Origin of the sequence: Labrys sp. LIt4, assembly GCF_017813775.1 — a bacterium.
GTDB classification, from domain to species: domain Bacteria; phylum Pseudomonadota; class Alphaproteobacteria; order Rhizobiales; family Labraceae; genus Labrys; species Labrys okinawensis_A.
Window position 1 is genome coordinate 1 of the sequence record NZ_JAGIPY010000026.1, and the last position, 56,691, is coordinate 56,691.

Here is a 56,691-nt window from a genome sequence, read left to right on the forward strand (position 1 = left end):
GGCCGCGCTCGTCGGCTCGCGATCGCGCACCGCCAACGGCAAAGCCCCTTGAACGCGACTACTTCACGGGAGACTAATTCCTTGTTTTGACGCGTTTTCTTAATCGAAAAGTCTATCAACTGTTCTGGAAAACGCTCTAGGAGGCGAAGCCGGATCGGCGCGCCCATCCCTCTCCTGGCCGGGACAGGGATGGGCAGGCACTTCAGTAATTCGCGTCCGGCATCGAGGCCTTCTTGCGTTCGATGAAATCGCGCAGGGCCTCGTCCTTGCCGGGGTCGATGGCGGGCGCCTCGTAATCGGCCAGCGTCTTCTTCCAGATCTTGTTGGCGCGCTGGGCGGCGTCCTGCTTGCCCTCGGCTTCCCACTGCTCCACCGAATTGTTGTCGGAGATGGTGGAGCGGTAGAAGGCGGTCTCGAAATTGGCCTGGGTGTGGGCGCAGCCGAGGAAGTGGCCGCCCGGCTCGACCTGGCGGAAGGCGTCCATGGCCTGGCCGTTCTCGGACATGTCGACGCCCTTGGCCAGCACATGCATGGCGCCGAGCTGGTCGAAATCCATCACGAACTTCTCGTAGGAGGCGGAGAGACCGCCTTCGAGCCAGCCGGCCGAATGCAGCATGAAGTTCACGCCGCCGAACATCGCCGGGATCAGCGTGTTGGCGCTCTCATAGGCGGCCTGGGCGTCCGGGATCTTGGAGGCGCAGAGCGAGCCGCCGGAGCGGAAGGGCAGCTTCATGCGGCGGGCGAGCTGGCCCGCGCCGTAGATGGCGAGCGCGGCCTCCGGCGTGCCGAAGGTCGGCGCGCCCGACTGCATCGAGAGCGTGGAGACGAAGGTGCCGAAGATGGCGGGCGCGCCGGGACGCACTAACTGCAGGAAGGAGACGCCGGCCAGCACCTCGGCCAGCACCTGCGTGAGCGTTCCGGCCACCGTCACCGGGCTCATGGCGCCGGAGAGGATGAAGGGCGTGATGATGCAGGCCTGGTTGTTCTGGGCGTAGACGTCGGCCGCCCCCAGCATGGTGTTGTCCCACACCATCGGCGAATTGGCGTTGATCAGGCTGGTGCACACCGTGTTCTGCTGGATGAACTCCTCACCGAACAGGATCTTGGCCATGTCGACCGTGTCCTGGGCGCGTTCGGGGGCCGTGACCGAGCCCATGAACGGCTTGTCCGAGAGGCGCATATGCGCATAGATCATCTCGAGATGGCGCTTGTTCACCGGCAGGTCGACCGGCTCGCACACCGTGCCGCCCGAATGGTGCACATAAGGATTGGCATAGGCCAGCTTCACGAAATTGCGGAAGTCCTCGATGGTGCCGTAGCGCCGGCCCTTGTCGAGGTCGTGCACGAAGGGCGAGCCGTAATTGGGCGCGAACACCGTGTTGTTGCCGCCGATGACGACATTGCGCTCGGGATTGCGGGCATGCTGGGTGTATTGCGAGGGGGCGGTCTGGATCAGCTTGCGGGCAAGGCCGCGCGGGAAGCGCACGCGCTCGCCCTTGATGTCGCAGCCGGCCGCCTTGAGCAGTTCGAGAGCGCGCGGATATTCGCGAAACTCGATGCCGACTTCCTCCAGCAGCGTTTCGGCATTGTGCTCGATGATCTGCATCGCCTCTTCGGAGAGCACCTCCGTGAGGGGGATGTTGCGGCTGATATAGGGCACCGAGGTGCCGCCGCGCTGCACGCGGGCGGCCCGGCGGGCATCACGCCCGCGGCGCGAGGCGGACGGAGCTTCGGTATGCGTGGCGTTGTCGGCTGCGTCCGTCATGGCGTTCTCCCGAGAATTCTGGACCTCAGACTTGAATAGGGGAATGCGTCGCCCGCCTGCGGCTTAAGCGCGCCGCCGAATTGCCGGAAAGCGACGTGTGCGGCGGAGGCAGGATATTGCAGGCGGCTGCCGGAGGGCCGGCGACCGGCCGGGACAGGCCGAAGGGCCGTCGAAACCATATTGCCGTCGAACGCTCGAATCCAGCGGCGGCAATGCTATGTTGCCTTCCGTTCTTGAACGGTGGAACGGGAGACGACGATGGAAGTTCTGCAGCGGTCCTGGCCCTGGTTCGTCATTCTCGGCGTGATCGCGGTGATCGGCGGCATTCTGGCGCTGATCCATCCCGGCTTCGCCTCGCTGGTGGTGGTGGTCTGGGCCGCCTGGGCCTTCATCGTGCTCGGCGTGGGTCAATTGGTGCATGCCACGGTGATCCGGGCGTGGGGCGGCTTCCTGATGACGGCGCTCATGGGCATTCTGGCGCTGCTGCTCGGAGCCTCCCTGCTGCTCAATCCCCTGGCCGGCGTGGTCTCGCTGACGGCTTTGCTGGGGGCGATGTTCCTGGTCTACGGCCTTGCCAAGGTGATCGTGGCCTTCAATATCCGCTCCTCCGCCAATTGGACCTGGTTGCTGCTCTCGGGCCTGATTTCCATTCTGCTGGCGGTGCTGATCTTCTCGGACTTCCAGCAATCGGCCTCCTCGCTGCTCGGCATTCTGCTCGGCGTCGAGCTCCTGTTCTATGGCTTCGCCTTGCTGATGACCGGCATGGCGCTGCGCAGCAGGGCGGGCGGGAGCCGCTGAGATTGCCGGGTGCGCCGTGACTGATCCGGTAACTCACGGCCTGGTCATTCTGCTGCACGGTGTTGCCGCCTTCGGTTATGATCTCGATCCGCTGGCGGGTGTGCTGCGGCGCTCCCTGCCTCATGCCGCCGTGATCGCGCCGGATGCGCCCTTTGCCTATGAGCGGGGACCGGGCCGGCAATGGTACAGCCTGGAAGGCGTCACGCCGGAAAACCGGCTGGCGCGTATCGCCGCCGCGAGGCCGGCCTTCGATGCGTTGATCCGCTCCCTCGTTGACGCACACGGACTGGCGGACCGGCTGGACCGGGTCGCTCTGGTCGGCTTCTCGCAGGGGGCGACCCTGGCCTTCGATGCCGTGGCCCGCGGACGCTGGCCCGTGGGGGCCCTGGTCCTGCTCTCAGGCCGCTTCGTCGCCCCCGAGCCGTTCACGCCCGCCCTGGCGACGCCGGTGCTGCTGGTGCATGGCAGCGCCGACGAAGCGGTGCCGTCCGAGGAAACCCGGCGGGCCCGCGCCATGCTGCAGGAGGCCGCCATGACGGTGGAAAGCCATATAGTGCGCGGCGTCGGCCACACCATTTCGCCGACGGGCATGAAACTGACACGCCGATTTCTGCGGGAAAGGCTATAGCGTTTTGCGATTAGACGGAGTCACCAAGAATCGCAAAGACGCGTCAGAACAATGAGTTAGAGCAAATTAGCGTTCACGCTTGAACGCGCTTTGCTCTAGGCGAGGCGGGTGGGGTGGTCGCCTGATGGCTGTCGGTCCACGGCGCCGATAAAACGGAGCTGAATGTCACAAACCCGGATCCTGGCTCGTCATGCCCTCGGTATCAACCGAGGAGACCGACCAATGACCGCCAAGCTCAATCCTCTTGCCGCCGCTCCTGCCCTGATGAAGGAGTGGCAGCGCCTTTCCTTCGTTATCGCCGCCAATATCGATCCGGGCCTGTGCGAACTCGTCGAGATCCGCGCCTCCCAGATCAATGGCTGCGCCAATTGCCTCAACATGCACACGGTGTTCGCCCGCGAAAACGGCGAAAACGAGCAGCGTATCTATCTGCTTCCGGCCTGGCGCGACGCGCCTTGTTACAGTGATCGCGAGCGGGCTGCGCTCGGCTGGACCGAGGCCCTGACGCGGCTTAGCGAAGGGCACACGCATGAAGCGGCCTACGAGGCCTTGAAGGCGCATTTCAGCGAGGAGGAGCGGGTCAAGCTCACTTTGCTGATCAATGTCATCAATGGCTGGAACCGGATCGCAGTCGGTTTCGGCGGCTGGGTCGATCCGGCGAAGGTAAAATCGGCCAAGGCGGCCGCTGCCTGAACAAGGCAGCGAGGCCGAGCTCCCGGCCGGCACTGTGTCGTCATTGCGAGCGAAGCGAAGCAATCTAGACATCATAAGGCTCGATGCTTGCGTCTCCTGGATTGCTTCGCTTCGCTCGCAATGACACATCGCGAACCGCGAGCTGCAACAACAGGTGTTTCGCCAAGAACGGACATTGTTCCAGACTTTGCCTAGGGGATCTTGCCCCGAATCCGCTGTCTTCCTACAAGAAGACCCTTCTTCCTGCGGTTCCGGATATGCCAGATCTCTCTCTTTCGCGCGCAGGCGCCTTCCGTCACGGCGGTTTCGCGCGCTATTGGCTGGCGCGCTTCCTCGGCAGCTTCTCGGCCCAGATCATCGGGGTTTCCGTCGGCTGGCAGGTCTATGACCTCACGCGCGATCCCTTCGATCTCGGCATCGTCGGCCTGGTGCAGTTCCTGCCGGCCTTCCTTCTGGTGCTGGTCACCGGCGCGGTGGCGGACCGTTTCAACCGCGTCCGCATCATGGCGCTCTGCCTTGCGGGCGAGGCGCTGTGTGCCCTTGCTTTGATGCTGTTCGGCCTGTGGGGAAGCCAGACGGCCGTGCCGATCTTCATCACCTTGGTGGCGTTCGGCACGCTCAGGGCCTTCTTCGGCCCGGCCCAGCAATCGCTGATGCCCAATCTGGTGCCGGCCGAGGATCTCGCCAGTGCCATCGCCTGGAGCACCTCGTCCTGGCAGATCGCCACGGTGATCGGCCCGGTCGCCGGTGGCCTGCTCTATGGCTTGTCGGCCAACACGGCCTATAGCACGGCGCTGGTGCTGCTCGGCTTCGCCACCTTTCTCACCATAACCATCGCACCGCCGCCGCAATTGAAAACGGCCAAGGAAAAGCCGAGCTTCGAGACGCTCGTGGCCGGCTTTCGCTACATCTGGCACGAGAAGATCGTGCTCGGCGCCATCTCGCTCGATCTCTTTGCCATGCTGCTCGGCGGCGCCACGGCTCTGCTGCCGGTCTACGCCCGCGACATTCTCGATGTCGGCCCCTGGGGGCTCGGCATGCTCCGGGCCGCGCCCGGCATCGGCGCCATCGTGGTGGCGGCGATCCTGCTGCGCCACCCGATCAAGGACCATGCCGGCGCGGTGATGTTCGCCTGCGTGGCGCTGGTCGGTGCCTGCATAGCTCTGTTCGGTGCTTCGACGGCGGTCTGGCTCTCCATCCTGGCGCTTGCGCTCTTCGGCGGGCTCGACATGGTGAGCGTCTATGTGCGCGAGACTCTGATCCAGCTCTGGACCCCGGATGCGGTGCGCGGCCGGGTGAACGCGGTCAACCAGGTCTTCGTCGGCGCATCCAACGAGCTCGGCGAGTTCCGTGCCGGCATCTCCGCCGGGCTGATCGGCGCGGTGCCGGCCGTGATCTTCGGGGGCATCGCCACCATCGCCGTGGCCGGCCTGTGGTGGTACTGGTTCCCCGAACTGCGCAAGGTGCGGCATCTGAGCGGGCGAGTGTAGCGGGGCATACCCAATCCTGCTTACAGCACCGCCTCGATCAGTCTCGGGCCCCGCTGGCCCATCGCGGCCTTGAAAGCATCCGCCAGGGCGGCATGGCTTTCCGCCCTGACAGCCTCCACGCCCATCCCCTCCGCAAGCTTCACCCAATCGAGATCGGGATTGCCGATATCGAACATCGACTGGCCGCGCGGGCCGACGCTGCCGAGGCCGACCCCCGCGACCTCGTCCATCAGCACCTTGTAGGCCCGGTTGGCATAGATCAGCGTGGTGACGTCGAGCTTTTCGCGCGCCTGCGTCCACAGGGACTGCAGCGTGTACATGGCGCTGCCGTCGGCCTGCAGCGACACCACTTTGCGATCGGGGCAGGCGATGGCGGCGCCGGTGGCCACCGGCATGCCGTCGCCGATCGCTCCGCCCGAAAGCTGCAGGCTGTCATGCGGCGCGGCCGTCTCGTTCAGCGGGTAGAAGGGAAAGCCCGAGGAGATCGTCTCGTCGGAAATGATGGCGTTCTCCGGCAGGAAATGGCCGGCGATGCGCATGATGCCCTCCGCCGTGACGGGACCGTCGGCGGGAAGGGCGGGCGGTTCGTGCGGGGAGGCCCTGCCGGGTGCGCTTGCACCGATCGCCTCGGCCAGGGCCTCGAGGGCGCCGGTGCCATCCTCATGCGGAAAGGCGAGGACGAGCGGCCGGCAACCGGGCGGCGTCAACTCGCTCGGCTGCCCGGGATAGGCGAAGAAGGCGATCGGTGCCTGCGCCCCGACCAGGATCAGGGTCTGCGTGCCCTCCAGGAACTCGATCGCCGGTCCGGGGCGGTAGGGCAGCCTTTCCACGCGAATGCGCCCGGCGCCGCGCTCGACCCGGGGCACGAAGGTGTCGCAGATCAGCCGTGCCCCGGTCTTGGCCGCGATGCGGCCGGCTGCCGCGAGCGCGCGACCGCGCAGGGCCTCGCCGCGCAGCAGGAAGGCGACTGGGCCGCCGGCCCTGAGGGCTGCCACCGACTGCGCCACGGCGCTGTCGGAGACGGACGCAGGACCGAGGACGGGCAGCGGCGCGGCCGGCCTGTCGGCGGCGAGCCAGGCGGTGTCGGCCGGCAGGATCAGGCTGGCGATCTGGCCGGGCGCGTTGCGGGCGGCCTGCACGGCGCGGGCGGCATCGGCGGCGACGCTGCGGGCGTTGGGCGAGGAATGCACCCAATGCGAGACCGGGCGGGCGAAAGCGGCGACATCCGAGGTCAGTGGTGCGTCGAAACCATGATGCGCCGAAGCATGGTCGCCGATGATGTTGACCATCGGCACCGGCACCTTGCGGGCATTGTGGAGATTGGCGAGGCCATTGGCGAGGCCCGGGCCGAGATGCAGCAATGTTGCGGCCGGCTTGCCGGTCATCCGGGCATAGCCATCCGCCGCGCCGGTGACCACGCCCTCGAACAGGCCGAGCACCGGCCGCATGCCCTCGATGCGGTCGAGCGCATCGACGAAATGCATTTCCGAAGTGCCGGGATTGGCAAAGCAGACCTCGACGCCGCTATCGACCAGCGTGCGCACCAGGCTTTCGGCGCCATTCATGCTGTTGGTGGCGGGGAGGGGCTGATGCATCGCTGATAACCGCAGGTGAGGTGGGCCGAAACAGTTCACCCTTAGAGCAAAACGCGTTCAAACGTGAACGCTTATTTGCTCTAACTCTTTGTTTCGGCGGGTCTTTGCGATTCCTGGCGAAGTCATTGAATTGCAAGCCGCTTTGGGCCCAAACAGTGCGACACCTCAGGCATAATGGTGTCGCGCTTTTTTGACGCTCAGCCGCAGTCCTTGGCGATCAGCGGCGAGAAGGCCCAGCCTTGGATGCCCTTGCTGAAGCCGTCCTGTTGCAGGCGCGAATCGCCGCGCCACCAGGTGACTTCGACCCATTTGCCCTGCCGCCCCTGGCCATATTGCACTTCGTCCTCGGGCTTCATGCGGGCGATCAGGCGATGCTGCGGGCCCGGGCCGGCCCGCAGGGCGACGAAGCCATCCGGTGTCTTGCGCAGATGGCACAATTCCATGGCGGAGGCGGTGCCCGGCAGGAAGCAGGCGAGGCAGACGGCGAGCAGCGGCGGACGAAGGGATCGATTCATGATGGGGTCCAATGCCGTGGGTGCCCGACAAAGCCACGGGCAGCGGGATACCGCCGTGACGGCGCGCACAGGACAGGGTTCTTCCTTCTCCCATTGTGGGAGAAGGTGCCCCAAAGGGGCGGATGAGGGGTCTCGCGACTGACTTTTCTGATGCTCATTCGCAAGCACGACCTGGATTGGCTGTAAGACCCCTCATCCGCCTGCCGGCACCTCTAGTCAACTCAAGGGAGTTGACGACACCCGCAAGGGGAGAAGGGAATGGCTTGGCTTGCGATCAGCGTCGGCAACACGGATTTCTCGCGACGTCGTTTTCTGGCCATGTCCCGGCCCATATGCGACATCGTTCCGGCGTGTCTTCTATAGAGCTAGTCGGCAACGGGATGGCATCGGTGCCGCTTCCTGCGGTGATGGTCGCGCGGCCTTGCGAGAAGGTCGCACTGAGGCAGCAACCGTGGCGGCTTAGGCGCTAAGGTCCCCCGCAACGCATCCGGAGTCGCAGGCAAATGGCAGTGTTTCCAAAAAAGGCGAAGGTCGTCATCGTCGGGTTGGGCGGGATCGTCGGCGCGTCGATCGCCCATCATTTGATCGAGCGGGGCTGGGACGACATCGTCGGCATCGACAAGTCGGGCATCCCGACCGATATCGGCTCCACCGCTCATGCTTCCGACTTCTGCTATGCCACCAGCCACGACTTCCTGTCCTGCTGGACCACGCTCTATTCTATCGATTTCTACGAGAAGATGGGCCATTACGCCCGCGTCGGCGGCCTCGAAGTGGCGCGCGTGGGCGACGACGCCCGCATGGACGAGATCAAGCGCAAGGTCGCTTCCGGCAAGGCCTTCGGCACCCGCGCCCGCTTGATCGAGCCGGCCGAGATCAAGGAGAAGTTCCCGCTGATCGAGGAGCATCTGGTGCAGGGCGGCCTGTGGGACCCCGACGCCGGCCTCGTCATTCCGCGCTCGCAGACGGTGGCGGGCAAGCTCGTCGACCAGGCCGAAGCCGCCGGCAAGCTCCAGGCCTTCGCCAACACGCCTGCCACTTCGCTCGTCATCGAGAATGGCCGCATCAAGGGCGTGGTCACCAGCCGCGGCACCATCGAGGCCGATCATGTCGTGGTCTGCGCCGGCCTGTGGGGCCGCCTGATCGCCGAGATGGCCGGCGAAGACCTGCCGGTCATGCCGGTCGACCACCCGCTCACCTTTTTCGGCCCCTATAACGAATTCGCCGGCACCGGTAAGGAAATCGGCTGGCCGCTGCTGCGCGACCAGGGCAACTCGGCCTATATGCGCGACACCGGCGATCCGACCACCGCGGAAGGCGGCCAGATCGAATGGGGCTATTACGAAGAGACCAATCCGCGCCTGTGCCATCCGCGCGACCTTCTCGAAAAGCACGAGGCGCGCCTCTCGCCCTCGCAGCGCGACCTCGACATGGAGCAGATCATGGCGCCGCTCGAACGCGCCATGGAGTTGACGCCGATCCTCGGTGAACTCGGCTTCAACGAAGGCCACTCCTTCAACGGCCTCCTGCAGGTCACCACCGATGGCGGCCCCTCCATGGGCGAAAGCCAGAAGGTGCGCGGCCTGTGGTATGCCGTGGCCATCTGGGTCAAGGACGGCCCCGGCATGGGCAAGCTGATCGCCGACTGGATGACTGACGGCCGCACGCCGATCGACCACAACAAGATCGACTATGCCCGCTTCTCCCCGCACATGCTGAAGGAAGACTTCATCGAGGGGCGTTGCGGCGAGGCGGCCCGCAAGATCTACAATCCGGCCGTGCATCCGCGCGAGCCCTACGACACCGGCCGCAACATCCGGCGCTCGCCCTTCTATGAGCGCGAGAAGGAGCTCGGCGGCTATTTCATGGAGCTCGGCGGCTGGGAGCGCGCCCATGGTTATGCCGCCAACGAGCATCTCCTCGAGAAATACGGCAACCGCGTGCCGGTGCGCGAGAACGAATGGGACAACCGCCATTTCTGGCGCGTCTCCAATGCCGAACAGCTCGCCATGAGCGAGGATTGCGGCATCATCAACCTCTCGCACTTCGCCATGATCGATGTCGAAGGCCCCGACCATGTCGCGCTGATGGAGTGGGTCTGCGCCGCCAAGATCGGCGGTGACGCCAATGTCGGCAAGGGCATCTACACCCACTTCCTCGACGAGGACGGCATGGTGCGGGCCGACCTCACCGTGTTCCGCATGGCCGACCGCTGCCGCGTGGTCGACGGTGCCGATGCCGGCCCGCGCGACCTCAACTATCTGCGCCGCGTCGCCCAGGACAAGGGCTTCGACGTCACCATCACCGATACATCTGAGAAATACGTCACCATCGGCATTTGGGGCCCGAATGCCCGCGTCAATCTGAAGAAGGTGGTGGAAGACCCGGCCGGACTCGATCCGGAGAACTTCCCCTTCGCCGCCATCAAGCCGATCCGCATCGGCGGCAAGGACGTTTCCGCCTTCCGCATCTCCTATGTCGGCGAGCAGGGCTGGGAGCTGCATATGCGCTACGAGGATGGCCTCGCGGTCTGGGACGCGCTGCGCTCCACCGGGGTGATCGCCGTCGGCGTGGAGACCTACGCCAATTCCCGCCGCATGGAAAAGAGCCTGCGCCTGCAGAACGCCGAGCTCAACACCGAGTACAACCTGATCGAAACCGATCTCCAGCGCCCCAAGGTCAAGGAGGCCGATTTCTGCGGCAAGGCCAAGCATCTGGAGCATCGCGCCCGCCCGCATCAGCCGGCCATGCTGTGCACGCTGGTGATCACGGACAATGTCGACGCCAAGGGTGTCGCCCGCTATCCCGTCGGCATCCTGCCGGTGATTGACCCGGCGACCGGCGAGACGCTGGTCGACGAACTCGGCCGGCGTTCCTACACCTATTCGATCGCCTATGGGCCCACCATCGGCAAGAACATCGCGCTCGCCTATCTGCCGCATGCCTATGCTCAGGAAGGCCGCAAGCTCGAAGTCGAATATTTCGGCGAGACCTACCCGGTCGAGGTGGCAGGGGTCGGCTACAAGCCGCTCTACGACCCCGAGAACCTGAAGCCGCGAAGCTGAGGGAACCCATCCTCAGCGAAAATGGCGCGATTTCCTTCTCCCCTTGCGGGTGTCGTCAACTCTCTTGAGTTGACGACACCCGCAAGGGGAGAAGGCTACAAGTGCCCCGCCGTCGGGCGCCATCCCGAGTTCTCCACGTCACAATTGCCCGCTCTTGTTGACGTTTGGGGCGGGCACGCGGAAGTAGGAGGTCTCATTCCCTGACCCTCTCCCGGCACGGGCGAGGGAGTCCGCCATGCCCAAGAAACCGATAGCAAAACCGATCGTCAAACCAACGGCCAAGAAGAAGATCGAGCGCTTTCCCGAGCCGCCCAGCATGCCGCCCGGGACCTCCGTCATCGCCGTCGGCGACATCCACGGAAGGCTCGACCTGCTGGAGCCGCTGCTCGTGCGCATCGAGAGGCGTGCCTCGCTGCTGCCGGGCCTTCGGCATGTCGTGGTCAGCGTCGGCGACCTCATCGACCGCGGCCCCGATTCCGCCGGCGTGATCGAACGGCTGATGAACGGCGTGCGAGGCTGCGAACTCAACGTGCTGCTCGGCAATCACGAGGATGCCCTGCTGGGCTTTCTCGACGACAAGCCGATCGGCGATGCCTGGCGCAGCTTCTTCGGCGCCGACGCCTTCCTGCAGAGCTACGGCATCGCCAGCCGGCAGAACTACAAGGTGGAGAAGACACCGGACCGCCTGCGCCAGGACATGCTCGCGGCCATACCGCAGGCCCATCTCGATTTCCTGCGCGGCCTGCCCACCTCCTACAGCATCGGCGACTATTTCTTCGCCCATGCCGGCGTGCGTCCCGGCGTGCCGCTGGATGAGCAGGACGACCGCGACCTCGTCTGGATCCGCGAGGAATTCCTGCATTCCAAGCAGCGTTTCGAGAAGAAGATCGTCCACGGCCACACGCCGGTCCGCAAGCCGGACTTCAACCGCAACCGCATCAATCTAGACACCAAGGCCTATGCCTCCGGCGTGCTGACGGCGGTGCGGTTCGAGGGCATCGAGGCCGCGGTGTTCTGAGCGGCTGGAAGGCCGCCCTCTCTTCGAATGCAGTGTTTCCGAGAGCGGACGGGACGTCCGCGGTCCCAGGGGCAACGTTTCCCGCGCGACCTGGCAAGGCTTGCTCGGGAACCTCCGAGGCTGGGACCGCGGACGTCTCGTCCGCCTCTTGCCGCCCGGCCCACGACCCCCTTATTGTATTGCATGGAGGGAGCGCATCATGGGGCCATTCCATCTGCCCGCTATCCCCGACGACATCAGCGTCATCGCCTTCGGCGACGTGCATGGCTGCTACGACAAGCTGGAAATCCTGCTCGAAAAGATTGAAGAACGCCTGGCCGCTTTGCCGGAGCGGCGGCACATCGTTGTCTCCGTCGGCGATCTCGTCGATCGCGGCCCGGATTCGGCCCGGGTGGTCGAACGGCTGGCCGCCGGCCTGCCGGGCTGCGAACTCGTGGTGCTCAAGGGCAATCACGAGGCGATGATGCTCGAATTCATCCGCGGCGGCGAGGATGCCGAGGCCTGGCTGCACAATGGTGGCCTGCGCACGCTGGCGAGCTACGGCATCGATCTAGAGCGGACCCTGGCCGAAGGCCCGACGCTTCATGGCCTGCGCCGCGCCTTTCTCGACGCAATACCGGAACATCATCTCGCCTTCCTGGCGAAGATGCCGCTCAGCTATGCCTGCGGCGATTATTTCTTCGTGCATGCCGGTGTTCGCCCCGGCCGTCCCCCCGACCGCCAGGACGAGGAGGACCTCCTGTGGATCCGCAACGAGTTCCTCGACTGGGACGGCGATTTCGGCAAACGCATCGTGCATGGCCACACGCCGGTCGACATCGCGACCTTCAAGCCCAACCGCATCAATCTCGACACCGGCGCCTGTTTCGGCGGCCCCCTGACCGCCGTGCTGCTGGAGGGGACGGAGGCGACGATTTTTTGAATTGGGCTGCCTGAAGCACTTCACTTGTTGAAACCTTTGATCAAAAGCTGCGGCTTGCTTGCTCCGGGCGGCTGCAACTGCGACTGCTTTGAGCCAGACGCCCTCCTGTCCCTAGCCCGGAGAAACCGATCGTGCCGCCAGAGACCGGCAATCTCGTCACCGCCGACCTGATCGCCGTGCTGGTGGCGGTCTCCGCGGGGCGGCCGCGGGTGATGACGGTGCAGGACGGCCGGGGCCTGCCCTCGGGGCCCTTCGAGGCCGGCCATCGTTCGCTGCAGACCGGGTTGCGCGCCTGGGTGGAAGGCCAGACCGGCCATCCTCTCGGTTATGTCGAACAGCTCTATACCTTCGCCGACAAGGATCGCGGGGCGGGGGATATGCAGCGGGCGATCTCGATCTCCTATCTTGGCTTGACCCGGGAAAATGCAGGCCAAGGCGAAGAGACCGGCTGGCGCGACTGGTACGAGTATTTTCCCTGGGAGGATCATCGTGCCGGCCCGCCGAGCTTTTTCCAGGCCGGCATCGTCGCGCCGCTGAAAGCCTGGGCCGGGGCGGCCGACAGCGCAGCCCTGCGCGAGATGCGTTCCCAGCGTGTGCAGATCACTTTCGGGCTGGAAGGCTTTGCCTGGAACGAGGAACTCGTGCTGCAGCGCTACGAACTGCTTTATGAGGCCGGGCTGGTGCCGGAAGCCGCCGTGAGCAGTACGCCCCCCGTGCCCGGCAGGCCGATGCACGCCGACCATCGCCGCATCCTCGCCACCGGCATCGCCCGGCTCAGGGCCAAGATCAAATATCGCCCGGTGGTGTTCGAATTGCTGCCCGCCACTTTCACCCTGCTGCAGCTCCAGCGCAGCGTCGAGGCCCTGGCCGGGCGCCTGGTGCACAAGCAGAATTTCCGCCGCCTGATCGAGCAGCAGGAACTGGTCGAAGAGACCGGCGCCATGGCCGCCGAGACCATCGGGCGTCCGGCCAAGCTGTTCCGCTTCCGCCAGGCCGTGCTGGCCGAACGCGTGGCAGCCGGCACCAAGCTGCCGCTGGCGCGGGGGTAGCAGCTCGCTCGCAACTTTGGCGCGGTCTCCCTTCTCCCGCAGGGGGAGAAGGCTTATCGTGCCTCTCACTCTGCCTGGGCTTGGGCTGATCCTTCTCTCGATCGCGCTGTGAGATCTTTATGCTCTAGCTGAACATAATTCGCTTGACATTGCTTATGCTCAATTTAAGCATATGCTGGATATATGCTCATTAGGAGTATAAATATGTCCCTCGATACTGCCGTCCTCGCTCGTACCGCACCGCTCTATGAACGCGTCAGACGCGTCATTCCGGCGATGGAATGGCCCGTCTTTGCTGACGATGTCGACGCCATCCTGGCGCTGAAGAAGGAACGCAACGCCGTCATCCTGGCGCACAACTATCAGACGCCGGAGATCTTCCACTGCGTCGCCGATGTGGTGGGCGACAGCCTGGCACTCGCCCGCAAGGCGGTGGATACCGATGCCGATGTCATCGTGCTGGCGGGCGTGCATTTCATGGCCGAGACCGCCAAGCTGCTCAACCCGGACAAGACGGTGCTGATCCCCGATCTCGGTGCCGGCTGTTCGCTGGCCGATTCGATCACGCCCGAGGATGTGCGCCTGATGCGGGCGACCTATCCGGGCGTGCCCATCGTCACCTATGTCAACACCTCGGCGGCGGTGAAGGCCGAATCCGACGTCTGCTGCACCTCCGGCAATGCCAAGCGCATCGTCGAGAAGCTCGGCATGCCCAAGGTGATCATGCTGCCCGACGAATATCTCGCCCGCAACATCGCCGCCGAGACCGATGTCGAGATCATCGCCTGGAAGGGCCATTGCGAGGTGCATGAGCGCTTCTCGCCGACCGAGGTGCGCCAGCTCCGGGAAGACCATCCCGGTGTGATCGTGCTCGCCCATCCCGAATGCCCGCCGGAGGTGGTGGCGGAAGCCGATTTCTCCGGCTCGACCGCGCTGATGTCCGACTATGTCGCCGAGCACAAGCCCGCCCGCGTGGTGCTGCTGACCGAGTGCTCGATGAGCGACAACGTCGCCGTGCAGCACCCCAGCGTCGATTTCATCCGCCCCTGCAATCTCTGCCCGCATATGAAGCGCATCACGCTCGCCAATATCCGTGAGGCGCTGGAGACCGGTCAGCACGAGGTCACCATCGATCCTGCTGTCGCGGTCGCCGCGCGCCGGGCCGTCGAGAGGATGCTCGCGCTATGAGCGATCATCCCGTGCTCTATCGCGACCGTCCGGTGGTGGTCGGGGCCGGCCTCGCCGGACTGATGACGGCGCTCTGTCTCGCGCCCGAGCCGGTGGTGCTGCTCTCCCGTGCGCCGCTCGGCGCGGAGACTTCGACCGCCTGGGCGCAGGGCGGCCTCGCCGCGAGCCTGGCGGCGGACGACACGCCCGCCATGCATCTCGCCGACACAGTGGAGGCTGGCGCCGGCCTGGTCGAGGCCGAGGCGGCCCGCCGCATCGTCACGGCGGCACCCGGGGCGGTGCGCCGGCTCGCTGCCTTCGGCGTGCGTTTCGACGCGGCGGATGGGGCTTTCCTGCTCGGCCTCGAAGCCGCCCATGGCCGCCGCCGCATCGTGCATGCCGATGGCGATGCCACTGGACGGGAGATCGTCCGGGCCCTTGCCGCCGCCGTGCGGGCCACACCCTCGATCACCGTGCTGGAGGGGGTCGAGGCGCGGCGCCTCATCGTCGAGGACGGCGCGATTGCCGGCATCGTCTGCGTCGGCCCGAAGGACGAGACGATGACGATCCCCACCGCACGCGTGGTACTGGCGACCGGGGGCATTGGTGGCCTCTTCTGCGACAGCACAAATCCCCGGGCGAGCCAAGGGCAGGGCCTGGCCCTGGCTGCTCGCGCCGGCGCCATGCTCTCCAACCTCGAATTCGTGCAGTTCCATCCGACGGCGCTCGATACCGCGGCACGGCCGATGGGGCTGGTCAGCGAAGCCGTGCGGGGCGAGGGCGCCGTGCTGGTCGACGAGACCGGCGAACGCTTCCTTCGCCACCTGCCGGGCGCCGAACTCGCCCCGCGCGACGAGGTCGCCCGTGGCATCTGGCGGCATTTGGCCGAGGGCCACCGCGTCTATCTCGACGCCCGCCAGCAGCCCGGCGCGGGCTTCGCGCGCCGCTTTCCGGGGATAGACCGGCTGTGCCGGGAGGCGGGCTTCGATCCCACATCGCAGCCGCTGCCGGTGCGGCCGGCCCAGCACTACCACATGGGCGGCATAGCGGTGGACGGACAAGGCAGGAGTTCCGTCCCGGGGCTGTGGGCTTGCGGCGAGGTGGCCTGCACCGGGCTGCATGGCGCCAATCGCCTGGCCAGCAATTCACTGGCCGAGGCCGCGGTCTGCGCCGCCTGGGTAGCCGAGAGCGTAGGGAGTGCGCCGGGAACGAGCTCCCGATTTGGGCGAGCCGCAATTGCCGCGCCTGCCGCCGATCTCCGGGCCAGCGATCCTGCGCCGACGCGTCAGATTCTATCACGCGCGCTCGGCGTGATCAGGGTGCGTGCCGGGCTGGAAGCGGCGATCGCCGAACTTCTGCCGCTGGCCGCCGGCACGCGGCCCGCCTCGAACCCGGCCCTGGTCGGCCTGATGCTGGCCGTCTCCGCCCTCGCCCGGCAGGAAAGCCGGGGGGCGCATTGGCGGGCCGACTTCCCCTCCAGCCTGCCGATGGCGGCACCATCATTCCTCTCGCTCGGCCAGGCGCTTGCCCTGGCCCGCGAGACCCTCGCTTCCCTTCCTTTCGCAGAAAGTGCCTGACATGCCGTTGTTGCCGCTCTCTCCGTTCCTGTTCGAGCCGATCGTCCGCGCCGCTCTGGTCGAGGATCTCGGCCGGGCCGGCGATCTCACCACCGATGCCATCGTGCCTCCCGATCTCAAGGCGACCACCGTGCTGGCAGCGCGGCAGGACGGCGTGATCGCCGGCCTCGACATCGCCGCGACGGCCTTCCGCCTGCTCGACCCCCATGTCGGAATCACGGTGGAACGTGGCGATGGCGCCAGGGTCTCGCCGGGGACCGTCATCGCCACCGTCAGCGGTTCGGCCCGGGCCCTGCTGACGGGCGAACGCACGGCGTTGAATATTCTGTGCCATCTCAGCGGCATCGCCAGCGCCACGGCCTCGGTCGTGGAGGCGGTGAAAGGGCACAAGGCTACCGTCGTGTGCACCCGCAAGACCACGCCCGGGCTGCGCGCCCTGGAAAAATATGCGGTGCGGGCCGGCGGTGGCGGCAATCATCGCTTTGGGCTCGACGATGCCATCCTGATCAAGGATAACCATGTCGCCATTGCCGGGGGCATCCGCCCGGCACTGGAGCGGGCCAGGGCGGCGGCGGGCCATATGGTGAAGATCGAGCTGGAGGTCGACACGCTGGCCCAGCTCGAGGAGGCGCTGGCCGTCGGCGTCGATGCGGTGCTGCTCGACAATATGAGCCCTGCGCAATTGCGCGAAGCGGTGGCGATGGTGGGCGGAAGAGCGCTGACCGAGGCCTCCGGCCGGGTCACGGCGGCAACGGCGCCGGCGATCGCGGTCGCGGGTGTCGACCTCATCTCCGTCGGCTGGCTCACCCACAGCGCGCCGGTCCTCGATATCGGGCTGGACTACCGGGCGGGATAGCAGGAGCCTTGCGACGCGTGGTGCGCCTGCCTATGCTGCCGCCATGCAGAATCCCATCGTACCCTTTTCCATCCCGCCGCGTGCGCCGGCGGGGACGACCATCATTGCCTTCGGTGACGTCCACGGCCACCTCGCGCTGATGGAAGAGATCCTGGCCAAGGCCCAAGCTCGCGCCCGGGCCAAGCCGGAGCGGCGCCACATCGTCATCAGCCTCGGCGACCTCGTCGACCGCGGACCGGACTCCCGTGGCGTCGTGGCCCGGCTGATGGGGGATCTGCCAGGCTGCGAGCTTCATGTGCTCCGGGGCAACCACGAAACCTTGCTGATGTCCTTCCTGGCAGGGGACCCCGATGCCGATGTCTGGCTCAAATGGGGCGGCATGGCGACGGTGGGCAGCTATGGCGTCGACATCAAGGGGGCCAACCCCCAATCGACGCGGGATGTCGAGCGTCTGAGGGAGGAGTTCCGCGCGAGGATGCTGCCCGACCATCTCGAATTCATGCGCACGCGGCCGCTGAGTCTCACTTTCGGCGATTATTTCTTCGTACATGCCGGCGCGCGGCCGGACGTGCCGCTGGCCGAGCAGAAGGAATACGACCTGATCTGGATCCGTGACGAGTTCCTGCCCTCCGGCCAGCTCTTCGAGAAGAAGATCGTGCATGGCCACACCGCGGTGGAGGAGCCGGATTTCCGCACCAACCGCATCAATCTCGACACGGGCGCCTGCTATGGCGGCAAGCTGACGGCGGCCATCTTCGAGGATGACCTGGCCGAGGTGTTCGTCTCCATCCCCGCCCCGCCCCGCACGCATTTTCCGTGAGAGGCGCCGTCACTGCGAGCGAAGCAATGACGATGATGGCGGCAGATGGGTCCCGGCCGGAAAAGCGGCCTGCTTTCCTCCTCAATGCGTGACGAGCCATTCCATCGGATGGTCCTCGCCGCGGGGCGCATAGAGCGGCGGCACAGGGTTTGGAATTTCCTGGAAGCGCGGCTTGACGCCGAGCAGCGGCCCGACCCGTTCCAGGATCTTGCCGGTGGTGACGCCGGCATTCCAGGCGGCGGATGAGTAGCCATAGGTCTCCGGCAGGCCCTTGGGTTCGTCATAGAGCACGAGCACCAGATATTTCGGCTTGTCGAAGGGAAACACCGCCATGAAGGTGGTGAAGTTGAGCGACTTCGAATAGCGCCCATTGATGACCTTTTCGGCCGTGCCGGTCTTGGCGCCGATGCCGAGGCCGGGAACATCGGCCTTCTTGCCGGAACCGTCGGTGGCGTTGAGGCGCATGATGTAGCGCATCACGTCGGAGGTGTGCTTCTTCAGGACCAGCTTGGAGCCGGCCAGGGCATCGCTCTCGCTGCGCGCCAGGAAAGTCGGCTTGATCAGATGGCCGCCATTCATCATCGCCCCGACCGCCATCATTGCCTGCAGCGGCGCCACGGCCATGCCGTGGCCGAAGGCGATGGTGATGGTGTTGATCTCGCTCCAGCGCCTGGGCAGGATCGGCATGGCGTTCTCGGGCAGCTCGGTAATCAGCCGCGTGGTCTGCCCCATCATCCTGAGAAAGGCCTTGTGGGCGTCGACGCCGAGGGCGAGGGCCATTCTGGCCGAGCCGATATTGGAGGAGAAGGTGAACACCTCCGGCAGGCTCAGCATGCGCCGGCGGGCATGGTCGTCGTGGATGGTGAAGCGGCCATATTTGAGCGTGGTGCGGGCATCGAGCATAGAGGCGGTGGTGAACTTGCCCGATTCGATCGCCATGGCCGTGGTGAGGGCCTTGAAGGTCGAGCCCATCTCGAACACGCCGACATTGATGCGGTTAATCCGGTTGGGATCGAGGGCATCGGCCGGGTTGTTGGGATCGAAATCGGGCAACGACACCAGCGAGATCATCTCGCCGGTGTTGACGTCCATGATGGCGCCGGCGGCCGCCTTGGCCTGGTAGTGTTCCATGCCGGCGACGAGTTCCTCGCGCATCACGGCCTGGGCGCGCAGATCGATCGAAAGACGCACCGGCTTGAGGTCATGCGGATCGGAGGCATAGCCGAGCGCCTGCAGTTCGGAGAGGCCGCGCTTTCTGTCGATATAGCGCTCGATGCCGGCGATGCCCTGGTTGTCGATGTTCACGGCTCCGAGCACATGGCTCACCGTCGGCCCGTTGGGGTAGATGCGCTTGTTCTCGTTGATGAAGCCGATACCGGGCAGGCCGAGCGCATAGATGCGGTTGCGCTGCTCGGGCGTGATCTCGCGCTTGAGCCAGATGAAGCCCTTGCCGGAGGCGAGCTTGGCCCTGAGGTCGCGTGCGTCGAATTCCGGCATCTGGGCGGTGAGCAGCTCGGTCGCCTCGTCGACGTCGATGATCTTCTTCGGCTCGGCATAGAGCGAGGGCACCTGCACGTCGGTCGCCAGGATGCGGCCATTGCGGTCGAGGATATCGGGGCGAGCCGCCGCCAGCTGATCGGCCGCCGAGCGGCGCGCATCATATTGCTCGTCCGGCGCGGTGCCGAACTGCACCAGCCGGCCCAGGATCGCCATGTAGATGCAGACGAACCCCACCACGATCAGCAGGATGCGCCCCGCGCTCTTCTGCAGCTTGGTGGGCATTATGGGACGTCGCCTGGGTCTTTCGCCCGGCAGGGGCGGCTCGTTCGCCGCCGGGAAGTCCTGGGAGGGCGAGGTAGCGGCGACGGCCTGGTGACCCGCCTGCTCGTGATCTGCCTCGTCGGCGGAAGAGGTTTGCATCGCAGCTTTTCCCAGTGCCTCGCAAGCAGCCGCGACCTGCCGGGCCTGCACCCGGCGGTTCCTGCCGCGTCTCGATGTGTTGAACGACACAGGGCGCGTGGATCGCCCGCTATCCGAAAGGGAGTTGGTGTCTAAAAATGGTTCATTCTATTCATGGAACAGCAATAAAGCCGCGAAAAAGGCGGGTAAAGAGTATCAAACCATTAACAATTCGTACGGTTATCGAGGCCTTAACGGAAAGTGGCTGGCGGGCCCATCCAGCTCAGGCGGCCTGACCGGGCTGGCCTTCTTCGGAGTGCAGCAGGTCGCGGATCATGCCGCGGGCGATTTCCTCTTCGCCCATCAGGATCACGTCGGCTCCGAGTCCCCTGAGGTAGCCGACGGCCTCCTCGCTATGGGCCCGAGCGAGAATGCGGATGGCAGGATTGAGCTTGCGGGCCTGTTCAACCAGATGGCCGGCCTCGAAGGCGTCGGGGATGGCGACGACCAGCCATTTCGCGCCGGCCAGATTCTGCAGCTCGAGCGTCTCGTAATCGCCCGCCGGCCCGGAATAGACCTCGATGCCGTCGGCTTTCAGCTTCTCGACCTCGCTTTGCGATTCCTCGATCACTATCAGCGGCACGCCGGCCTGATGCAGAGCCTTGGCGACCCGGCTGCCGACACGGCCATGGCCGACCAGGATGGCGTGCTGGCTGAGCTTGGTCGGCTGGACGACCTCGATGTCGCCGTCTTCAGGCAAAGGCGCGGCTTCCGCCATGGTCGCACCCGGCTCGGCCTCGGGCTGAGACGGCGCCTCGGGCTCGGCTTCCGGCCTGGTTTCCGATTTGGGCGCCACGGCCGGCTGGCGTTCAGGGCGCAACACGAAACGGTCCAGCGCCATGAACAGGATCGGGTTGATCACGATGGAGATGAGGGCGCCCGCCACCACCAGGTCGCGCGCCGTGCCGGGGATGATGTCGAGCTCGACGCCCAGCACCGCCAGGATGAACGAGAATTCGCCGATCTGGGCCAGGCTCGCCGAAATGGTCAGGGCCACGCCCTTGGAATAGCCGAAGCCGCGCACGATCAGGAAGGCGGCGATCGACTTGCCGACCACGATGATCAGGAAGGTGACGAGCACGGCAAGCGGATGCTGGATCAGGATCGAGGGGTTGAACAGCATGCCGACCGAGACGAAGAACAGCACCGCGAAGGCGTCGCGCAGCGGCAGCGTCTCGTTGGCCGCCTGCTTGCTGAGCGGGGATTCGGCCAGCACCATGCCGGCGAAGAAGGCGCCCAGCGCAAAGGAGACGCCGAAGAGCGCGGCGGCGCCATAGGCAACCCCGAGCGAAATCGCCAGCACGGCCAGGCGGAAGAGCTCGCGCGAGCCGGTATGGGCGACGAAATGCAGCACCCAGGGGATGACCTTGCGCCCAACCACCAGCATCAGCGCCACGAAGGCGGCGACCTTGACGGCGGTGACCATCAGGGTGGCGCCGATCGAACTGAGGCCGAGATTGGCGGCAAGGCCCGAGGGCGCCACTTCGCCCGGCGCATGGCCGCCGAGAAGGCCGGCCAGCGGGGGAATCAGCACCAGGGTGATCACCATCACAAGGTCTTCGACGATCAGCCAGCCGACGGCGATCCGCCCGCGCTCGGTTTCGATCAGCTTGCGCTCCTGCATGGCGCGCAGCAGCACCACGGTACTGGCGACCGAAAGGGCGAGGCCGAAGACGAGGCCCGTGCCGAGGCCCCAGCCCATGATCCAGGCAAAGCCCATGCCCAGCAGCGTCGCTACCGCGATCTGGCCCAGGGCGCCAGGTATGGCGATGGCACGGACGGAAAGCAGGTCCTTCAGCGAAAAATGCAGGCCGACGCCGAACATCAGCAGGATGACGCCGAGTTCGGCCAGCTCGTTGGCGAGCTTCTGGTCGGCCACGAAGCCGGGCGTGAAGGGCCCGATCACAACACCGCCGAGCAGATAGGCCACGATCGGCGAGAGCCGCAGACGCTGCGCGACGAGCGCGAAGATGAATGCCAGTCCCAAACCCGCCACGATCGTTGCTATCAACGGTGTCTCGTGCGGCATGGAACCTTCCTTCGCGGTCGTAACGAGCCTTCGACGTGCCTACAGCACCCCAGATCTGTCTGATGATTGCCTTGCGGCCGCTTCACCATAGGAGAGTTCGATAGTGAGCGCTCGTTAACAATCGGAAAGGTCACCATCAAACCACGGCGATAGCGTGGAACGAGAATGCCGCGACGCGTAAAGCATGCCCGGGTGAAGGATGCCGATCAAGGCTCCAGTTCGGTATCCCAATAGAGATAATCGAGCCAGCTTTCATGCAGATAGTTCGGCGGGAAATGCCGGCCGTTCTGGTGCAGGTCGCTGAGGGAGGGAGCGTAGGGCTTCTGGTTGGGATGCATGCCGGCTTCGGCGGGCATGGCGCCGCCCTTCTTCAGATTGCAGGGCGAGCAGGCGGCGACGACGTTTTCCCAGGTGGTCTGCCCGCCCCGGGAGCGTGGAATGACGTGGTCGAAGGTCAGATCCGAACGTGTGCCGCAATATTGGCAGGTGAAACAGTCGCGCAGGAAGACGTTGAAGCGGGTGAAGGCAGGGTTTCGACTGGGTTTGACGTAGGTCTTGAGACACACCACCGAAGGTAATCGGAACTCGAAGGTGGGACTTCGCACCACCTTGTCATATTCGGAGATGATGTTGACCCTGTCGAGGAAGACCGCCTTCACCGTATCCTGCCAGGACCATAGCGACAGCGGATAATAGGACAGCGGCCGGTAATCGGCGTTCAGCACGAGGGCAGGACAGGCCTCGGGCGAGACCGGCGGATGAAACACAGCAGGCGAAACATGCGCTGTCACGAAGCGCTCCCGTCACCATCAGTCCAGCCGAAAAGGCCGATTCGGCTGTTCGTCCAACACAATGTAGGATTAACGTGTCGGTCTTGTGAAGGGGGTAGGGTCCCCGACCGGCCTCCCATGCAGCCGCATCATCCCCGCAATTGGTGCGAGAGCCAGGCCAGCGTGCGGTCCGGTATGCCGAGTTCGTCGAGATGGTCGTGGGTGGCGAGCACGTAATCGGGATTGGCGCCCGACAGCCCGACGCCCCCGCGTATCACCTCCAGGAGCTGGCGATCCGGCAGCTTGCCGCAATATTGCAGGTGCTTGCGGTCCGCCCGATAGGCGAGGGCCCGCACATGACGCCCGTCCTCGAGCCGGGCCTCGTGCAGGATCTCGATATAGACGCTGGTGGCCTGCTCGCGCCGGCGCAGATAATCCACCGTCGCATCCCAGTTTTCGGGGGCGACGCGGAAGGCGACGCCCCGGCAGGAGCCGCCCCGGTCGAGGCCGAGCACCAGGCCGGGCCTTTCAGGTGTGCCGCGATGGACATGCGACCAGATGCACAAAGCCCGGTGAAGGCCGCGAATCAGTGCATTCTGCCGCTCCTCATAGGCAAAACCGGGATTCCACATCAGGGAACCATAGCCGAAAACCCAATGGGCTTCAGGGACGGGCAGGACGGGCTGGTTCACTCGGCGGCCAGATGGAATGCATCGAGATAGTGGAAGGGCAGGCCAGCAAGCGTATCGCGCAGCACGGTGAGATCCCGCTTCAGGCGATCGAAGGCCGGAGCCAGGGAGAAATCCTGCTCGTTCATGTAGATCGAGCGGTTGATCTCGATCTGGATGACATGGAAGCCGGCGCCGGGATTGCCGTAATGCTCGGTGATGTAGCCGCCGGCATAGGGCTTGTTGCGCGCCACCGAATAGCCGAGGCTACGCAGCGCCTCGTCGGCGCAATCCGTGATCAGATGCGAGCAGCTGGTGCCGTAGCGATCGCCCAGCACGATGTCGGCGCGGGGTCTATCCTCACGCGCCAGGCCGCAGGAGGGCATGGAATGGCAATCCACCAATAGCGCCACGCCGAATTCGCGATGGATCTGGCCGAGCAGGCGGCGCAGCGTACGATGATAGGGCTTGTAGAGTTCCTCGATCCGGCGCAGCGCCTCGTCCACCGGCAGGCGGCGGGCATAGATTTCCTGGTTCTCGCTGACCACCCGCGCCAGCGTGCCCAGTCCGCCGGCCACGCGCAGGGAGCGAGTATTGGCATAGTTCGGCAGCCTGCCGTCGAACATGCGCGGGTCGAGCTCGTAGGGCTCGCGGTTGACGTCGAGAAAGGCACGGGGAAAGCGTGCGCTCATCACGGCAGAGCCGGTGGCGGCGACATCGGCGAGAAGAAGGTCGACGAAGGCATCCTCGGAACGGCGCAGCGAAAGTGGATCGAGGCGGGAAGCCTCCAGGAAAGAGCGCGGATAGACCCGTCCGGAATGCGGCGAGTTGAACAGCAAGGGCGCCGAATAGGCTGCCGGCTCGACCACGTCGAAGGGAGGGCTGAGCTCGATTTCCATGCCGTCCACGGTCTCCAGCGGCGGGTTGCTTTCACCTGGGCGACACGCGTCCGAAGGGCGGCCAGGCCAGGCAATATCGACATATCCCGACAAAATCATGCGCGCGCAAGCATCACAAGCCCTCGCGCATGATTTTCTCCATCGCACCGGAAGCAACCCTGGGGCCTGTCGTCAGTTAGGGATTGGTGTTTGATGATATTGAAAATGGTGGGATAGGAGGTGACGGCCTTGCCAGGAGGTTTCGTCTTGACGAGCCAGCGACAGTGCACACGGCCATTTTAGAGCTTATCCCCCCAGCGGTGGGATGCTTTTGGCCGATGAACACGTCGTTCGCGGCAGCAAGCCGGAAGGCTTGCGTTCTCGAACTCCCGCGCATTTGCGAAGCAAGGGCGGACCTCTTCAGACAGGCCCTGGCAACATCACGAATTCGGGATTAACTCTATTGCAATGTAAACGGGGCGTTTACCCTGACGACGGTTTATACAATTGGAACATGCTCCGGCCCTGCCGGGGATTCGGGACGCCATCATGAACAAGATTCTCCTCGCCGAAGACGACAATGATATGCGCCGCTTTCTGGTGCGCGCCCTGCAGAATGCCGGACATGAGGTGATGTCCTACGACAACGGCCTGTCGGCCTATCACCGGCTGCGGGAAGAACCGTTCGAATTGCTGCTGACCGATATCGTCATGCCGGAGATGGACGGAATCGAGCTGGCCCGCCGGGCTACCGAGCTCGATCCCGATATCAAGGTGATGTTCATCACCGGTTTTGCCGCCGTGGCGCTCAACCCGGATTCGCAGGCGCCGCGTGACGCCAAGGTGCTTTCCAAGCCCTTCCATCTCAAGGATCTGGTCAACGAAGTCGACAAGCTTTTGAAGGCCGCCTGAACTTTCCTCAAAATAGCGGGACGAATGGCTTGCATGGCCTGATTCAACCTGCTATCAGGCCGGCCTCCGCAAGCGATGGGCGCGTAGCTCAGCGGGAGAGCACTACGTTGACATCGTAGGGGTCACAGGTTCAATCCCTGTCGCGCCCACCATCGCTACCCAGAACGAGTTGAAGAGCCAAGGCATCGCAAAGGCGGTGCCTTTCTTGTTTTCTGGCGTTGGCGGATGCAGTCGGCCCACGCCCTCTCGGCCGCCGGTCCTTACTAAGGGCTATTCGGCCGCGGGGGCCGCTTCGTCGATTACCTCCGGCCTCCCATCCGGCCCGCGTCCAGTCCTAGCGACGCCGAGGCGGCAGTTGTAGTTGAGCGTCGCTATTTGCCGAGGCAGAAGAAGGCGTCGCGATTCTGGCGACCGACACTTTGGCTGTGCCCGTCTTGAGCATGCCCACCGCCTTGGCCGCTCCGTAGGAAAGATCGATCATGCGGCCACGCTTATGAGGGCCTCGGTCGGTGACACGCACGACAACGCTCTTGTGGTTCTCGAGGTTGGTCACGCGAAGCTTCGTTCCGAAAGGAAGGGAACGATGGGCAGCGGTCAGTTCTGCTGGATTGAAGCGCTCTCCGTTCGCGGTACGAGACCCCTTCAATTCCTTACCGTAAAAGGACGCCGTCCCTAAGGTTTCTGCGTGTCCGGAAACCATAGCCATGAAGATAATTATCATGGAGAAGGTGAAAATGCCGCCTATGATACGCATACCCATCCAGCAATTTCCTTCTGTAATTGATGATTAATTACGTTAGGAATCGAATGGTTTCGATTTTATTACCCGTGGGTTGCGGACAAGCTGCCGTGGTGGTGCTGCCACTGCTCGAGAACTGAGAAGCCGTTACCCTAAGCCAAAATCAGTACGGAACCAGGAAGGGGCACGGGCGTTTGTGAATTCGTGGTCTGCAATCAAAGGAGCAACCGAGTGAGCAGCGCAACGGACAAGGTGAAGGGTATCGCCAACCAGGTGGCCGGTTCGGTGAAGGAAGGCGTCGGCAAGGCCGTGGGCAACCGCGGGATGGAAGCAGAAGGGGCGATTCAAAAAGCCAAGGGAGAGGTTCAGGAGGCCAAGGGCAAGGTCAAGGACGCGGTGAAATCCGCGGTCGACAAGGCCTAGAATCTCGACATTCCGCTAAAGGCAAAGGTGAATCGATGGATCGTCCCGAGGTTGGTTGGATCGCTGCGATAATCATTGGCGGCCTGGCCGGTTGGCTGGCCGAGATGTTCATGAAGAGCAATACCGGCGTTCTCATGAACATTATTCTCGGCATCGTAGGCGCGGCCCTCGCCAGTTTTCTGCTGGGGTTAATAGGCGTCGGCTTCGGTGGGTGGCTGGGCTACCTCATCGCGGGCTTTATCGGCGCGTGCATCCTTATTGCGCTCGCCCGAATGTTGAGCGGTTCTCGCGTCTGAGTTCGAACCAGAGGGGCCGATGTCCCGTCTGGGCTCCTGGCGCTGCGCGATGCGGCATTTCCTTTCGCTATTTTGCCTGGGCGTACCGCCGCTGGCGCCGCTCTTGGCGTGCGGCGCCAGCCACCATAGGTCTCGCGGATAATCAGCTGCAGGGTCCACTCAGGGCGAGGGCGGCGCACCGGCCTCGCGCAGTTTCACCAGCGTCCATAGCGCCTGGTTCAGCGGCGCCTCCATGCCGCGCGCGGTGGCCCGGCGCAGGATGGCGCCGTTCAGATCGTCGATCTCCGTGCGTCGCCCCCTGGCCAGATCCTGGGCGGTCGACGAATATTGCTCGGCCATGCTGGTGCCCAGGCCGAAGACGGTGTCCTCCAGCGTGGGGGCCAGGGTGATGTCATAGGCGCCGGCCACGGCGCGGCACTCGGCGAGAATCCCCTTCAAGAGCACATCCACGCCTTCGCGGCCGACCAGCCGGCCATAAGGCAGGGCGGCGAGGGCGGAGACGGCATTGAGCGCGCAATTGACCGCCAGCTTGGTCCACAGCGTGCCGACGACATCCGGTGCGACACGGGCGGCGATGCCGGCCGCGGCGAACAGGTCCGCGAATTCCGCGCTGCGTTCGGAGGGGCCGATCACCATCCTGCCGCCGCCCTTGTGGCGGACATAGCCGGCGGCCGGCGCTTCCAGAGCGGCATAGACGGCCACGGCCACGGCGGGCCTGTCGAGGATATGGGCGAGCCTGTCGGCATTGTCGATGCCGTTCTGCAGGCTCCAGACCGAGCAATCGGCGCCGATATGGGGCGCGATGGCCGCAGCCGCCGCCTCGGTGTCGAAGGATTTCACGCAGAACAGCACCAGGTCTGCTCCGGCCACGGCCTCGGGCCTCGTATCGGCCTCAATCGGCACATGCTGCCTCTCGCCGCCGCGCTCGAGCAACAGGCCGCCATCCCTCACGGCTTCCACCAAAGCCGGGCGGCCGATCAGGGTGACGCTATGGCCGGCCTGGGCGAGCAGGGCGCCGAAGAAACAGCCGACGGCACCGGCTCCCATCACCGCAATCTTCATGATGCCGTTCTCCCGGCAAACTGAAGCAAGGCCGCCAGGATCCGCGACTCGGGATGCGATTGCTGGCGCAAGGCTCGTGACGATAGCTTTGCATCGGCACGCGGGCTGAGGGGAAAGAGGGGCATGCTTGTGATCTTGCCGGTAGGCAACGCCTCTATCATGTCGATCGCGGCTGGCGGGCTGCCGAAGGCCGGATCGCCGTCAAGGATAGACGGGTTCTCACGATCGGCAAGGCCGGCGACGGGTTGGGCGCGATGCGACAGTATCTCCGGCGCTTCGACCTTGTGGATGTGGCTGGATGAACGTCATGGCGTGGCACGGGCCAAGGCCAGGGCTTCCCGGGCGAGCGTATCGACGTCGACGCTGGCGCTGGCCTGGCCGGCCAGAAGAGCCGGCAGGTCGAACCAGCGGGCTTCCAGGGCATCGTCGGCTGCAACGGCCTCGCCGGATTGCCAATGGCAGAGCACGCCGACCAGCACATAATGGTGACCGCCTTCATGGGCCGGACGAGGATCGATGGAATCGAGCGCGGCGAAGGCCTTTACGGCGCGGGCGCGGACGCCGGTCTCTTCCTCGAGTTCGCGCAGAGCCGCCTGCAGCACGCCTTCGCCCGGCTCGATCTTGCCGCCCGGAAAGCCCCACAACCCCTGGTCCGGGGGATTGGCACGGCGAACCAGCAGGAATTCCTCGCCGCGCAGCACCACGGCGAGCACGGCGGCGACAGGGCGGGGCAGATTGTCACTTTCGGCCGGCTCCGAGCCCATTGTCTGTTTCTCCGGGACTTCTGCAGGTGGAGGGCCCAGCTATAGGCGCCTTCCGCTTCGAGCGACAGCCTGCAAGGCGAGACCTCCACCAGTTCAGAGCGGGGACGGGTGGCAGCCGCGCTCCCCAGGCTTGCCTGCCGCCGGCAGCCCTGCGAAAAGCCTGTGGCGTCCGCAGGAAAAGGCATGGGATCATGAAGCTCGGCATCGAAGGAAAATCCGCCATCGTCTGCGCCTCCAGCCGAGGGCTCGGCAAGGCTTGTGCGCTGGCTCTGGCGCGCGAGGGCGTGAATGTGGTGATCAATGGCGTCACGCCGGCCACGCTGGAGCGCACCGCGGCCGAGATCCGCGCCGCGACGGGTGCGACGGTTACGCCCGTGATTGCCGATGTCGCCAGCGAGGAAGGGCGCCGCAAGCTGCTTGAAGCCTGCCCGCAGCCCGACATTCTGGTCAACAATGCGGGTGGCCCGCCGCCCGGAGACTTCCGCCGGTTCGGCCGGGAGGAATGGCTGGCCGCGCTCGATGCCAACATGCTGGCGCCGATCGAGTTGATCAAGGCGACGCTGGACGGCATGGTGGCCCGCCGCTTCGGGCGCATCGTCAACATCACTTCGGTGACGGTGAAAGCGCCGATTTCCTATCTCGGCCTGTCGAATGGCGCCCGTACCGGGCTGACGGGCTTCGTGGCGGGTCTCGCCCGTGACATTGCCCGCCATAATGTGACGATCAACAACATCCTGCCGGGCTCCTTCGGCACCGACAGGCTGCGGGACAATGCCGCGGCCTCCGCCAGGCCGGGGCAGACGGCGGAAGAGGTGCTCGCCGAGTGGCGGGACGGCGAGATTTCCGGGCGGTTCGGCGATCCGGAGGAACTCGGTGCAGTCTGTGCCTTTCTGGCCGGAGCGCAGGCCGGCTATATCACGCGCCAGAATATCCTCATGGACGGCGGCAGCTTTCCCGGCACCTTCTGAACGCCCTCGAAAAGAGCACCAACAAAAAGGGCCAGCCGCAAGGCTGGCCTCGATTGGGTCGGCCGGCTGAAATTCCGGCTCAGAGCTTGGCCAGCATCTGGCAAAGCTTGATCAGCTGGGCATCGTACTCATCGCTGGCTCCGAGGATCAGCTTGCAGCGCTTCTTGAGGGCGATGCGCTGGGCGCTGCTCATCGAGGCGAACTGGCTGGAGACATTGCCGATAGTCACGCCAGTGCCAGGCGCCCCCGGGGTACCGGGTGTTCCCGGGGTTCCGGGCGTGCCGGGAGTCGTGCCTGGGACGTTGACGCCGACACCGACATTGACGCCCGTCGTGTTGTTGAGCGAGGCCGTGACATCTGCATCGGCGAGCGAGGAGTTGACGCCGACATTGGCGTTGACGCCGCTATTAGGCGTTGCCGATGCGCTGACTTTGGCGGTGGCGGCGTTGCCGACACTGGCCGTGGTGTTTGAATTCAGGCCGCTGCTGTTGAGGCTGGTGTTGCTATTGGCATTGACCGGGCCCACCTTCGCGCTGACGCCGACATTGACACCGCCGACGGCACCACCGACCGCACCCACGGCACCGCCCACGGCATTGCCGAGGCCGCCGGCAGTGTTGCCTAAATCACCGCTCACGGCGACCTGCGGAGCGATAAGAAGCAAAGTAGTCGCCAGTCCAGCGAACATTGCAACCTTGCGCCAATCCTTCCGATATTGCTGAGACATATCGACCTCCACCTGGGAAACTCGAACATTCAGCCGGAACTCCGGGGAAGTGGCTCTTTTTTGCTGCTCTGTCAACCTGCGGAAGCCGAATGTTGCCAACAAAATATGCCAAAAAACAGTAAATCTCAATGGAATTTCATAAAGTGTAAATCGATTTTTTTAAGAGGATTGTGTTGTTTCATTTTTTGTACGCAGAGTATTTTTAAATATACTTGAATCTTACGATGGGTAATATGTTTGATTGCGGGGGCCTAAGTGTGTTTTTCTTTTTCGCTGTCCCCCTTTCTGTGCGATGTGGGTGAGTGTTGCCATGGATGAAATGCGGCCGCAATGCGGTGCTTCTGGGGCAAAATTGGGTGGCGCGATTTTGCGGCTGCGATGATGCTTAAGTACTAGATCGCGCCGGCGAAGTATGACTTTCATCCTTAATAGGTATTGCTATTTAAGGTATTATGGTACCTAAATTTTTCCAGAAAAAAGCCGCCCCAGTGGTGAAGGGCGGCTTCCGCGTTGTCGGCCTGCTCAGAACGGCGAGTCGGGGTAGTAGAATTCCTTGGCGTTGTCCTTGGTCACCAGCGTGGCATCGAGAATATAGGAGCCGCGCACGGGCAGCTTGTCGAAGAGGCCGGCTGCGGTGAGGTCCATCGCCACGGCCACCATCGCCGGCGGATAGAGCACGTCGGCCGGGATGGTGGCGTCGCCATCCATGACCTTCTTGACCATGTCTTTCATGCCGGCGCCGCCGAGCACGAACTTGATGTCGGTGCGGCCGGCCTGTTTGATCGCTTCCAGCACGCCGACGGCCATGTCGTCGTCCTGACACCAGACCGCATCGATCTTGGGGTGCTTGGTCAGGAAGTCCTGCATGACCTTGAACGCGTCGTCGCGACTCCAATTGCCGAACTGGCTGTCGATCACCTTGACCTCGGAGCCCTTCAGGCCTTCGTTGAAGGCACTGACGCGCTGCTCGTCGATGACGATGGGCAGGCCGCGGATCACCACGATGTCACCCTTGCCGCCGAGCTTCTCCTTGACGAAGGCGGCGGAGACGGTGCCCAGGCCCGGATTGTTGCCGGCGACATAGAGATCCTGGATCGGGTCGCGCAAGGCGCGGTCCACCACGGTGATGAACACGCCCTTGCCCTTCACCTGGCGGATCGGGTCCGTCAACTCGTCCGAATTATGCGGCAGCACGACGAGGGCATTGATGCCCTGCGTTGTCAGGTCCTCCAGCGCGTTGGCCTGAGACGCTCCGTCGGGCGAGGTCTTCACGATGACCTTGAGGCCGGGATAGCGCGCCTCGAGGGCCTTGGCTTCCTGTTGGGCGTGATAGACCACGCCGCCCGTCCAGCCATGATCGGCGGCCGGTATGGAGACGGCGATGGTCTTGGTGTCGGCGGCGAAGGCCGCCGCCCCGGCGATGGTGAAGAGACCGGCCGCCATCAGGCCGGTCAGCAATTTGCGCATGATATCCTCCCTAGCGCTTTTCGTTCCGTCGGGGCAGGTTGGTCCCGCCCTTGCATATGGACCAAGGCGCTTTGCCATTTGGCGGTCTCGCCAAGAATCGCAAAGACGCTTCGAGTTAGAGCAAACCAGCGTTCCGGCTAGACGCGCTTTGCTCCAGGTGGGCTCAATTCCTCCGGGCCAGCGAGCGCTGCACCAGCATGGCGATGATGATGATGGCGCCCTGCACGGCGCCGACCAGATATTCGGAGACGAAGTTCGACAGCACCATGATGTTGGAGATCACCTCCAGGATCAGCGCGCCGCAGATGGTGCCCCAGATGCGCCCGACGCCGCCGCGTAGGGCCGTGCCGCCGACCACGACCGCCGTGATCGCCTGCAATTCCCAGCCGAGGCCAGTGGTGGAGGTGGTGGAGCCGAGCCTGGGCACATAGACCAGCACGGCGATGGCGACGCACAGGCCCTGGATGATGTAGGTAAGCATGCGCACGCGCCCGACCGAGATGCCGGAATAGCGGGCGACGTCCTCATTGGAGCCGACCGCCATGACATGCCGCCCGAAGGTGGTGCGGTAGAGCAGGAACGCGCCGATGACGGCCACCGCGATGATCACCCACACCGGGAAGGGCAGGCCGAGAATGGTGCCGAAATAGACGGGGCGATAGTCGGCGCGCAGTTCCATCGACTTCATGGCGATCGAGCCGCCGTCGGCAAGCCAGATCAGGAGCGAGCGGAAGATCGCCATGGTGCCGAGCGTGACGATGAAGGGCTCGAGCCGCCCGGCGGTGACGCCCAGGCCGTTGGCGGCACCGCACAGGCCCCCCAGCAGCAACGCCAGGACCATGCCGGTGGCGAGAAGCATGTAGCCGTCGCCGATCATGGCCTTGTTGAGGAAGAGGATCATCACCCCCGAGACCAGCGCCGCCATCGAGCCGACGGAGAGGTCGAGGCCGCCGGCGGTGATCACGAAAGTGGCGCCCACCGCGATGGTGGCGATGAAGGCGCTGCGCGCCAGGACATTGGTGAGGTTGTCGAGGTCAATGAAGCGGGCATTGACGAAATAGCCGAGCACCATCAGCACGGCGAGCGCCGCGAAGGGGGCGATCGCGCGCAGATCGAAATCCTGGAAGCGGCTTGCGGCCTTGGTGGGGGCGAGCTCTCCGCTCATATCTGTGCTCTCGCTTCTTCTCTGGAAACGCCGGTGGCATGCACTACGATTTCGGCCTCTGTCATGGCGTCGCCGCTGACCTCGCCGGCAATTTGCCCGCCGCGCATCACCAGGATGCGGTGGCATACGCCGATCAGTTCCTGCATCTCGGAGGAGATCACGATCACGCCCTTGCCCCTGGCGGCGAGGGCGGCGATGAAACGGTAGATCTGCTCCTTGGTGCCGATATCGATGCCGCGGGTGGGCTCATCGATGACGACGATCCTCGGCTCCAGCAGCATCATCTTGGCGAGCAGCAATTTCTGCTGGTTGCCGCCGGAAAGCTGGCCGGCCAGCAGGGTCTTGGAGCGAGCCCGGATATCGAAATCCTGGAAGGCCTGATTGAGGGCGCTCCATTCGCGTGCCTTGTCGATGAAGGCGCCCGAGGCGAAGCGATCGAGTGCGGCCAGGGTGAGGTTGGTGCGCAGGTCCTGCGCCAGCAGGAGGCCCTTGCCCTTTCGATCCTCGGAGAGATAGACGATGCCCGCCTCCATGGCCTGGCGGGGCTCGTGAAAATGCACGGGCCGGCCATCGAGCCGGACGCTGCCGCTGCCGGAGCGCAGGCCCAGCAGCCCTTCGAACAGTTCGGTTCGTCCCGCCCCGACCAGGCCGGCAAAGCCGAGGATCTCGCCGGCCTCGAGGCCAAAACTGACATCGGTGGCAAAGCCGGGCACATTGAAATGCTCGACTGCGAGCAGGGATTCTTCGGCGACTGCCGCGCTTGCCTCCGCCGAAGCCTTGGCCGGATAGAGATTGGCCATGTCGCGCCCCACCATCAATTGCGCCATGTCGATGGGCTGGAGCTCGGCGGCGGGCCGGGTGGCGATCCATTTGCCGTCGCGCAAGACGGTGACGCGGTCGGCGATGGCCTTCACCTCGTTGAGGCGATGCGAGATGTAGAGAACCGCCGTGCCCTTGGCGCGGATGGCGGTGATGACCTTCAGGAGCGCCTCCGTTTCCACCGGCGTGAGGGATGCGGTGGGTTCGTCGAAGATCACAACGCGGTGCGGCACCGCCAGGGCGCGCGCGATCTGAACCAGTTGGCGCTGGGCGATGGAGAGGCGCTCGACGACTCGGGTCGGTGCGATTTCCGCCCCGAGCTCACGAACCGCCCGCGCGGCCTCCTGGTTCATGGCCCGGTCGTCGACCATGGGGCCGCGGCGGATCTCGCGGCCAAGGAAGATGTTCTGCGCGACGGTCAGGTGAGGGGCGAGCAGGATTTCCTGATGGACCAGCACGATGCCTCGATGCTCGGCGTCGACGGGACCGGAAAAATGCACCGGCTCGCCATCGATGGCGAGCGTGCCACGGCTCGGCTGGAGATGGCCGGCCAGGATCTTCATCAGGGTGGACTTGCCGGCACCGTTTTCGCCGATGATGGCATGGACCTCGCCTGCCTTGAGGTCGAGCGCGATGTTGCTCAGCACCTCGATGGCGCCGAAGCTCTTGGACAGGCCGCTGGCAGCCAGGACCGGCACGGTCTGGTTCTGCGCGGCAGCCCCGTTCGCTTGCCCTTCAGACAAATCCGGTTCCTGGTTTTCGTTTCCCGCCCGCTCTCTTCGCCATATGCAGGGGCGAATGAGTTACGTACCTCGCAATTGTCAGATTACCGGGACGGCGGGTTCTGTCAATCTCGCTTTCCGGATTGGGGCAGCATGGACCTCCCGGCAATGTCATAGCCTGCCGGAAAATCGCTCGCGATAGGATTGCGGCGTCGTTGCCAGGTGCCGGGCAAAGCTGCGCCGCATGGTCTCTTCGCAGCCAAAGCCGCAGCGGGCGGCGATCTGCTTGAGGGGCTGGGCGGTGTCCGCGAGCAGCGTGCGCGCCTGTTCGACCCGCAGCCTTTCGACGGCGCGGGCCGGCGGCAGGCCGGTGGCTTCCCGGTAGCGGCGCTGGAAGCTGCGCTCGCTCATGCCGGCCCGTGCGGCGAGGGCGGGAACCGACAAATCGTCGGCGAGGTTCTCCCGCATCCAGCCATGCAGCGATTCGAAACGGGATGCGCCATGCTGGAGCGCCAGGGCGGCGCTGTATTGCGACTGCCCGCCCGGCCGCTTGAGGAAGACCACCAACTCGCGCGCTACTGCCAGCGCCATCGCGCGGCCAAGGTCGCGTTCCACCAAAGCGAGAGCGAGGTCGATGCCAGCGGTGACGCCGGCGGAGGTCCATAACTTGCCATCCTCGATGAAGATCGGATCGCTCTCCACCCGTGCTGCCGGAAAGCGCTCGGCCAGCAGAGCGCAGGAATCCCAATGGGTCACGGCGCGCCTGCCGTCGAGCAGGCCCGCGGCACCGGCCAGAAAGGCGCCGGTGCAGACAGCCGCGACCCTTCGGACCGCCGTCGCTCTGGCCGTAACCCAGGCAACGAGTTCGGCATCCTCAATCGCCTGGTGCACGGCGCGCCCGCCGGCGATCACCAGCGTATCGCAGGCTTCGCTCGCGTCCGGCAGGGGCTCGGCCTGCAAGGTCAGCCCGGCCCAGGCCGTGACCTGGGCCTGCCGGGCGACGATGCGCAGGCGATAGGCCGCGGGCAGCCCGTCATCCTCCCGGAGGCGGTTGGCCGAGGCGAATACCTGCATGGGGCCGGCGATATCGAGCAGTTGAAACCCGGGAAAAGCCAACAGATCGACCGGGCGGCACGCCCCGCCAGCCGAGGAGGCGCCGATCGGATTTGGCGCAAAATGTGGGTCAAACGACATTTGGGCCAGAAGCTGCCGCGCTAGAATGGGTCTGTCAACATCAAGGTTTAGAACGGAGCAGCCCGAATGATCCTGCAAATCGGCTTTCTCGTCTTCCCCAAGGTGCAACTGCTCGACCTGGCCGGGCCCTTCGATGCCTTTGCCGCCATGCCGGGCGTTGTCCAGCATCTGATCTGGAAGGATCTCGATCCCGTGACGGCGACCTGCGGCTGGCCCGTGCAGCCCACGACGACGCTGCAGGACTGCCCCGTCCTCGACGTGCTGTGCGTGCCGGGCGGTGCCGGCGTCAATCCGCTGATGGGGGATGAGGTCGTCCTCGACTTCCTGCGGCGCCAGGCCTGGAGCGCACGCTTTGTCACTTCCGTATGCAGCGGCGCGCTCGTGCTGGGGGCGGCGGGGCTCCTGGACGGAAAGCGGGCGACGACGCATTGGGGTTCGCATCATCTGCTCGAACCACTCGGTGCCGTGCCGGTGGCCGAACGCATCGTCGCGGACGGCCGGCTGATCACCGGTGGCGGCGTCACCGCAGGCATCGATTTCGCGCTCGACATCATCGCCAGGCTGCGGGGCCGCGAGGAGGCCGAAGCCGTGCAGCTCAAGCTCGAATATGCGCCGGCGCCTCCCTTCGATGCCGGCTCGCCCGTCACGGCGCCAGCCGCTGCGATCGAGGCGGCGCGGGCCTCCGCTGCCGGTTATGTCGAGGAACGCGAGCGCATCGTCGCCCGGCTGCTTGCCGCGAAGGCCGCGTGAGGCCGCCCGCCATGGGCATGTCCCGCATTCGGTTGGAGAGCAGGGCCGAGTCGGCCTCGCAAAAAATCCAGAAAGGCTCTTGCGTAATCTATCTTTCGATATATCTTAAGAGTCATCTTAAAGATAGAACGAAAGGTATATCGCATGTTTGGACGACATCATGAGGGCCGCGGGCGCGGCGAATTCTGGGGACGGGACGGCTTCCGCGGCTGGGGCCGTGGGGAACAGCAGGAGTGCGCGCCCGGCCGCGGCGGACGCTGGGGGCGCGGCGGCTTCGAGGGCGACGGCCCCGGAGACTTCTTCGGACGGGGCTTCGGCGGCCGTGGCCGCGTCTTCGGCCACGGCGATTTGCGCCTGGTCATCCTGGCCCTGATCGCCGAGAAGCCGCGCCATGGCTATGAGCTGATCCGCGCCATCGAGGACAAATTCGGCGGGGCCTACGCACCGAGCCCCGGTGCGGTCTATCCCACGCTGACCCTCCTGGAAGAGCAGGATCATATCCGCGGCGAAGCGTCGGAAGGCACCAAGAAGCTCTACACCATCACGCCCGAAGGCGAGGCCTTCCTTGCCGAGAACCGCGATGCGGTCGATGGCGTGATGGCGCGCATGGATCTGGCCGCCAGCGCCTTCTCCGCCCGCTCCACGCCGGAGATGGTGCGCGAAGCCCTGCATACGTTCCGGCACGCGCTGCAGATGCATCGCGGTCCGTGGACGCAGGCCGAGGCCGAGCGGATCCGCGCCATCATCGAAAAGGCCGCCCGCGACATCGTCGGCGGTCAGAGCTGAAGGAGCAGCCGGCCGCAGCCTTCATCCCGGCACTTGGCAGCATCGCAAGGCTGTTGGTTTTAATAATGGGATAAAGCTGGCACTTCCCCGATGATCCAGGAAGCGTAGAAACAGGGTGCCGTTGCGGCGCCCTGTTTGCCGTTGCGGGTGATTTTTTCAATTTTTTGTCTCGAAGATGCCGATGCCGTCGGCTCTTGTCGGTCGTGAGTATTTGATGAACGCCGCCACCATGGATGGCTTGCCCATTCCCCAACGCTTCCTGGCCTTCCTGACCATCGCCATGGCGCTGACCATGGCGGTGCTCGATAGTGCCATCGTCAATGTCGCTCTGCCCTCGATCGCGGGCGAACTCGCGGTCTCGCCGGCGGAATCGATCTGGGTCGTCACCGCCTATCAGCTTGCGGTCACTATCTCGCTGCTGCCCCTGTCCTCGCTCGGTGATATCATCGGCTACAAGCGCGTCTATTGGGCGGGGCTGGCCGTGTTCACCGCGGCGTCCTTCGCCTGTGCCCAGGCCTCGTCGCTTCCGGTGCTGGCGCTGGCGCGCGCGGTGCAGGGGCTCGGCGGCGCCGGCATCATGAGCGTCAACATCGCCCTGGTGCGCTATATCTTCCCCAAGGCCTCCCTCGGCTCGGGCGTCGGCTACACGGCCCTGGTGGTGGCGGTGTCCTCGGCGGCCGGGCCCAGCGTCGCCTCCGCAATTCTGACCGTCGCAAACTGGCAATGGCTGTTCCTGGTCAACGTGCCCATCGGCCTCGTCGCACTCTTCGTCGCGGCCCGGGCCTTGCCGCAGACGCCGGCATCCGGCCATCGCTTCGACTGGATCAGCGCCGTCCTGAATGCTTTCACCTTCGGCCTGCTGATCGCCGGCCTCGACGGTCTCGGCGATGTCGGCACGATGCCGATAGCGCTCGCGATGATCGGCGGGGCAGCGGTGGCAGCCCTTGTCCTGGTCAGGCGTTCGGTAAAGCAGCCGGTGCCGCTGCTGCCGGTCGACCTTTTGCGGCGGCCGGTATTCTCGCTGTCGATGGCGACCTCGATCTGCTCCTTCGCCTCGCAGAGCATGGCCTATGTGGCGCTGCCCTTCTTCCTGCAGCGCACGCTCGGCCACTCCGAGGCGGCGACGGGATTCCTGATGACCCCCTGGCCGCTGATGACGGCGTTGATCGCGCCCATTTCAGGCCGGCTTTCCGATCGGATCTCGCCCGAGAAGCTCGGCATTGCCGGGCTCTGCCTGCTCGCGGCGGGGCTGGCGGCGGTCGCCAGCATGGGCGAGCGGCCCGACAGCTTCGATATCGTCTGGCGGCTTGCCCTGTGCGGCTTCGGCTTTGGCCTGTTCCAGTCGCCCAACAACCGCATCATCATCGCCAGCGCGCCGCGCGAGCGCAGCGGCGGGGCCAGCGGCCTGCAATCGACCGGCCGGCTGCTCGGCCAGTCGCTGGGGGCGGCGGTCGCGGCGGTCATCTTCAGCCTTGTCGCGCAGGGACAGACGGAACTGATCGCCTGGATCGGCGCGGGTCTCGCGCTGATCGGGGCGGTGTCGAGCGGGTTGCGCAAGACGGGCTGAAAACGATCGCAGGCCGGGGGCCGAATCAGCTCGCCTCGGCGCCGCCATGCGAAGGCCGCACCACCACTCGCACGCCCACCGGGGTGTTGTGGTAGAGGGCCATGATGTCCTGGTTGAGCAGGCGGATGCAGCCGGAAGACATCGATTTGCCGATCGAGGTCGGATCGTTGGTTCCGTGCAGGCGGTAGAGCGTATCGCGGTCGCCCTGGTAGAGATACATGGCGCGGGCCCCGAGCGGGTTTTCGACGCCGCCGGGCATGCCGCCCGCGAATTTGGCTGCCAGCGGGTCGCGCTTGACCATTTTGGGCGGCGGCGTCCAGCGCGGCCATTCCGCCTTGCGCCGGATGGTGGCCTTGCCGCTCCAGCCAAAACCTTCGCGGCCGACGCCGACGCCATAGCGGGTGGCGGTGCCGTCGTCATGGATATGGTAGAGAAAACGATTGTCGGGATCGACGATGATGCTGCCGGGCTCCTCGCCGGCGGGTGCGGCCACGACGCGCCGCAGATATTTGGGATCGATCGCCTTCAGATTGATGGGCGGATAATCGTGGCCGTTCTCCGTGCCGCCGGCATAGATCTCTCGATAATTGAAGCCGCTATCGTTGGATCTGTTGAAGAGCGAGCTGACGGTGGCTCGTGAAGAAGCGCAGCCGGCGAGCAGCACGGGAGCGCCCAGAACAAATACGCGACGAGATAAATCGGGCATCACAACCTTTTCCGATGGGCCAGCAAGACCGGAGCCGCGCAGATTGCAGGCGTTCCGACATTCCGTTACGTAGGCCTACTATCTCGGCATGCGTTTGTGCAAGCCAATACTGACTTGGGACACAGGCAAGGTTACCCGCATGCGGCGCGCCCGAACCGTGGAGAACGCCGGAAAACGGACAGGGCGGTTGCCCGGGCGCGACGCCTTGCCCGAGCGGTTTGCCGCAGGGTCCGGCTGTCGGAAAATTTCGCCCCAACCCATCCGCGATCGCAGCCGATGTTTTCGCCGGTTGTCGCAGTTTGAATATACGATGTCCCCAGTGCGACAGCAAAAGGCGCGCCGGTCAGGCTACCTCGCATTAAGAAGCGTTCTATAGTAATCCGTGCTTCACCCAGTGCAGGAACAGCAAGTCATGTCCGATGGCGATCTCGATCTCAACTCACTCCCCGATGACGAGCTCGTCGAGCAGATGCATGACGACCTTTATGACGGCCTTGCCGACGAGATCGTCGAAGGCGTCGAGATCCTGCTCAAGCGTGGCTGGACGCCTTATGACGTGCTCACCAAGGCCCTGGTCGAGGGCATGCGCATCGTCGGCGTCGACTTCCGCGACGGCATCCTGTTCGTGCCGGAAGTGCTGATGTCCGCCAACTCGATGAAGGCCGGCATGAACGTGCTGCGCCCGCTATTGGCCGAAACCGGCGCGCCCAAGGTCGGCAAGATGGTGATCGGCACCGTCAAGGGCGACATTCACGACATCGGCAAGAACCTCGTCACCATGATGATGGAGGGCGCCGGTTTCGAAGTGATCGATCTCGGCATCAACAACCCGGTCGAGAACTATCTCGAAGCGCTGGAGAAGCACCAGCCCGAGATTCTCGGCATGTCGGCTTTGCTCACCACCACCATGCCCTATATGAAGGTGGTGATCGACACGATGAAGGAGAAGGGTATCCGCTCCGACTACATCGTGCTGGTCGGCGGCGCGCCTCTGAACGAAGCCTTCTCGGAAGCCGTGGGCGCCGATGCCTATTGCCGCGATGCCGCCATCGCGGTGGAAACGGCCAAGTCGCTGATCGGCAAGCGGCAGGGCATGGCGGGCGCCTAGGGAGGTCGATCTCCGATCGACCATGTCAGTCGGAGACTGACACTCCCGATACCACGCGGAGAGGTCGATGCCCGAAAGAACCATGCAAACGACCAAGCCCCGCTCGACGCTGGTGATCGCCTGCGGGGCGCTGGCGCGCGAATTCCTGGCGGTGAAGACCGCCAATGGCTGGGACCATGTGGATGTCACCTGCCTGCCGGCGATCTGGCACAATTATCCGCAGAAGATCCCGGACGGCATCCGCCGCAAGATACGCGCCAATCGTGCCAGATATGATGAGATCCTGGTGCTCTACGGCGATTGCGGCACCGGCGGCCTGCTCGATGAGGTCCTCAAGGAGGAGGGCGTCGAGCGTATCGATGGGCCGCATTGCTACTCCTTCTTCGCCGGTGCCGAGGTGTTCGACCGCATGCAGGAGGAGGAGATCGGTACCTTTTACCTCACCGATTTCCTGGTGCGCCATTTCGACCGCTTCGTGATCAAGGGCCTGAAGCTCGACGTCCATCCGCAATTGCTGCCGATGTATTTCGGCCATTACAAGCGGGTGATGTTCCTGGTGCAGGTCCCGGACAAGGCGCTGGAGAAGAAAGCCGCCGCTGCCGCCGCCCGTCTCGGTCTGCCTTTGGAAATTCATCATACGGGGCTTGCGGGCATCGAGCCCTTCCTGAAGCCTCGTGACGCGGCGGCTTGACGAGAAGGACTGCGCAGAAAGCCTGCCATGCTGTTTTATGGGTAGGCCTGATCCGGCTTTTGCTGTATGCCAGCCCGCAATTTCCGTGTTTTCGCTGGGTATGACGCCGTGAGCAGCTCTTCGTCTTCCTCCTTCTTCGCCGGCCTGCGCTGGTCCTACGTCCTGGCGCACGCCGTGATCGTCGCCGCCGCCAACTGGGGCGTGCAATATGTCGTGCCGGGCACTTCCGATTTCCTGACCTGGGGCGCCTTCATCTTCCCGGTCGCCTTCTTCATCACGGATTTATGCAATCGGCGCCATGGCGTGGAGATGACGCGCAAGGTTGTGATGGCCTCCTTCGTGATCGCCGTGATCGTCTCCTTCGTGGCTGCGGATCCGCGCATCGCCATCGCCAGCGGCGTCGCCTTCATCTCCGGCCAGATGGTGGATGCGCAGGTCTTCAACCGCTTCCGCCAGCATGCCTGGTGGGTGCCGCCCTCCATCTCCAACATCCTGGCTTCGACGGTCGACAGCGTGCTGTTCTGGGTGATCGCCTTCGTCGGCACGGATGTGCCCTGGGTCAGCCTCGGCATTGCCGACTATGCCATCAAGATCGCCATGGTTTTCGTAGTGATGCCCATCTATGGCTACCTCGTCTTCCGCGACAGGCTCGCCACCAAGACGGTGTAGTTTTGGAGCGCAGACATCTCAGCGACATCAAGGAATGTCGCTGAGATGCCCGCTCTTGAAGCATAGAACCTGCAAAAAGGGCGCGGCCAGATCAGGCAGCGCCCTTTTTCTTGTAGGTCTCTATTCTAAGTGCGGACATCGCGACATTCCTTAATGTCGCTGAGATGCCCGCGCTCCAAATCTTACGGGCAGCCCTTGGTGATGGCGTCGAGGGCCTGCGGCAGCCCGTCGAGCGAGTAGCGGTCGGTTGTCTTGTTGCCGCGCTTGGAAGCGCCGGTGAAGACTGCTTCGCGGCTCTTGCGCATGGTGTTGACCACGGTGCCTTCCTCGGCGGCGTTCTTCACCCAGGCATTGCTGCCCTTGGTGTAGAGCGTATAGGAGGAGCGGCCGACCTTCAGCGTGGCGTCGCCGCCATCCTTCATGCCGAAGCCGGTGATCATGCTCAGTTCGTTCTTCACGCCCTCGCCGGGGCGGCGCGTGATGAAGAGCGTGGCCGGATCCCGTTTCAGCCGCGCGGGCTTGCGGTCCTTCGGGCTGGTGATGGCAAAGCAGGACTTGCCCTTCGCCGTACCGTTCTGGAAGGCCTGCCAATCGCCGAACTGGCCGAGCGGCGTCGGTTGGGCGCTGGCGGCGGCAGCCGGGGCCGGTGCTTCGGCCTTGGGTTTGCGAGGTGCTGCCAGAGCCGAACCGGTGAATGCGACGACGGCGGTGGCGATGAGCGCGATGCGAAGGGTTGAGGACATCATGCTGGCTCGATCGATCCCGAATAAGAGGGCAGAAAGCGGTGGCGCCCGATCATCGTGAATCGGAGCGCCTCGCGCAACTGCGACGAAAGACAGGGATTCCGGCGAAAGTTCGACCGGAACGGCTCGCAGCCTACGCGGACGCGGTGAGTAAATGGTTAAATGGTGCCGAAAGAACCATGGCGTGCAATCCTGGCTCCTCTCAACCGGCCGCGCTCCGGCCGGCCACCAGCCAGTAGACCGTGCCGGCGACGATGCCGATGGCGAGGAGGCCGAGCAGGGCACGGTAGAGCAGCACGATGGCGAGGATGTTCAGGCTCATCACCATCGGCGCCACGGCAAAGGCGAGCGCCATGCCGATGGCATAGAACATCCAGCTTGTCTTGCCCATGGTTTCGCCGATCACCGCCACCAGCGCGATCGGGGCGAGCCAGATGGCCAAAGCGGCGGTTGCGGCCTGCCGGATCATCGCACCGATGTCTTCCACGGGGGTGCCTTCGATCACCGTTGCCAGAGCCTTCAGCCCCAATAATTCGGCGGTGCCGGTGAGTTCCTGGCCGAAACCGTGATTGGCGAGGCCCATCACGCCGACCACCAGCGCGGCGATGGCGGCCAGGACGGCAGCAAAGGCCACCAGGACGAGACGGTCGAGGAAGCCGATGACGCTGCGCGGGCGCGGGGGTGGGGCATTCATGGTCATCTGGGGACGGGATTCATTATCGAGTGTGACGAGAAATGCATCTGGCGGAACGATGCATGATTCGTACGTCCGCACCGTGGAAAGTACGGCTTGTCATTGCCTCAGGGTCCGCCTGATCAGGCCGGCTCTTCGACCGGTGATGAACCAATAAGCGAACCCCGCAACCGCCCCGGTGCAGGCGAGACCTATGAAAAGAAAAACCATATCGCCAGGCCTTGGCGGCATGAAGCTGACGACCAGGGGAATAACGCAGAAGAACAGGGCCGTCCCGCCGATGTAAAAAGCCCAGAAGCGCTGACCAAAGATCTCCCCCAGGAGGGCAACGCCGATTACCGGCATTGCCCAGATTATCGAGGCGGTAAGCCAGAAATTCAAAAAAGCGGTTTGCGCGCGGCCGAGTTCGAAAATTGGATTTTCGATGGTCGTGATATTCACCGGGTCTAAGGACAGGCCGAAACGAAAGACGGAATCGGTTAGATCATGGCTCACGAGCCCGCTGCTGCCGGCAGCGATTGCGGCGATGCAGGCCACCGCAATCGCGCCAACAATCTCGAAAATACGCCCGACGACCAACAGTATGAAACCGAGCCACCAGGCGAGCATGTCCGCTATTCCCCGTCCGCCCCGTGGGCGTAGAAGGCCTCCACCGCCAGTTTCTTCATGGCGTCGGCCTCGATGGCAAGGCGCTCGCGGGCCCGCATCTTCTGGCTCTCGCTCTTGAGCTGGCCGCAGGCTGCGAGAATGTCGCGCCCGCGCGGCGTGCGGATGGGCGAGGCGTAACCGGCGTTGAAGACGATGTCGGAAAAGGCTTCGATCGTCTCCCAGTCCGAGCATTCATAGAAGGTGCCGGGCCAGGGATTGAAGGGGATCAGGTTGATCTTGGCTGGAATGCCCTTGAGCAGTTTCACCAGGGCGCGCGCCTCGGCCGGGCTGTCATTGACGCCCTTGAGCATGACATATTCGAAGGTGATGCGGCGGGCATTGGAGAGGCCGGCATAGTTGCGGCAGGCATCCAGGAGCTCGGCGATCGGATATTTCTTGTTCAGCGGCACCAGCTCGTTGCGCAGATCGTCATTGGTGGCATGCAGCGAGATGGCGAGGGCCGGATTGACGTCGTCGCCGAGCGGGCCGAGCATCGGCACCACGCCGGAGGTCGACAGGGTGATGCGCCGGCGCGACAGGCACAGGCCGTCCTGGTCCGACATCACCTTCAGGGCGGTGGTGACGTTGTCGTAATTGTAGAGCGGCTCGCCCATGCCCATCATCACGACATTGGAGACGAAGCGCCCGCCATCGCGCGGCACGATCGCGCCTTCCGGCGCCTCCTGGCCCGGCCAGTCGCCGAGCCGGTCGCGCGCGACCAGGAGCTGGGCCACGATCTCGGCTGCGGTGAGGTTGCGCACCAGCTTCTGCGTACCGGTATGGCAGAAGGAGCAGTTGAGCGTGCAGCCGACCTGGGAGGAGACGCACAGCGTGCCGCGGCTCTCGTCGGGGATGTAGACGGTCTCGATCTCGGCGCCCTTGTCGGCAGGGCCGGTGGAGGGCATGCGCATCAGCCATTTGCGCGTGCCGTCGGCCGAGATCTGCTCGGCGATGATCTCCGGGCGATCGAGCGTATAGGACTGCTCCAGCAGGGCGCGCAGATGCTTGGACACGTTGGTCATGGCATCGAAACGGCTGGCGCCGCGCACATAGAGCCAGTGCGAAAGCTGGTTGACGCGCATCTTCACCTCGCCGGCGGGCACGCCCACGGCGGTGAGGGCCTGCGTCAAGGCGGCGCGATCCATCCCGGCGAGGGAGGGCTTGGCGGAGGGGGCTTGTGGAGCGGCAACGGTATCGGCCATTCCCATGGGAATGGCCCGAGGGCTCGCTGCCTGTTCGAGCGAAGGGGCCGACATGCAAAATTCCTGATGTTGGCCGGGGCTATAGCACAGCCAGCCCGAAAGGGCGACCGGCAAAGATGCATGGTGGGCGCGCGCTGGCCTCATCCGGACGCGGCATGCAAAACGGCGCGGATCTTCCGATCCGCGCCGTTTTGTCGGGAACCGTTCGGGCTCAGGCCGCGGCCTTCACCTCGGTCGAGACGGAAGCGATGGTCTTGAGCACCTGGGAGGCGATCTCATAGGGATCGGCCTGGGAGTTGGGACGGCGGTCTTCCAGATAGCCCTTGTAGTCGTTGCGCACGAAGGAGTGCGGCACGCGGATCGAAGCACCGCGGTCGGCCACGCCCCAGGAGAACGTGTCGATCGAGGCGGTCTCGTGCTTGCCGGTGAGGCGCAGATGGTTGTCCGGACCATAGACGGCGATATGCGCGTCCTTGTTGGCGGCGAACGCAGCCATCAGGGCCTCGAAATAGGCCTTGCCGCCGACTTCGCGCATATGGGTGGTCGAGAAGTTGCAATGCATGCCCGAGCCGTTCCAGTCGGTGTCGCCGAGCGGCTTGCAATGCCATTCGATGTCGATCGAGTATTGCTCGGTCAGGCGGAGCAGGAAGTAGCGGGCGAGCCACATCTCGTCGGCGGCGGCGCGGGAGCCCTTGCCGAAGATCTGGAATTCCCACTGGCCCTTGGCGACCTCGGCATTGATGCCTTCATGGTTGAGGCCGGCGGCCAGGCAGATGTCGAGATGCTTCTCGACGATCTCGCGGGCGATGTTGCCGACATTCTTGTAGCCGACGCCGGTGTAATAGGGACCCTGCGGCGCCGGGAAGCCATGCTCGGGGAAGCCGAGCGGGCGGCCGTCCTTGTAGAAGAAATACTCCTGCTCGAAGCCGAACCAGGCGCCGTCATCATCGAGAATGGTGGCGCGGGTGTTGGAGGCATGCGGGGTGACGCCGTCGGGCATCATCACTTCGCAGAGCACAACGGCACCGTTCAGGCGCTCCGGATCGGGGACGACGCGGATCGGCTTGAGGACGCAGTCGGAGTTGGATCCTTCGGCCTGCTTGGTCGAGGAACCGTCGAAGCCCCAGAGCGGCAGTTGCTCGAGCGTGGGGAAGGCGTCGAATTCGCGGACCATGGTCTTGCCGCGCAGGTTGGCGGTCGGCCGGTAGCCATCGAGCCAGACATACTCGAGCTTGTACTTCGTCATTCTCAGGATACTCGCTGGTTGGTAGACGGGGACGGCAGCCGGCTCGCACCGGATTGCCGCAGGTTGCGGTGCAATAAGCAGGAAGCGTGCCAGCCGGCGGGGTGCGGCGCTTTTGTCGCAGATGAGGGGGGCGCTGACGGCGCAAATGCGATGCAGCTTTTGTCTTTCCGTCCGCTCCGCGGAAGAAAGGGTCGTTTTTGGATCATCAGCGAGGGTGTCGTCGCCGCCCGGAGCTGCCGCCTTCCTGCGCAGTGCCGCAGAGAAGCCCCAGATGCACATAGTTTAGGCAAACACTGCCTGCAAAGCAGGCAAATCATAGGAAGTCGAGGAGGGCTGTGCTAAAACTCGATCCTGGTTTGGTCGCACCCCCCGGGGCGCGCCAGGCAAGGGAGACGAGCATGACTGCGAGTAGCCGGCAGGAGACCGCCAAGATCTATCTCTTCCCCGCGCGGCCGCGCATGGGGTCCAGTCTCGGGCGCGACGAGACCCGGCTTTCTTCGCGCGACACCCAGCCTTTGCCGCCCATCGATATCGACGGCGCCTGGTATCACCAGGCCGCCATTCGCGATGCGGGCGACCCGCGCAAGCGCTGACGGTCCAAGCGGAAGAAGGCCCTGGTCCATCGCCGCCGAACCCATGTCCCGTGGCAGGGCCGGATGGCATTCGGCCTCCATTTCCCGCTTCTTCGCGAAAGCTTTTCACCGCGCAGCCCCTTGCTTCACCTTCCCGCCATGCCGATACTCGCGCCGACTCGAAGCGTGCTTTCGTGATTTTGGCGCAATCGCACGCACAAAGATGCTCTAGCCGATCCGTCGGATCGGCCTGGAAACAATGAGCTAGAGCCAATGAGCGTTTTCGTCTAAACGCGCTTTGTTCTAGGCAACCGTGGAGGCTGGGCGCGCTGCGCACCGGCCCGCAACAGGGAGACCAGCATGGCAGACGCCAAGATGATGTCACAGATGACCGGCAAGGATGGCTTCATCGCCGCCCTCGATCAGAGCGGCGGTTCCACCCCCGGCGCCCTGCGTCTCTATGGCATCGCCGATTCCAGCTATAGCGGCGACGAAGAGATGTTCCGCCTGATGCACGAAATGCGCGTGCGCATCATGACGGCTCCCGCCTTCTCCGGCGACAAGGTGATCGGTGCCATCCTGTTCGAGAAGACCATGGACGGCGATGCCAAGGGCAAGCCGGTGCCCACCTATCTGTGGGAAGACCGTGGCGTGGTACCGTTCCTCAAGGTCGACAAGGGCCTGGCGGCGGAAGAAAACGGCGCGCAGGTGATGAAGCCGATGCCCGAACTCGACGCCCTGCTTTCGCGCGCGGTGAAGAAGGGCATCTTCGGCACCAAGATGCGGTCGGTGATCGCCAACGCCGACAAGACCGGCGTCGCCGCGGTGGTGAAGCAGCAATTCGAGGTGGGTAAGCAGATCCTCGGCCATGGCCTCGTGCCGATCATCGAGCCGGAAGTCTCGATCAAGAGCCCGACCAAGCAGGAAGCCGAAGCCATCCTGCGCGATGAGATCGCCCGGGAACTCGATGCCTTGCCGGCGGGCCAGCAGGTGATGCTCAAGCTCACCATCCCCACCGTGGCCGATTTCTACAAGCCGCTGGTCGACCACAAGGCGGTTGCCCGCGTGGTGGCGCTGTCGGGCGGCTACACCCGCGCCGATGCCTGCGAGAAGCTCAGCCACAACCATGGCATGATCGCCTCCTTCTCGCGCGCCCTGACGGAGGATCTGCGCGTCTCGATGAGCGATGCCGAGTTCGACGCCAGCCTCGCCAAGACCATCGGCGAAATCTACACGGCGAGCGTGGTCAAGGCCTGATCCCTAACGAGGCGCTTGGAAATCGCCGGCCGCGAGCGGGGCGGAATGCCCGGTTCGCGGCCGGCTTCGTTTGAGGCCCTGCTTCTCGCAATCAAGGAGTTCGAGGCGTGACGATCGGCATTGCTGCCTTCGGGGCCGAAGCGGGCCGGGCGGTCTGGTCAGCCTGGGCCGAGGCGGAAAGGTTCGGCAGGGGTGACCTGCATGGCTTTGCGGTGTTTTATGCCCTCGCGCCGGACGGCGAGCCGCTCGGCCTGGAGTGTCAGCGCGGCGGTCTCGGGACCATTCGCGCCCAATGGTCCACCCGGCCGGATCTTGCCTGGATGATGGCCTCGCCGCTGGCGGCCGTGATCACCAGCGGGCCGGACCGTCCCGAGCCGCTCAGCCAGTTTCTGCTGGCCAGCCGGAAAGGCTTGGTCACCGGCCACAGGCTGCCGAATAGGGCCGGCGTATCGGGCCTTCCTGTCAACGTCGAGGCGCTGGCGCTGATCGAGGCGGGCATTGATCCCGCCACGGCCGCGCAGCGCGTGATGGACGCCAATCCGCGCCTCGACGCCGGCCTGATCGCCGTGACGGCAGGGGATATCGGGCTCGCAGACAGCGAGCGGGTGCGCGAGCGGGACGATCGCGGCGAGGCCCTGATCCTCGCCCCGGACAGGCGCTATGGCCTGGCCCTGCTGCACAATTCGATCGAGCCCGTGAAAGGGCTCGCCGAAGCCGCCGCGCGGCAGGGTGCGGCGGTATTGGCCGGGCACGAATCATAGCGGCGGGCTATAGCGGAAAGAGAAGCCGGCATACTGGCCCGCATCCGCCCAGGGACCACGCCGAGGAGTCCGCCATGACTGCCACCTGCGATCTGATCTTCCGGCAGGCGAGTATCTTCGACGGCACCGGCGCCGAGCCGCAGCAGGCCGATCTTGCCGTCACCGGCGAGCGCATCGTCGCCGTCGGCGAGCACCTGCCGCACAAGGCGAGGACCGAGATCGACGCCGCAGAGCTTGCCCTCGCGCCCGGCTTCATCGACGTGCACACCCATGACGACCGGGCAGTGATCGCCACCGACATGGCGGCCAAGCTCAGCCAGGGTGTGACCACGGTGGTGGTGGGCAATTGCGGCATCAGCCTCGCTCCGCTGCGGGCGAAGGGCGAGGTGGTGCCGCCGCTCGACCTGATCGCCAAAAGCGAACACGAATTGTTCGGGCGTTTCGCTGATTACTTCGAGGCGGTGGAGACGGCCGGAACTACGGTGAACGTCACCTGCCTCGTCGGGCATACCACACTCCGGCTCGCCACCATGGATCGGCTTGACCGCCCGGCCACCAGGGCCGAATGCGCCCGCATGCGCGACCTGCTCGACCAGGCGCTGGCGGATGGCGCCATCGGGCTGTCCACCGGGCTCTACTACCAGCCGGCCAATGCCGCCTCGACCGCCGAGGTGATCGCCGTCGCCGAGCCGCTGGCCCGATATTCGGCCCTCTACACCACCCATCTGCGCGACGAGGCCGATCACCTGCTGGAGGCGATGGAGGAGGCCTTCACCATCGGGCGCGAGGCCGATGCCCCCGTGGTGCTCTCCCACCACAAGGCGACCGACCCGCAGAACCATGGCCGCACCCGGCAGTCCCTGCCGATCATCGAAAAGCGCGCGCGCCAGCAGCCCGTCACGCTCGACGTCTATCCCTATGCGGCCTCCTCCACCGTGCTGGAGGCCAAGCGTGCCAGCCAGGTCGAGCGGATCCTGATCACCTGGTCGAAGGCGCGGCCCGATCTTGCCGGCAAGACGCTCGACGCCATCGCCCGCGAGCTCGGCGTCTCCAGGGAGGAGGCGGTGGCGACGCTGCAGCCGGCCGGCGCCGTCTATTTCACCATGGACGAAGAGGATGTGCGGCGCGTGCTGCAGTTCCCGCTCACCATGGTGGGCTCGGACGGGCTGCCGCACGATATGCGCCCGCATCCCCGGCTCTGGGGCACCTTTCCCCGGGTGCTGGGCCACTATGCGCGCGATATCGGCCTGTTCGGCATGGAGGAGGCGGTGCGCCGCATGACGGCGCTGCCCGCCGCCCGCTTCGGCCTTGCCCAGCGCGGCGTCATCCGGCAAGGCGCCTTCGCCGACCTCGTGCTGTTCGATCCGAAGACCATCCTGGACAAGGCGACGTTCGACGATCCCACGCAGCTCTCGGCCGGTATCCGCTCGGTCTATGTCAATGGGAGCCTGGCCTGGGGCGAGGGCAAGGTCGCCGGCCCGCGCGCCGGCAAGGTGCTGCGCAACCGCGATCTGGCGGCGAAGAATTTCACCGCCGCGTTTGCGTGAGAGATAACCAGGCCGAGTGAGGCGCGACAAGCCTTCTCCCCTTGCGGGAGAAGGTGGCATTGCGCAGCCATGACGGATGAGGGGTGCTGGCGCATACTTGGCAGAGGAAGCGTGTCTCCCCTCATCCGCCCCTTCGGGGCATCTTCTCCCGCAAGGGGAGAAGGCTACTACCCCTCACTTGGGCGGCATGCCGATATCGTATTTGAAATATTTGCCGGCGATCTGCTTGAATTCGCCGCTGGCATACACGGCCTTGATGCCGGCATCGAGCTTGGCTTTCAGCTCGGTATCCTCCTTGCGCAGGCCGCCGCCGATGCCGCCCTCGAACAGGGGATCGTTGGGGAAGTTCTTGCCGTCGCAGCACGCCCCATCCTTGCCTTCCAGGAAAGGGTCGACGGAATCGGCGTCGCCCAGCACCAGGTCGATGCGCCCTGCCGCCAGGTCCGCCATGGCCGCATCGAGCGTGGCGTAGTTGCGGATCTCGGCCTCCGGGTAGGCCTTCTGTACATATTGGGCATGGATGGTGCTGGTCTGCACGCCGACCGCCTTGCCCTTGAGGCCGCCGGGCACGAATTCGAACTTGTCTTCCTTGTTGCCGATGAACTCAACCGGCGTGTTGTAGATCGGGATGGTGAAGGCGATCTGCTTCTGCCGCTCGGGGGTGATCGACATGCCGGCCCAGATCACGTCGATCTTCTTGGCGAGGAGGGCCGGCATGATGCCGTCCCAGGCGGTGGCTACCACCACGCAGTCGAGCTTGGCCTCCTTGCACACCGCCTTGGCATAGTCGGGCAGGAAGCCCTGCCAGTTGCCCTGGCCGTCCAGCGAGAAGAAAGGCGGGATCGGCTCGGCCGAGACACTGATCTTGACGGGATCGGCATGGGCCGCCGCCAGACCGGCCAGGAGCGCTATTCCCGCCAGCAAACTCATATGAAAATTCTTCATGGACCCGATGTCCTCCCTCGGCTCCCGCCCGTTCGGCGCTTGTTACGATTGGCCCGGGAGAAGGGTTCCCGGGGCGCGGGCAGCAGAGCGTATTCGTCAGACAAGGTCAATCGGCATGCGTGCCGACAATTGCCGGGGAGGAAAGTGTAACCGGGACACCATACGCCGCCGCGATCCTGATTTTCCATGCTATTTTCCGGCTGACGCTTGGTAATGTCACGGTTTTTCGGTGCCGAACCGCGCCGCCTATTTCCAGCATCACGAAAGGGGCAAGTCTTGCGGCTGACGTTCAATCAAACTCTGGATGAGGCTTTCAGGACTGTTTCGAGGGCACCACTTCCACCCGGGTTGAGTACCCTCGCCAAGGGTGGAGCGACCGGCGTGAGGCAGACCTATTACGATCTTTACCTCGTCGACACGCGCCAGGGTCCCTTCGCCATCTGCTTCATGAAGCTGAATTTCACCTTCGTGCAGAAGAGCCGCAATGCACAGATCGACCGGGAAATCGAGGAGGCCGGCGCACGCTCCAATCTGCCCTGGACGCAAGCGGAGGCACATGATTTCATCCGGATCTGGCAGGCGCAGGTTCAGTCCGTCTGGAACAAGAGAAGCGTGACGATCAGCCCCTGGAAAGGCCCCGTCGGCCTGCAGTTCCATTTCCAGACGAACACGCCGTCCGGCTATCACTGGACCATCGAAGTCGCCAAGCTGGCGAAAGGCAAGGTCATTGCCGGTGCGACCGAATACGATACGCGCAGCGTCTACATCAACAACAACGAGCTCATTCCCGAGGAGCATCCGCGCCAAGGCCAGAAGCAGCGGGGATCGGTGCACGAATTCGCGCATATGCTCGACCTCAGGGACGATTATTTCAAGCAGGAAGAAGCCGCTCGCAGTGCGAGCTATCGGCGCGGCGGCACGAAGCACGCCAAGGACTATCCCTCGGTCACCAACCGGGGCGAGACCGTGCTCCCCCGCCACCTCGAAAAGATCAAGGCCTGGATCGACGCTGAATTGAGGCGCTGGGCTTCCTACGAAACCAAGGCGGCGTCCTGAACGGATAGGTCGCCTTCCAGTCTCATTCCTTCCCCGCCGGCTTGCGCCACACCCGCTCGAAGGGCAGGCGCCAGGCATTGGGGGCGATGAGCTGGTGGATGGATTTCGGGCCCCAGCCTCCCTGGTCGTAGAGGCGCACAGGCGGCGGGTTCTCCAGCAGTGGCTGGGAGACTTCCCAAAGCCGTTCGATGCCCTCGGCCGTGGTGAACAGCGTGTGGTCGCCGCGCATGGCGTCGAGGATCAGGCGCTCATAGGCCTCGAGCACGTCGCCGATCAGGCCGGTTTCGCTGAGCGCGAACTGCAGCGAGAGCTTGTCGAGCCGGAAGCCCGGGCCGGGGCGCTTGCCGTAGAAGGAGAGCGAGACCTTGGAGGCGTCGGCGAGGTCGAAGGTGAGATGGTCGGGGCCCTGCGCGCCCACGCCCGAGCCCGCCGGGAACATGCTCTTGGGCGGTTCGCGGAAGGCGATCGAGATGATGCGCTGGCCCTCGGCCAGGCGTTTGCCGGTGCGCAGATAGAAGGGCACGCCGGCCCAGCGCCAATTGTCGATGGCGCATTTGAGCGCGATGAAGGTCTCGGTGTCGCTTTCGGGGTCGACGCCCGGCTCCTCGCGATAGCCGATATATTGCCCGCGCACGACCTCGCGCGGATCGAGCGGCACCATGGAGCGGAACACCTTGTTCTTCTCCTCCGAGATCGGCTGCGGCTCCAGCGCGGTCGGCGGCTCCATCGCCATGAAGGCGAGGATCTGGAACAGATGTGTCACCACCATGTCCCTGTAGGCGCCGGTGGATTCGTAGAAGGCGGCGCGGGTGCCCAGGCCCAGCGTCTCCGGCACGTCGATCTGGACATGGTCGATGAAATTGCGGTTCCAGATCGGCTCGAACAGGCCGTTGGCGAACCGGAAGGCCAGGATGTTTTGGGCCGGTTCCTTGCCGAGGAAGTGGTCGATGCGGAAGATCTGGCTCTCGTGGAAGACCTCGTGCAGGCGGGCGTTGAGCGCGACGGCGCTGGCCAGATCCGTGCCGAAGGGCTTTTCCATGATGATGCGGCAGCGGTCGACGAGGCCGGCCTCCGACAGCATCTGCACGGCCGAGAGTGCGGCGTTGGGCGGCACGGACAGATAATGCACGCGCCGGGCTTCGGGGCCGAGTTCGGCCTCGGCCCGCGCCACCGCCTCCTTCACCGGCCCGGCCCCGGCGCTGATCGGCACATAATCGAGGCTGGCGGCGAAGGCTTCCCAATCGGCCTGGCTGACCTTGCGGGTGGAGAATTTGTCGAGGGCATCGCGCGCAATGGCGCGGAAGCCGTCGGCGTCGATCTCGTCGAGCGAAACGCCGATGATGCGGCACCCGGGAATGAAGCCGGCACTGGCGAGATGGAACAAGCCGGGAATGAGCTTGCGGCGGGAGAGGTCGCCCGTGGCGCCCACCAGCACCACCACCTGCGGTTTGCCCGGGCCGACGCGCAAGGAATTCTTGATCAAGGCTCTCGTTCCCATTGGTTTTGCATTGCGCCGGCGCGCCACGCTGCGGGCCGATCCAGGCCCGTCCTTGCCTGATGCCGCCATCGCCGAGCCCCACACCGGTTCGAGGCGGGCATTGGGGCATAGACGGGAGGGATGATCAAGGGCGGGCAGAAAAAATGGGCGGCGCAAAATTAATCGACCAAATGCGGCTGATGCCCATCGGCGCGGTCTGCGCTTGCCGAGGGACCCAAGAGCTTTGTGCGGATGCAATTCAGGCGCGCCAGGCCCGCTGCGGCAGGGGCCTCTTGGTCTCTTCCTTGATCTGGCTCAGACTCTTGTTTCAAAACCCCTTGTAGCTTTGTTCCGGCTCCCCCACATCATTCTCAGCGAATGCCTGCGGGGTTCGTAAATCTGTATGGCGCCTGGACGATGCTACGGGTCCCTGGGCGTGCTGGAAGGGATATGACATGAATTTTGAACGCTATACCGAACGGGCCAGGGGCTTCGTGCAGTCGGCGCAGTCGCTTGCCTTGCGCGAGGGGCATCAGCAGTTCGCTCCCGAACATCTCCTGAAGGTCCTGCTCGACGATCCCGAGGGATTGGCGGCCGGTTTGATCGACCGTTCCGGCGGCAATTCGCGCCAGGCGCTGAATGCCGTTGAGGCTGCCCTGAAAAAGCTGCCCAAGGTGCAGGGGACGGGCGCCGGCCAGGTCTATCTGACGCCGGGCCTCGCCCGCGTGTTCGAGGCGGCCGAGAAGGCGGCCGACAAGGCTTCCGACAGCTTCGTCACGGTAGAGCGGCTGTTGCTGGCGCTCGCTGTCGAGAAGGACACCGAGGCCGGCAAGGCGCTTGCGACTGCTGGCGTGACGCCGCAGAACCTCAACAAGGCGATCGAGGCCCTGCGCAAGGGACGCACCGCGGACAGCGCCACCGCCGAGAACGCCTATGACGCCCTGAAGAAATATGCCCGCGACCTCACCACCGATGCGCGCGAGGGCAAGCTCGACCCGGTGATCGGCCGCGACGAGGAGATCCGCCGCACCATCCAGGTGCTGTCGCGGCGCACCAAGAACAACCCGGTGCTGATCGGCGAGCCCGGCGTCGGCAAGACGGCGATCGTCGAAGGCCTGGCGCTGCGCATCGTCAATGGCGACGTGCCCGAGAGCCTCAAGGACAAGGCCCTGCTGGCGCTCGACATGGGCGCGCTGATCGCCGGCGCCAAATATCGCGGCGAGTTCGAGGAGCGCCTGAAGGCCGTCCTGAACGAGGTGACCTCGGCGGAGGGCGAGATCATCCTGTTCATCGACGAGATGCACACGCTGGTCGGCGCGGGCAAGGGTGAGGGGGCGATGGACGCTTCCAACCTCTTGAAGCCCGCTTTGGCGCGCGGCGAGCTGCACTGTGTCGGCGCCACCACGCTCGACGAATATCGCAAGCATGTCGAGAAGGATCCGGCCCTGGCGCGGCGCTTCCAACCCGTCTTCGTCGAGGAGCCCACGGTGGAGGATACCATCTCCATCCTGCGCGGTCTGAAGGAGAAGTATGAGCAGCACCACAAGGTGCGCATCACCGACAGTGCCATCGTGGCGGCGGCGACGCTCTCTAATCGCTACATCACCGACCGCTTCCTGCCCGACAAGGCGATCGACCTCGTCGACGAGGCCGGCTCGCGGCTGCGCATGCAGGTGGATTCCAAGCCCGAGGAACTCGATGAGCTCGACAGGCGCATCGTCCAGCTCAAGATCGAGCAGGAAGCCCTCAAGCGCGAGAACGACGACGCCTCCAAGGACCGGCTGGCCAAGCTCGAAAAGGAACTGGCCGATCTGGAAGAGCGTTCGTCCGAACTCACCCAGCGCTGGAAGTCGGAGAAGGACAAGCTCGGCCGTGCTGCCGATCTCAAGGGCCAGCTCGACAAGGCCAAGAACGAACTGGCCGAGGCTCAGCGCCGCGGCGAGTATCAGCGTGCGGGCGAATTGACCTATGGCATCATTCCCAAGCTCGAAAAGGAGCTGGCGGAAGTCGAGGCGTCCGAGGACAAGAGGGCCAGCATGGTCGAGGAGGCCGTGACGGCCGATCATGTCGCACAGGTGGTCTCGCGCTGGACGGGCGTGCCCGTCGATAAGATGCTGGAGGGCGAGAAGGACAAGCTCCTGCGCATGGAGGACGTGCTGGCAACCCGCGTTGTCGGCCAGGGCGAGGCGGTTCAGGCGGTTTCGACCGCGGTCCGGCGTGCCCGCGCCGGCCTGCAGGACCCCAACCGTCCCATCGGTTCCTTCATCTTCCTGGGCCCCACGGGCGTGGGCAAGACGGAGCTGACCAAGGCCCTGGCGAGCTTCCTGTTCGACGACGACACCGCGATGATCCGTCTCGACATGTCCGAATATATGGAGAAGCATTCGGTGAGCCGGCTCATTGGGGCGCCTCCGGGCTATGTCGGCTATGACGAGGGCGGCGCCCTCACCGAAGCCGTGCGGCGCCGGCCCTACCAGGTCGTGCTGTTCGACGAGATCGAGAAGGCGCATCCCGATGTCTTCAACGTCCTCCTGCAGGTGCTTGACGATGGGCGCCTGACGGACGGGCAGGGGCGTACGGTCGACTTCCGCAACACCCTGATCATCATGACCTCCAATCTGGGGGCCGAATATCTGGTCAACCAGAAGGAGGGCGAGGATTCGGACAAGGTGCGCGAGGAGGTGATGGCGGTGGTGCGCAGCCACTTCCGGCCCGAGTTCCTCAACCGTGTCGACGAGATCATCCT

At 64.7% G+C, this 56,691-nt stretch carries 52 protein-coding genes and 1 tRNA gene (1 of these 53 only partly in view); 29 read left to right on the plus strand and 24 right to left on the minus strand.

Features of this window, described 5'->3' with window-relative positions; genetic code table 11:
• Positions 1-202 precede the first annotated feature (202 nt).
• On the minus strand, positions 203-1,765 hold the full coding sequence (locus J8I29_RS28190) for a trimethylamine methyltransferase family protein (RefSeq protein ID WP_209434199.1): 1,563 nt from the start codon (positions 1,763-1,765) through the stop codon (positions 203-205).
• 258 nt (positions 1,766-2,023) lie between these two features.
• Here J8I29_RS28190 and J8I29_RS28195 point away from each other — a divergent pair, with 258 nt between their 5' ends.
• From J8I29_RS28195 to J8I29_RS28210, 4 genes are all read left to right on the plus strand, one after another.
• Complete coding sequence (locus tag J8I29_RS28195; protein WP_209434200.1) at positions 2,024-2,563, plus strand: DUF308 domain-containing protein; 540 nt, start codon at positions 2,024-2,026, stop codon at positions 2,561-2,563.
• 16 nt (positions 2,564-2,579) lie between these two features.
• A complete protein-coding gene (locus J8I29_RS28200) occupies positions 2,580-3,191 on the plus strand; it encodes a dienelactone hydrolase family protein (protein WP_209434201.1) in 612 nt (203 codons plus the stop codon).
• Between the two features lie 222 nt (positions 3,192-3,413).
• Complete coding sequence (locus J8I29_RS28205; protein WP_209434202.1) at positions 3,414-3,884, plus strand: carboxymuconolactone decarboxylase family protein; 471 nt, start codon at positions 3,414-3,416, stop codon at positions 3,882-3,884.
• Between the two features lie 257 nt (positions 3,885-4,141).
• Positions 4,142-5,374: an MFS transporter gene (locus tag J8I29_RS28210; RefSeq protein WP_209434203.1), complete on the plus strand. Its 1,233-nt coding sequence runs from the start codon at positions 4,142-4,144 to the stop codon at positions 5,372-5,374.
• Between the two features lie 20 nt (positions 5,375-5,394).
• Here the strand turns inward: J8I29_RS28210 and J8I29_RS28215 are convergent, their stop codons facing one another.
• Together J8I29_RS28215 and J8I29_RS28220 are read right to left on the minus strand one after the other, a co-directional pair.
• Positions 5,395-6,969, minus strand: a complete 1,575-nt coding sequence (locus J8I29_RS28215; protein WP_245197454.1) for an acetolactate synthase large subunit — start codon at positions 6,967-6,969, stop codon at positions 5,395-5,397.
• Between the two features lie 197 nt (positions 6,970-7,166).
• A complete protein-coding gene (locus tag J8I29_RS28220; protein ID WP_105864155.1) occupies positions 7,167-7,484 on the minus strand; it encodes an SH3 domain-containing protein in 318 nt (105 codons plus the stop codon).
• A 503-nt stretch (positions 7,485-7,987) separates the two neighbouring features.
• Between J8I29_RS28220 and J8I29_RS28225 the strand changes: the two genes are divergently transcribed.
• The 8 genes from J8I29_RS28225 (at position 7,988) to J8I29_RS28260 (ending at position 17,958) form a co-directional block, all read left to right on the plus strand.
• Entirely contained in the window at positions 7,988-10,549 is a 2,562-nt protein-coding gene (locus J8I29_RS28225) for an FAD-dependent oxidoreductase (RefSeq protein WP_209434204.1), read from the plus strand.
• Positions 10,550-10,784: 235 nt separating this feature from the next.
• Entirely contained in the window at positions 10,785-11,567 is a 783-nt protein-coding gene (locus J8I29_RS28230) for a metallophosphoesterase family protein (protein WP_209434205.1), read from the plus strand.
• A 199-nt stretch (positions 11,568-11,766) separates the two neighbouring features.
• Positions 11,767-12,489 (plus strand): metallophosphoesterase, encoded by a 723-nt coding sequence (locus J8I29_RS28235; RefSeq protein ID WP_209434206.1) that lies wholly within the window; start codon positions 11,767-11,769, stop codon positions 12,487-12,489.
• Between the two features lie 131 nt (positions 12,490-12,620).
• The gene (locus tag J8I29_RS28240) at positions 12,621-13,538 is read left to right on the plus strand and encodes a hypothetical protein (protein ID WP_348536192.1); all 918 of its coding nucleotides are present in this window, start codon (positions 12,621-12,623) and stop codon (positions 13,536-13,538) included.
• Positions 13,539-13,742: 204 nt separating this feature from the next.
• Complete coding sequence (nadA, locus tag J8I29_RS28245; protein ID WP_209434207.1) at positions 13,743-14,726, plus strand: quinolinate synthase NadA; 984 nt, start codon at positions 13,743-13,745, stop codon at positions 14,724-14,726.
• Positions 14,723-16,282: an L-aspartate oxidase gene (locus J8I29_RS28250; protein ID WP_209434208.1), complete on the plus strand. Its 1,560-nt coding sequence runs from the start codon at positions 14,723-14,725 to the stop codon at positions 16,280-16,282. Before nadA ends, J8I29_RS28250 begins: the two co-directional genes overlap by 4 nt.
• Before the next feature lies 1 nt (position 16,283).
• Positions 16,284-17,138, plus strand: a complete 855-nt coding sequence (nadC, locus tag J8I29_RS28255) for a carboxylating nicotinate-nucleotide diphosphorylase (protein WP_209434209.1) — start codon at positions 16,284-16,286, stop codon at positions 17,136-17,138.
• A gap of 43 nt (positions 17,139-17,181) precedes the next feature.
• A complete protein-coding gene (locus tag J8I29_RS28260; RefSeq protein WP_209434210.1) occupies positions 17,182-17,958 on the plus strand; it encodes a metallophosphoesterase family protein in 777 nt (258 codons plus the stop codon).
• Between the two features lie 81 nt (positions 17,959-18,039).
• Here J8I29_RS28260 and J8I29_RS28265 read toward each other — a convergent pair whose 3' ends face one another.
• The 5 genes from J8I29_RS28265 to J8I29_RS28285 form a co-directional block, all read right to left on the minus strand.
• On the minus strand, positions 18,040-19,740 hold the full coding sequence (locus J8I29_RS28265) for a penicillin-binding protein 2 (protein ID WP_105864231.1): 1,701 nt from the start codon (positions 19,738-19,740) through the stop codon (positions 18,040-18,042).
• A 400-nt stretch (positions 19,741-20,140) separates the two neighbouring features.
• Positions 20,141-21,946 (minus strand): cation:proton antiporter, encoded by a 1,806-nt coding sequence (locus tag J8I29_RS28270; RefSeq protein WP_209434212.1) that lies wholly within the window; start codon positions 21,944-21,946, stop codon positions 20,141-20,143.
• A gap of 206 nt (positions 21,947-22,152) precedes the next feature.
• The gene (locus tag J8I29_RS28275) at positions 22,153-22,713 is read right to left on the minus strand and encodes an HNH endonuclease (RefSeq protein ID WP_068290559.1); all 561 of its coding nucleotides are present in this window, start codon (positions 22,711-22,713) and stop codon (positions 22,153-22,155) included.
• Positions 22,714-22,865: 152 nt separating this feature from the next.
• Positions 22,866-23,408 carry a gamma-glutamylcyclotransferase gene (locus J8I29_RS28280; protein WP_281062580.1) on the minus strand — a complete coding sequence of 181 codons (543 nt, stop codon included), beginning with the start codon at positions 23,406-23,408 and terminating at the stop codon, positions 22,866-22,868.
• Positions 23,405-24,292, minus strand: coding sequence for an N-formylglutamate amidohydrolase (locus J8I29_RS28285; protein WP_245443495.1), 888 nt, complete (start codon positions 24,290-24,292; stop codon positions 23,405-23,407). The genes J8I29_RS28280 and J8I29_RS28285 overlap by 4 nt, the downstream gene beginning before the upstream one ends.
• Before the next feature lie 516 nt (positions 24,293-24,808).
• Here J8I29_RS28285 and J8I29_RS28290 point away from each other — a divergent pair.
• Both J8I29_RS28290 and J8I29_RS28295 read left to right on the plus strand, forming a co-directional pair.
• The gene (locus J8I29_RS28290) at positions 24,809-25,174 is read left to right on the plus strand and encodes a response regulator (RefSeq protein ID WP_105864233.1); all 366 of its coding nucleotides are present in this window, start codon (positions 24,809-24,811) and stop codon (positions 25,172-25,174) included.
• A gap of 77 nt (positions 25,175-25,251) precedes the next feature.
• Positions 25,252-25,326 (plus strand) — tRNA-Val (locus J8I29_RS28295).
• Positions 25,327-25,508: 182 nt separating this feature from the next.
• Here J8I29_RS28295 and J8I29_RS28300 read toward each other — a convergent pair.
• Positions 25,509-25,895 carry a septal ring lytic transglycosylase RlpA family protein gene (locus tag J8I29_RS28300; RefSeq protein ID WP_245197460.1) on the minus strand — a complete coding sequence of 129 codons (387 nt, stop codon included), beginning with the start codon at positions 25,893-25,895 and terminating at the stop codon, positions 25,509-25,511.
• Positions 25,896-26,144: 249 nt separating this feature from the next.
• On the opposite strand from J8I29_RS28300, the gene J8I29_RS28305 reads away from it, so the two are divergent.
• Positions 26,145-26,336 (plus strand): CsbD family protein, encoded by a 192-nt coding sequence (locus J8I29_RS28305; protein ID WP_209434213.1) that lies wholly within the window; start codon positions 26,145-26,147, stop codon positions 26,334-26,336.
• 35 nt (positions 26,337-26,371) lie between these two features.
• The gene (locus tag J8I29_RS28310) at positions 26,372-26,632 is read left to right on the plus strand and encodes a GlsB/YeaQ/YmgE family stress response membrane protein (RefSeq protein ID WP_105864168.1); all 261 of its coding nucleotides are present in this window, start codon (positions 26,372-26,374) and stop codon (positions 26,630-26,632) included.
• A gap of 159 nt (positions 26,633-26,791) precedes the next feature.
• On the opposite strand, the gene J8I29_RS28315 is transcribed toward J8I29_RS28310, so the two are convergent.
• Together J8I29_RS28315 and J8I29_RS28320 are read right to left on the minus strand one after the other, a co-directional pair.
• Complete coding sequence (locus tag J8I29_RS28315; protein WP_209434214.1) at positions 26,792-27,694, minus strand: ketopantoate reductase family protein; 903 nt, start codon at positions 27,692-27,694, stop codon at positions 26,792-26,794.
• Positions 27,695-27,999: 305 nt separating this feature from the next.
• Positions 28,000-28,458, minus strand: coding sequence for an NUDIX hydrolase (locus J8I29_RS28320; protein ID WP_209434215.1), 459 nt, complete (start codon positions 28,456-28,458; stop codon positions 28,000-28,002).
• Between the two features lie 191 nt (positions 28,459-28,649).
• Between J8I29_RS28320 and J8I29_RS28325 the strand changes: the two genes are divergently transcribed.
• Positions 28,650-29,426 carry an SDR family oxidoreductase gene (locus J8I29_RS28325; RefSeq protein WP_209434216.1) on the plus strand — a complete coding sequence of 259 codons (777 nt, stop codon included), beginning with the start codon at positions 28,650-28,652 and terminating at the stop codon, positions 29,424-29,426.
• Between the two features lie 79 nt (positions 29,427-29,505).
• On the opposite strand, the gene J8I29_RS28330 is transcribed toward J8I29_RS28325, so the two are convergent.
• From J8I29_RS28330 to J8I29_RS28350, 5 genes are all read right to left on the minus strand, one after another.
• Positions 29,506-30,063: a hypothetical protein gene (locus J8I29_RS28330; protein ID WP_209434217.1), complete on the minus strand. Its 558-nt coding sequence runs from the start codon at positions 30,061-30,063 to the stop codon at positions 29,506-29,508.
• A 612-nt stretch (positions 30,064-30,675) separates the two neighbouring features.
• Positions 30,676-31,620, minus strand: a complete 945-nt coding sequence (locus J8I29_RS28335; protein ID WP_105864173.1) for an ABC transporter substrate-binding protein — start codon at positions 31,618-31,620, stop codon at positions 30,676-30,678.
• A gap of 163 nt (positions 31,621-31,783) precedes the next feature.
• Positions 31,784-32,785: an ABC transporter permease gene (locus tag J8I29_RS28340; protein WP_105864174.1), complete on the minus strand. Its 1,002-nt coding sequence runs from the start codon at positions 32,783-32,785 to the stop codon at positions 31,784-31,786.
• Entirely contained in the window at positions 32,782-34,302 is a 1,521-nt protein-coding gene (locus J8I29_RS28345; protein ID WP_209434248.1) for a sugar ABC transporter ATP-binding protein, read from the minus strand. Before J8I29_RS28345 ends, J8I29_RS28340 begins: the two co-directional genes overlap by 4 nt.
• 195 nt (positions 34,303-34,497) lie before the next feature.
• A complete protein-coding gene (locus J8I29_RS28350) occupies positions 34,498-35,520 on the minus strand; it encodes a GlxA family transcriptional regulator (RefSeq protein WP_209434218.1) in 1,023 nt (340 codons plus the stop codon).
• Between the two features lie 66 nt (positions 35,521-35,586).
• On the opposite strand from J8I29_RS28350, the gene J8I29_RS28355 reads away from it, so the two are divergent.
• From J8I29_RS28355 to J8I29_RS28365, 3 genes are all read left to right on the plus strand, one after another.
• The gene (locus J8I29_RS28355; RefSeq protein WP_209434219.1) at positions 35,587-36,270 is read left to right on the plus strand and encodes a DJ-1/PfpI family protein; all 684 of its coding nucleotides are present in this window, start codon (positions 35,587-35,589) and stop codon (positions 36,268-36,270) included.
• A gap of 144 nt (positions 36,271-36,414) precedes the next feature.
• A complete protein-coding gene (locus J8I29_RS28360) occupies positions 36,415-37,056 on the plus strand; it encodes a PadR family transcriptional regulator (RefSeq protein WP_209434220.1) in 642 nt (213 codons plus the stop codon).
• Between the two features lie 214 nt (positions 37,057-37,270).
• Positions 37,271-38,623, plus strand: coding sequence for an MFS transporter (locus J8I29_RS28365; protein ID WP_105864178.1), 1,353 nt, complete (start codon positions 37,271-37,273; stop codon positions 38,621-38,623).
• A 25-nt stretch (positions 38,624-38,648) separates the two neighbouring features.
• On the opposite strand, the gene J8I29_RS28370 is transcribed toward J8I29_RS28365, so the two are convergent.
• Positions 38,649-39,329 carry a L,D-transpeptidase gene (locus J8I29_RS28370; protein ID WP_105864179.1) on the minus strand — a complete coding sequence of 227 codons (681 nt, stop codon included), beginning with the start codon at positions 39,327-39,329 and terminating at the stop codon, positions 38,649-38,651.
• A gap of 412 nt (positions 39,330-39,741) precedes the next feature.
• Between J8I29_RS28370 and J8I29_RS28375 the strand changes: the two genes are divergently transcribed.
• The 3 genes from J8I29_RS28375 (at position 39,742) to J8I29_RS28385 (ending at position 41,797) form a co-directional block, all read left to right on the plus strand.
• Positions 39,742-40,437 carry a B12-binding domain-containing protein gene (locus J8I29_RS28375; protein ID WP_105864180.1) on the plus strand — a complete coding sequence of 232 codons (696 nt, stop codon included), beginning with the start codon at positions 39,742-39,744 and terminating at the stop codon, positions 40,435-40,437.
• A 67-nt stretch (positions 40,438-40,504) separates the two neighbouring features.
• Entirely contained in the window at positions 40,505-41,128 is a 624-nt protein-coding gene (locus tag J8I29_RS28380) for a DUF1638 domain-containing protein (protein WP_209434221.1), read from the plus strand.
• Positions 41,129-41,236: 108 nt separating this feature from the next.
• Complete coding sequence (locus J8I29_RS28385) at positions 41,237-41,797, plus strand: queuosine precursor transporter (protein WP_181161286.1); 561 nt, start codon at positions 41,237-41,239, stop codon at positions 41,795-41,797.
• Positions 41,798-41,979: 182 nt separating this feature from the next.
• Here the strand turns inward: J8I29_RS28385 and J8I29_RS28390 are convergent, their stop codons facing one another.
• From J8I29_RS28390 to J8I29_RS28410, 5 genes are all read right to left on the minus strand, one after another.
• Positions 41,980-42,540 carry an invasion associated locus B family protein gene (locus tag J8I29_RS28390; RefSeq protein ID WP_209434222.1) on the minus strand — a complete coding sequence of 187 codons (561 nt, stop codon included), beginning with the start codon at positions 42,538-42,540 and terminating at the stop codon, positions 41,980-41,982.
• 202 nt (positions 42,541-42,742) lie between these two features.
• Positions 42,743-43,234, minus strand: a complete 492-nt coding sequence (locus tag J8I29_RS28395; protein WP_209434223.1) for a hypothetical protein — start codon at positions 43,232-43,234, stop codon at positions 42,743-42,745.
• A gap of 99 nt (positions 43,235-43,333) precedes the next feature.
• Positions 43,334-43,843 (minus strand): hypothetical protein, encoded by a 510-nt coding sequence (locus tag J8I29_RS28400; RefSeq protein ID WP_209434224.1) that lies wholly within the window; start codon positions 43,841-43,843, stop codon positions 43,334-43,336.
• Positions 43,844-43,848: 5 nt separating this feature from the next.
• On the minus strand, positions 43,849-45,138 hold the full coding sequence (rlmN, locus tag J8I29_RS28405; protein ID WP_209434225.1) for a 23S rRNA (adenine(2503)-C(2))-methyltransferase RlmN: 1,290 nt from the start codon (positions 45,136-45,138) through the stop codon (positions 43,849-43,851).
• 157 nt (positions 45,139-45,295) lie between these two features.
• The gene (locus J8I29_RS28410; RefSeq protein ID WP_209434226.1) at positions 45,296-46,330 is read right to left on the minus strand and encodes a glutamine synthetase beta-grasp domain-containing protein; all 1,035 of its coding nucleotides are present in this window, start codon (positions 46,328-46,330) and stop codon (positions 45,296-45,298) included.
• Between the two features lie 398 nt (positions 46,331-46,728).
• Between J8I29_RS28410 and J8I29_RS28415 the strand changes: the two genes are divergently transcribed.
• The 4 genes from J8I29_RS28415 (at position 46,729) to J8I29_RS28430 (ending at position 50,467) form a co-directional block, all read left to right on the plus strand.
• Positions 46,729-46,923, plus strand: coding sequence for a DUF2735 domain-containing protein (locus tag J8I29_RS28415; RefSeq protein ID WP_209434227.1), 195 nt, complete (start codon positions 46,729-46,731; stop codon positions 46,921-46,923).
• A 339-nt stretch (positions 46,924-47,262) separates the two neighbouring features.
• On the plus strand, positions 47,263-48,159 hold the full coding sequence (locus tag J8I29_RS28420) for a fructose bisphosphate aldolase (RefSeq protein ID WP_105864187.1): 897 nt from the start codon (positions 47,263-47,265) through the stop codon (positions 48,157-48,159).
• A gap of 107 nt (positions 48,160-48,266) precedes the next feature.
• Positions 48,267-48,920: a hypothetical protein gene (locus J8I29_RS28425; protein ID WP_209434228.1), complete on the plus strand. Its 654-nt coding sequence runs from the start codon at positions 48,267-48,269 to the stop codon at positions 48,918-48,920.
• 74 nt (positions 48,921-48,994) lie between these two features.
• Positions 48,995-50,467, plus strand: coding sequence for a D-aminoacylase (locus J8I29_RS28430; RefSeq protein ID WP_209434229.1), 1,473 nt, complete (start codon positions 48,995-48,997; stop codon positions 50,465-50,467).
• A gap of 174 nt (positions 50,468-50,641) precedes the next feature.
• Here the strand turns inward: J8I29_RS28430 and J8I29_RS28435 are convergent, their stop codons facing one another.
• Entirely contained in the window at positions 50,642-51,412 is a 771-nt protein-coding gene (locus J8I29_RS28435; protein ID WP_209434230.1) for a transporter substrate-binding domain-containing protein, read from the minus strand.
• A 381-nt stretch (positions 51,413-51,793) separates the two neighbouring features.
• Between J8I29_RS28435 and J8I29_RS28440 the strand changes: the two genes are divergently transcribed.
• Positions 51,794-52,468: a hypothetical protein gene (locus J8I29_RS28440; protein ID WP_105864191.1), complete on the plus strand. Its 675-nt coding sequence runs from the start codon at positions 51,794-51,796 to the stop codon at positions 52,466-52,468.
• A 22-nt stretch (positions 52,469-52,490) separates the two neighbouring features.
• Here the strand turns inward: J8I29_RS28440 and zwf are convergent, their stop codons facing one another.
• Complete coding sequence (gene zwf, locus J8I29_RS28445) at positions 52,491-53,951, minus strand: glucose-6-phosphate dehydrogenase (protein WP_245197455.1); 1,461 nt, start codon at positions 53,949-53,951, stop codon at positions 52,491-52,493.
• A 449-nt stretch (positions 53,952-54,400) separates the two neighbouring features.
• Between zwf and clpB the strand changes: the two genes are divergently transcribed.
• Positions 54,401-56,691 carry the 5' portion of an ATP-dependent chaperone ClpB gene (gene clpB / locus J8I29_RS28450; protein ID WP_209434231.1) on the plus strand. Its footprint extends 313 nt past the window's final position, so 2,291 of the gene's 2,604 nt are visible here — the first part of the coding sequence; its start codon is at positions 54,401-54,403; the stop codon falls past the right edge of the window.

What these genes read in the sequence shown, in the direction of transcription:
- J8I29_RS28310 (WP_105864168.1), top strand. Translation starts at nt 26,372, where the DNA reads ATGGATCGTCCCGAGGTTGGTTGGATCGCTGCGATAATCATTGGCGGC.
- J8I29_RS28375 (WP_105864180.1), top strand. Translation starts at nt 39,742, where the DNA reads ATGTCCGATGGCGATCTCGATCTCAACTCACTCCCCGATGACGAGCTC.
- J8I29_RS28195 (WP_209434200.1), top strand. Translation starts at nt 2,024, where the DNA reads ATGGAAGTTCTGCAGCGGTCCTGGCCCTGGTTCGTCATTCTCGGCGTG.
- J8I29_RS28410 (WP_209434226.1), bottom strand. Translation starts at nt 46,330, where the DNA reads ATGACGAAGTACAAGCTCGAGTATGTCTGGCTCGATGGCTACCGGCCG.
- J8I29_RS28260 (WP_209434210.1), top strand. Translation starts at nt 17,182, where the DNA reads ATGCAGAATCCCATCGTACCCTTTTCCATCCCGCCGCGTGCGCCGGCG.
- J8I29_RS28360 (WP_209434220.1), top strand. Translation starts at nt 36,415, where the DNA reads ATGTTTGGACGACATCATGAGGGCCGCGGGCGCGGCGAATTCTGGGGA.
- J8I29_RS28365 (WP_105864178.1), top strand. Translation starts at nt 37,271, where the DNA reads ATGAACGCCGCCACCATGGATGGCTTGCCCATTCCCCAACGCTTCCTG.
- nadC (WP_209434209.1), top strand. Translation starts at nt 16,284, where the DNA reads ATGCCGTTGTTGCCGCTCTCTCCGTTCCTGTTCGAGCCGATCGTCCGC.
- J8I29_RS28205 (WP_209434202.1), top strand. Translation starts at nt 3,414, where the DNA reads ATGACCGCCAAGCTCAATCCTCTTGCCGCCGCTCCTGCCCTGATGAAG.
- J8I29_RS28355 (WP_209434219.1), top strand. Translation starts at nt 35,587, where the DNA reads ATGATCCTGCAAATCGGCTTTCTCGTCTTCCCCAAGGTGCAACTGCTC.
- J8I29_RS28210 (WP_209434203.1), top strand. Translation starts at nt 4,142, where the DNA reads ATGCCAGATCTCTCTCTTTCGCGCGCAGGCGCCTTCCGTCACGGCGGT.
- J8I29_RS28230 (WP_209434205.1), top strand. Translation starts at nt 10,785, where the DNA reads ATGCCCAAGAAACCGATAGCAAAACCGATCGTCAAACCAACGGCCAAG.
- nadA (WP_209434207.1), top strand. Translation starts at nt 13,743, where the DNA reads ATGTCCCTCGATACTGCCGTCCTCGCTCGTACCGCACCGCTCTATGAA.
- J8I29_RS28315 (WP_209434214.1), bottom strand. Translation starts at nt 27,694, where the DNA reads ATGAAGATTGCGGTGATGGGAGCCGGTGCCGTCGGCTGTTTCTTCGGC.
- J8I29_RS28340 (WP_105864174.1), bottom strand. Translation starts at nt 32,785, where the DNA reads ATGAGCGGAGAGCTCGCCCCCACCAAGGCCGCAAGCCGCTTCCAGGAT.
- rlmN (WP_209434225.1), bottom strand. Translation starts at nt 45,138, where the DNA reads ATGTCGGCCCCTTCGCTCGAACAGGCAGCGAGCCCTCGGGCCATTCCC.
- J8I29_RS28215 (WP_245197454.1), bottom strand. Translation starts at nt 6,969, where the DNA reads ATGCATCAGCCCCTCCCCGCCACCAACAGCATGAATGGCGCCGAAAGC.
- J8I29_RS28220 (WP_105864155.1), bottom strand. Translation starts at nt 7,484, where the DNA reads ATGAATCGATCCCTTCGTCCGCCGCTGCTCGCCGTCTGCCTCGCCTGC.
- J8I29_RS28325 (WP_209434216.1), top strand. Translation starts at nt 28,650, where the DNA reads ATGAAGCTCGGCATCGAAGGAAAATCCGCCATCGTCTGCGCCTCCAGC.
- J8I29_RS28435 (WP_209434230.1), bottom strand. Translation starts at nt 51,412, where the DNA reads ATGAAGAATTTTCATATGAGTTTGCTGGCGGGAATAGCGCTCCTGGCC.
- J8I29_RS28390 (WP_209434222.1), bottom strand. Translation starts at nt 42,540, where the DNA reads ATGTCCTCAACCCTTCGCATCGCGCTCATCGCCACCGCCGTCGTCGCA.
- J8I29_RS28420 (WP_105864187.1), top strand. Translation starts at nt 47,263, where the DNA reads ATGGCAGACGCCAAGATGATGTCACAGATGACCGGCAAGGATGGCTTC.
- J8I29_RS28250 (WP_209434208.1), top strand. Translation starts at nt 14,723, where the DNA reads ATGAGCGATCATCCCGTGCTCTATCGCGACCGTCCGGTGGTGGTCGGG.
- J8I29_RS28235 (WP_209434206.1), top strand. Translation starts at nt 11,767, where the DNA reads ATGGGGCCATTCCATCTGCCCGCTATCCCCGACGACATCAGCGTCATC.
- J8I29_RS28335 (WP_105864173.1), bottom strand. Translation starts at nt 31,620, where the DNA reads ATGCGCAAATTGCTGACCGGCCTGATGGCGGCCGGTCTCTTCACCATC.
- J8I29_RS28300 (WP_245197460.1), bottom strand. Translation starts at nt 25,895, where the DNA reads ATGATAATTATCTTCATGGCTATGGTTTCCGGACACGCAGAAACCTTA.
- J8I29_RS28350 (WP_209434218.1), bottom strand. Translation starts at nt 35,520, where the DNA reads ATGTCGTTTGACCCACATTTTGCGCCAAATCCGATCGGCGCCTCCTCG.
- J8I29_RS28320 (WP_209434215.1), bottom strand. Translation starts at nt 28,458, where the DNA reads ATGGGCTCGGAGCCGGCCGAAAGTGACAATCTGCCCCGCCCTGTCGCC.
- J8I29_RS28430 (WP_209434229.1), top strand. Translation starts at nt 48,995, where the DNA reads ATGACTGCCACCTGCGATCTGATCTTCCGGCAGGCGAGTATCTTCGAC.
- J8I29_RS28400 (WP_209434224.1), bottom strand. Translation starts at nt 43,843, where the DNA reads ATGCTCGCCTGGTGGCTCGGTTTCATACTGTTGGTCGTCGGGCGTATT.
- J8I29_RS28395 (WP_209434223.1), bottom strand. Translation starts at nt 43,234, where the DNA reads ATGAATGCCCCACCCCCGCGCCCGCGCAGCGTCATCGGCTTCCTCGAC.
- J8I29_RS28225 (WP_209434204.1), top strand. Translation starts at nt 7,988, where the DNA reads ATGGCAGTGTTTCCAAAAAAGGCGAAGGTCGTCATCGTCGGGTTGGGC.
- J8I29_RS28370 (WP_105864179.1), bottom strand. Translation starts at nt 39,329, where the DNA reads ATGCCCGATTTATCTCGTCGCGTATTTGTTCTGGGCGCTCCCGTGCTG.
- J8I29_RS28415 (WP_209434227.1), top strand. Translation starts at nt 46,729, where the DNA reads ATGACTGCGAGTAGCCGGCAGGAGACCGCCAAGATCTATCTCTTCCCC.
- J8I29_RS28190 (WP_209434199.1), bottom strand. Translation starts at nt 1,765, where the DNA reads ATGACGGACGCAGCCGACAACGCCACGCATACCGAAGCTCCGTCCGCC.
- J8I29_RS28270 (WP_209434212.1), bottom strand. Translation starts at nt 21,946, where the DNA reads ATGCCGCACGAGACACCGTTGATAGCAACGATCGTGGCGGGTTTGGGA.
- J8I29_RS28380 (WP_209434221.1), top strand. Translation starts at nt 40,505, where the DNA reads ATGCCCGAAAGAACCATGCAAACGACCAAGCCCCGCTCGACGCTGGTG.
- J8I29_RS28265 (WP_105864231.1), bottom strand. Translation starts at nt 19,740, where the DNA reads ATGCCCACCAAGCTGCAGAAGAGCGCGGGGCGCATCCTGCTGATCGTG.